This window comes from Streptomyces sp. GL_148 (genome assembly GCF_057834205.1).
Genome location: NZ_CM174396.1, coordinates 57672 through 114888, shown reverse-complemented (window position 1 = coordinate 114888; position 57217 = coordinate 57672). Strand labels below are relative to the sequence as shown.

Annotated in this window: 48 protein-coding genes and 5 pseudogenes (2 of these 53 only partly in view); 25 read left to right on the top strand and 28 right to left on the bottom strand. The window is 70.9% G+C overall.

Translation table 11 applies throughout. The annotated features are described in order from the left end of the window. Together AC3IYI_RS00585 and AC3IYI_RS00580 are read left to right on the top strand one after the other, a co-directional pair. Nucleotides 1-1467 carry the 3' portion of an acyl-CoA dehydrogenase family protein gene (locus AC3IYI_RS00585; protein WP_489408303.1) on the top strand. The gene continues 258 nt to the left of window position 1, outside the view, so 1467 of the gene's 1725 nt are visible here — the last part of the coding sequence; the start codon falls outside the window, past its left edge; it ends in the stop codon at nucleotides 1465-1467. 257 nt (nucleotides 1468-1724) lie between these two features. Next, a complete protein-coding gene (locus AC3IYI_RS00580; protein ID WP_489408302.1) occupies nucleotides 1725-3050 on the top strand; it encodes a peptide MFS transporter in 1326 nt (441 codons plus the stop codon). Nucleotides 3051-3097: 47 nt separating this feature from the next. Here AC3IYI_RS00580 and AC3IYI_RS00575 read toward each other — a convergent pair whose 3' ends face one another. Next, the gene (locus AC3IYI_RS00575) at nucleotides 3098-3439 is read right to left on the bottom strand and encodes a HopJ type III effector protein (protein WP_489408301.1); all 342 of its coding nucleotides are present in this window, start codon (nucleotides 3437-3439) and stop codon (nucleotides 3098-3100) included. A 316-nt stretch (nucleotides 3440-3755) separates the two neighbouring features. Here AC3IYI_RS00575 and AC3IYI_RS00570 point away from each other — a divergent pair, with 316 nt between their 5' ends. Next, on the top strand, nucleotides 3756-4436 hold the full coding sequence (locus AC3IYI_RS00570; RefSeq protein ID WP_489408300.1) for a hypothetical protein: 681 nt from the start codon (nucleotides 3756-3758) through the stop codon (nucleotides 4434-4436). Beyond that, nucleotides 4433-5233, top strand: a complete 801-nt coding sequence (locus AC3IYI_RS00565) for a hypothetical protein (protein ID WP_489408299.1) — start codon at nucleotides 4433-4435, stop codon at nucleotides 5231-5233. Before AC3IYI_RS00570 ends, AC3IYI_RS00565 begins: the two co-directional genes overlap by 4 nt. Nucleotides 5234-5356: 123 nt before the next feature. Here the strand turns inward: AC3IYI_RS00565 and AC3IYI_RS00560 are convergent, their stop codons facing one another. The 4 genes and pseudogenes from AC3IYI_RS00560 to AC3IYI_RS00545 all read right to left on the bottom strand — a co-directional run bounded on the left by AC3IYI_RS00560 (nucleotide 5357) and on the right by AC3IYI_RS00545 (nucleotide 9078). After that, nucleotides 5357-6160, bottom strand: a complete 804-nt coding sequence (locus AC3IYI_RS00560) for a phosphatidate cytidylyltransferase (protein WP_489408298.1) — start codon at nucleotides 6158-6160, stop codon at nucleotides 5357-5359. Then, a pseudogene (locus AC3IYI_RS00555) lies at nucleotides 6157-7803 on the bottom strand (pyridoxal phosphate-dependent aminotransferase); the annotation flags it as partial. The gene AC3IYI_RS00560 and the pseudogene AC3IYI_RS00555, both read right to left, overlap by 4 nt. Before the next feature lie 34 nt (nucleotides 7804-7837). Next, the gene (locus AC3IYI_RS00550) at nucleotides 7838-8671 is read right to left on the bottom strand and encodes an IS3 family transposase (protein ID WP_489408297.1); all 834 of its coding nucleotides are present in this window, start codon (nucleotides 8669-8671) and stop codon (nucleotides 7838-7840) included. A 101-nt stretch (nucleotides 8672-8772) separates the two neighbouring features. Beyond that, nucleotides 8773-9078, bottom strand: a complete 306-nt coding sequence (locus AC3IYI_RS00545) for a transposase (protein ID WP_489408296.1) — start codon at nucleotides 9076-9078, stop codon at nucleotides 8773-8775. Nucleotides 9079-9658: 580 nt separating this feature from the next. Here AC3IYI_RS00545 and AC3IYI_RS00540 point away from each other — a divergent pair. Continuing rightward, entirely contained in the window at nucleotides 9659-9859 is a 201-nt protein-coding gene (locus tag AC3IYI_RS00540; protein ID WP_489408295.1) for a DUF6882 domain-containing protein, read from the top strand. A gap of 291 nt (nucleotides 9860-10150) precedes the next feature. On the opposite strand, the gene AC3IYI_RS00535 is transcribed toward AC3IYI_RS00540, so the two are convergent. Beyond that, a complete protein-coding gene (locus AC3IYI_RS00535) occupies nucleotides 10151-11380 on the bottom strand; it encodes an IS701 family transposase (protein ID WP_489408294.1) in 1230 nt (409 codons plus the stop codon). A 69-nt stretch (nucleotides 11381-11449) separates the two neighbouring features. Between AC3IYI_RS00535 and AC3IYI_RS00530 the strand changes: the two genes are divergently transcribed. Continuing rightward, nucleotides 11450-12571, top strand: coding sequence for a DUF6183 family protein (locus AC3IYI_RS00530; protein ID WP_489408293.1), 1122 nt, complete (start codon nucleotides 11450-11452; stop codon nucleotides 12569-12571). A 297-nt stretch (nucleotides 12572-12868) separates the two neighbouring features. Here the strand turns inward: AC3IYI_RS00530 and AC3IYI_RS00525 are convergent, their stop codons facing one another. The 4 genes from AC3IYI_RS00525 to AC3IYI_RS00510 all read right to left on the bottom strand — a co-directional run bounded on the left by AC3IYI_RS00525 (nucleotide 12869) and on the right by AC3IYI_RS00510 (nucleotide 17446). Further along, nucleotides 12869-14125, bottom strand: coding sequence for a hypothetical protein (locus AC3IYI_RS00525; protein WP_489408292.1), 1257 nt, complete (start codon nucleotides 14123-14125; stop codon nucleotides 12869-12871). 717 nt (nucleotides 14126-14842) lie between these two features. Next, entirely contained in the window at nucleotides 14843-15373 is a 531-nt protein-coding gene (locus AC3IYI_RS00520) for a hypothetical protein (protein WP_489408291.1), read from the bottom strand. 263 nt (nucleotides 15374-15636) lie between these two features. Then, on the bottom strand, nucleotides 15637-16299 hold the full coding sequence (locus AC3IYI_RS00515) for a response regulator (RefSeq protein ID WP_388811666.1): 663 nt from the start codon (nucleotides 16297-16299) through the stop codon (nucleotides 15637-15639). Continuing rightward, nucleotides 16274-17446: a sensor histidine kinase gene (locus AC3IYI_RS00510; protein WP_489408290.1), complete on the bottom strand. Its 1173-nt coding sequence runs from the start codon at nucleotides 17444-17446 to the stop codon at nucleotides 16274-16276. Before AC3IYI_RS00510 ends, AC3IYI_RS00515 begins: the two co-directional genes overlap by 26 nt. Nucleotides 17447-17621: 175 nt before the next feature. Between AC3IYI_RS00510 and AC3IYI_RS00505 the strand changes: the two genes are divergently transcribed. Next, on the top strand, nucleotides 17622-19892 hold the full coding sequence (locus tag AC3IYI_RS00505; RefSeq protein WP_489408289.1) for an MMPL family transporter: 2271 nt from the start codon (nucleotides 17622-17624) through the stop codon (nucleotides 19890-19892). Between the two features lie 74 nt (nucleotides 19893-19966). Here AC3IYI_RS00505 and AC3IYI_RS00500 read toward each other — a convergent pair. Both AC3IYI_RS00500 and AC3IYI_RS00495 read right to left on the bottom strand, forming a co-directional pair. After that, a pseudogene (locus tag AC3IYI_RS00500) lies at nucleotides 19967-20700 on the bottom strand (IS5 family transposase). 382 nt (nucleotides 20701-21082) lie between these two features. After that, the gene (locus AC3IYI_RS00495; RefSeq protein ID WP_489408288.1) at nucleotides 21083-21985 is read right to left on the bottom strand and encodes a hypothetical protein; all 903 of its coding nucleotides are present in this window, start codon (nucleotides 21983-21985) and stop codon (nucleotides 21083-21085) included. Between the two features lie 305 nt (nucleotides 21986-22290). Between AC3IYI_RS00495 and AC3IYI_RS00490 the strand changes: the two genes are divergently transcribed. The 3 genes from AC3IYI_RS00490 (at nucleotide 22291) to AC3IYI_RS00480 (ending at nucleotide 24829) form a co-directional block, all read left to right on the top strand. Continuing rightward, nucleotides 22291-23451, top strand: coding sequence for a sensor histidine kinase (locus AC3IYI_RS00490; RefSeq protein WP_489408287.1), 1161 nt, complete (start codon nucleotides 22291-22293; stop codon nucleotides 23449-23451). After that, entirely contained in the window at nucleotides 23448-24155 is a 708-nt protein-coding gene (locus AC3IYI_RS00485) for a response regulator (protein ID WP_489408286.1), read from the top strand. The genes AC3IYI_RS00490 and AC3IYI_RS00485 overlap by 4 nt, the downstream gene beginning before the upstream one ends. A 173-nt stretch (nucleotides 24156-24328) precedes the next feature. Continuing rightward, a complete protein-coding gene (locus tag AC3IYI_RS00480) occupies nucleotides 24329-24829 on the top strand; it encodes an SRPBCC family protein (RefSeq protein WP_489408285.1) in 501 nt (166 codons plus the stop codon). A 190-nt stretch (nucleotides 24830-25019) separates the two neighbouring features. Here the strand turns inward: AC3IYI_RS00480 and AC3IYI_RS00475 are convergent, their stop codons facing one another. Next, complete coding sequence (locus tag AC3IYI_RS00475; RefSeq protein ID WP_489408284.1) at nucleotides 25020-26009, bottom strand: ArsR/SmtB family transcription factor; 990 nt, start codon at nucleotides 26007-26009, stop codon at nucleotides 25020-25022. Between the two features lie 108 nt (nucleotides 26010-26117). Between AC3IYI_RS00475 and AC3IYI_RS00470 the strand changes: the two genes are divergently transcribed. Both AC3IYI_RS00470 and AC3IYI_RS00465 read left to right on the top strand, forming a co-directional pair. After that, nucleotides 26118-26531 carry a DUF8189 domain-containing protein gene (locus AC3IYI_RS00470; protein ID WP_489408283.1) on the top strand — a complete coding sequence of 138 codons (414 nt, stop codon included), beginning with the start codon at nucleotides 26118-26120 and terminating at the stop codon, nucleotides 26529-26531. A gap of 179 nt (nucleotides 26532-26710) precedes the next feature. Beyond that, nucleotides 26711-27259: a GNAT family N-acetyltransferase gene (locus AC3IYI_RS00465; RefSeq protein ID WP_489408282.1), complete on the top strand. Its 549-nt coding sequence runs from the start codon at nucleotides 26711-26713 to the stop codon at nucleotides 27257-27259. 53 nt (nucleotides 27260-27312) lie between these two features. On the opposite strand, the gene AC3IYI_RS00460 is transcribed toward AC3IYI_RS00465, so the two are convergent. From AC3IYI_RS00460 to AC3IYI_RS00450, 3 genes are all read right to left on the bottom strand, one after another. Further along, on the bottom strand, nucleotides 27313-27522 hold the full coding sequence (locus tag AC3IYI_RS00460) for a hypothetical protein (RefSeq protein ID WP_489408281.1): 210 nt from the start codon (nucleotides 27520-27522) through the stop codon (nucleotides 27313-27315). After that, the gene (locus AC3IYI_RS00455; RefSeq protein WP_489408280.1) at nucleotides 27519-28025 is read right to left on the bottom strand and encodes a hypothetical protein; all 507 of its coding nucleotides are present in this window, start codon (nucleotides 28023-28025) and stop codon (nucleotides 27519-27521) included. Before AC3IYI_RS00455 ends, AC3IYI_RS00460 begins: the two co-directional genes overlap by 4 nt. A gap of 203 nt (nucleotides 28026-28228) precedes the next feature. Beyond that, nucleotides 28229-28753, bottom strand: a complete 525-nt coding sequence (locus AC3IYI_RS00450; RefSeq protein WP_489408279.1) for a DUF5956 family protein — start codon at nucleotides 28751-28753, stop codon at nucleotides 28229-28231. 581 nt (nucleotides 28754-29334) lie between these two features. On the opposite strand from AC3IYI_RS00450, the gene AC3IYI_RS00445 reads away from it, so the two are divergent. Then, nucleotides 29335-29538, top strand: a complete 204-nt coding sequence (locus AC3IYI_RS00445) for a hypothetical protein (RefSeq protein ID WP_489408278.1) — start codon at nucleotides 29335-29337, stop codon at nucleotides 29536-29538. 366 nt (nucleotides 29539-29904) lie between these two features. On the opposite strand, the gene AC3IYI_RS00440 is transcribed toward AC3IYI_RS00445, so the two are convergent. The 4 genes and pseudogenes from AC3IYI_RS00440 to AC3IYI_RS00425 all read right to left on the bottom strand — a co-directional run. Next, entirely contained in the window at nucleotides 29905-30390 is a 486-nt protein-coding gene (locus AC3IYI_RS00440) for a DUF1877 family protein (protein WP_489408277.1), read from the bottom strand. Between the two features lie 188 nt (nucleotides 30391-30578). Further along, nucleotides 30579-30830, bottom strand: a complete 252-nt coding sequence (locus AC3IYI_RS00435; protein ID WP_489408276.1) for a transposase — start codon at nucleotides 30828-30830, stop codon at nucleotides 30579-30581. Between the two features lie 651 nt (nucleotides 30831-31481). Further along, nucleotides 31482-32006, bottom strand: coding sequence for a hypothetical protein (locus AC3IYI_RS00430; protein ID WP_489408275.1), 525 nt, complete (start codon nucleotides 32004-32006; stop codon nucleotides 31482-31484). A 732-nt stretch (nucleotides 32007-32738) separates the two neighbouring features. After that, nucleotides 32739-32984: pseudogene (locus AC3IYI_RS00425) on the bottom strand (helicase associated domain-containing protein); the annotation flags it as partial. Nucleotides 32985-34137: 1153 nt separating this feature from the next. On the opposite strand from AC3IYI_RS00425, the pseudogene AC3IYI_RS00420 reads away from it, so the two are divergent. After that, nucleotides 34138-34316 (top strand): annotated as a pseudogene (locus tag AC3IYI_RS00420) (type I glyceraldehyde-3-phosphate dehydrogenase); the annotation flags it as partial. A gap of 90 nt (nucleotides 34317-34406) precedes the next feature. Here AC3IYI_RS00420 and AC3IYI_RS00415 read toward each other — a convergent pair. Both AC3IYI_RS00415 and AC3IYI_RS00410 read right to left on the bottom strand, forming a co-directional pair. Continuing rightward, nucleotides 34407-35198 (bottom strand): PIG-L deacetylase family protein, encoded by a 792-nt coding sequence (locus AC3IYI_RS00415; protein WP_489408274.1) that lies wholly within the window; start codon nucleotides 35196-35198, stop codon nucleotides 34407-34409. Between the two features lie 210 nt (nucleotides 35199-35408). After that, on the bottom strand, nucleotides 35409-35651 hold the full coding sequence (locus tag AC3IYI_RS00410; RefSeq protein WP_489408273.1) for a hypothetical protein: 243 nt from the start codon (nucleotides 35649-35651) through the stop codon (nucleotides 35409-35411). An 883-nt stretch (nucleotides 35652-36534) separates the two neighbouring features. Between AC3IYI_RS00410 and AC3IYI_RS00405 the strand changes: the two genes are divergently transcribed. Further along, nucleotides 36535-37104, top strand: a complete 570-nt coding sequence (locus AC3IYI_RS00405; protein ID WP_489408272.1) for a hypothetical protein — start codon at nucleotides 36535-36537, stop codon at nucleotides 37102-37104. Nucleotides 37105-37342: 238 nt separating this feature from the next. Here AC3IYI_RS00405 and AC3IYI_RS00400 read toward each other — a convergent pair whose 3' ends face one another. The 3 genes and pseudogenes from AC3IYI_RS00400 to AC3IYI_RS00390 all read right to left on the bottom strand — a co-directional run. Then, the gene (locus AC3IYI_RS00400; RefSeq protein ID WP_489408271.1) at nucleotides 37343-37744 is read right to left on the bottom strand and encodes a cofilin family protein; all 402 of its coding nucleotides are present in this window, start codon (nucleotides 37742-37744) and stop codon (nucleotides 37343-37345) included. A 36-nt stretch (nucleotides 37745-37780) separates the two neighbouring features. Continuing rightward, the gene (locus AC3IYI_RS00395) at nucleotides 37781-37978 is read right to left on the bottom strand and encodes a hypothetical protein (protein ID WP_489411914.1); all 198 of its coding nucleotides are present in this window, start codon (nucleotides 37976-37978) and stop codon (nucleotides 37781-37783) included. 352 nt (nucleotides 37979-38330) lie between these two features. After that, nucleotides 38331-38660 (bottom strand): annotated as a pseudogene (locus AC3IYI_RS00390) (HalD/BesD family halogenase); the annotation flags it as partial. A 279-nt stretch (nucleotides 38661-38939) separates the two neighbouring features. Between AC3IYI_RS00390 and AC3IYI_RS00385 the strand changes: the two are divergent. From AC3IYI_RS00385 to AC3IYI_RS00345, 9 genes are all read left to right on the top strand, one after another. Then, nucleotides 38940-39560: an SMI1/KNR4 family protein gene (locus AC3IYI_RS00385; RefSeq protein WP_489408270.1), complete on the top strand. Its 621-nt coding sequence runs from the start codon at nucleotides 38940-38942 to the stop codon at nucleotides 39558-39560. Nucleotides 39561-40075: 515 nt separating this feature from the next. Next, nucleotides 40076-40930, top strand: coding sequence for a DUF4132 domain-containing protein (locus AC3IYI_RS00380; RefSeq protein WP_489408269.1), 855 nt, complete (start codon nucleotides 40076-40078; stop codon nucleotides 40928-40930). After that, nucleotides 40927-45906: a hypothetical protein gene (locus tag AC3IYI_RS00375; RefSeq protein WP_489408268.1), complete on the top strand. Its 4980-nt coding sequence runs from the start codon at nucleotides 40927-40929 to the stop codon at nucleotides 45904-45906. Before AC3IYI_RS00380 ends, AC3IYI_RS00375 begins: the two co-directional genes overlap by 4 nt. Beyond that, complete coding sequence (locus AC3IYI_RS00370; protein WP_489408267.1) at nucleotides 45903-47093, top strand: ATP-binding protein; 1191 nt, start codon at nucleotides 45903-45905, stop codon at nucleotides 47091-47093. The genes AC3IYI_RS00375 and AC3IYI_RS00370 overlap by 4 nt, the downstream gene beginning before the upstream one ends. A 4-nt stretch (nucleotides 47094-47097) precedes the next feature. Then, nucleotides 47098-50772, top strand: coding sequence for a vWA domain-containing protein (locus AC3IYI_RS00365; RefSeq protein WP_489408266.1), 3675 nt, complete (start codon nucleotides 47098-47100; stop codon nucleotides 50770-50772). Beyond that, complete coding sequence (locus AC3IYI_RS00360; RefSeq protein WP_489408265.1) at nucleotides 50769-52538, top strand: hypothetical protein; 1770 nt, start codon at nucleotides 50769-50771, stop codon at nucleotides 52536-52538. Before AC3IYI_RS00365 ends, AC3IYI_RS00360 begins: the two co-directional genes overlap by 4 nt. Nucleotides 52539-53577: 1039 nt before the next feature. Next, nucleotides 53578-54195: a hypothetical protein gene (locus AC3IYI_RS00355; RefSeq protein ID WP_489408264.1), complete on the top strand. Its 618-nt coding sequence runs from the start codon at nucleotides 53578-53580 to the stop codon at nucleotides 54193-54195. A gap of 277 nt (nucleotides 54196-54472) precedes the next feature. Beyond that, nucleotides 54473-54862: a hypothetical protein gene (locus AC3IYI_RS00350; RefSeq protein WP_489408263.1), complete on the top strand. Its 390-nt coding sequence runs from the start codon at nucleotides 54473-54475 to the stop codon at nucleotides 54860-54862. Beyond that, the gene (locus AC3IYI_RS00345; protein WP_489408262.1) at nucleotides 54859-55173 is read left to right on the top strand and encodes a hypothetical protein; all 315 of its coding nucleotides are present in this window, start codon (nucleotides 54859-54861) and stop codon (nucleotides 55171-55173) included. The genes AC3IYI_RS00350 and AC3IYI_RS00345 overlap by 4 nt, the downstream gene beginning before the upstream one ends. A gap of 172 nt (nucleotides 55174-55345) precedes the next feature. Here AC3IYI_RS00345 and AC3IYI_RS00340 read toward each other — a convergent pair whose 3' ends face one another. Further along, nucleotides 55346-55804 (bottom strand): LIC_13387 family protein, encoded by a 459-nt coding sequence (locus AC3IYI_RS00340; protein ID WP_489408261.1) that lies wholly within the window; start codon nucleotides 55802-55804, stop codon nucleotides 55346-55348. 229 nt (nucleotides 55805-56033) lie between these two features. Here AC3IYI_RS00340 and AC3IYI_RS00335 point away from each other — a divergent pair, with 229 nt between their 5' ends. Beyond that, complete coding sequence (locus AC3IYI_RS00335) at nucleotides 56034-56249, top strand: helix-turn-helix domain-containing protein (protein ID WP_489408260.1); 216 nt, start codon at nucleotides 56034-56036, stop codon at nucleotides 56247-56249. A gap of 325 nt (nucleotides 56250-56574) precedes the next feature. Here AC3IYI_RS00335 and AC3IYI_RS00330 read toward each other — a convergent pair whose 3' ends face one another. Then, a complete protein-coding gene (locus tag AC3IYI_RS00330; RefSeq protein WP_489408259.1) occupies nucleotides 56575-56757 on the bottom strand; it encodes a hypothetical protein in 183 nt (60 codons plus the stop codon). A gap of 25 nt (nucleotides 56758-56782) precedes the next feature. Then, nucleotides 56783-57217 carry the 3' portion of an Nramp family divalent metal transporter gene (locus AC3IYI_RS00325; protein ID WP_489408258.1) on the bottom strand. The gene runs 843 nt beyond the window's last position, so 435 of the gene's 1278 nt are visible here — the last part of the coding sequence; its start codon lies off the right edge, out of view — the gene reads right to left on this strand; the stop codon is at nucleotides 56783-56785.

Genomic DNA, 57217 nt, shown 5'->3' with positions numbered 1-57217 from the left:
ATCGCCGCACTCAACGAGATCCTCGGCTTCTACGGCCTCGACTACTGGTACGCGTGGCAGGTCACCATCCTCGGTCTCGGCCCCGTCTGGCAGAGCGACAACGCCGCCGCCCGCGACCGCGCCGCTCAGCTCCTCGACGCGGGCGAGGTGTTCGCGTTCGGCCTGTCCGAGAAGACCCACGGCGCGGACATCTACAGCACCGACATGCTGCTGGAGCCCGCAGCCGACGGTGGCTTCCGGGCCACCGGCTCGAAGTACTACATCGGCAACGGCAACGCCGCCGGACTCGTCTCCGTCTTCGGCCGCCGCACCGACGTCGAGGGACCCGACGGCTACGTCTTCTTCGCGGCGGACAGCCGCCACCCCGCGTACGACGTGGTGAAGAACGTCGTCGACTCCTCCAAGTACGTCAGCGAGTTCCGCCTCACGGACTACCCGGTCGGCGCCGAGGACGTCCTGCACACCGGCGGCGCCGCCTTCGACGCCGCCCTGAACACCGTCAACGTCGGCAAGTTCAACCTCTGCACCGCCTCCATCGGCATCTGCGAGCACGCGATGTACGAGGCCGTCACCCACGCGCAGGGCCGCATCCTCTACGGCCGCCCCGTCACCGCCTTCCCGCACGTGCGCCGCGAGCTGACCGACGCCTACGTCCGGCTCGTCGGGATGAAGCAGTTCAGCGACCGCGCCGTCGACTACTTCCGCTCCGCCGGCCCCGACGACCGCCGCTACCTCCTCTTCAACCCCATGACCAAGATGAAGGTGACCACGGAGGGCGAGAAGGTCATCGACCTGATGTGGGACGTCATCGCGGCCAAGGGCTTCGAGAAGGACACCTACTTCGCCCAGGCGGCCGTCGAGATCCGCGGCCTGCCCAAGCTGGAGGGCACGGTCCACGTCAACCTGGCGCTCATCCTCAAGTTCATGCGCAACCACCTGCTGGAACCGGCCGACTACGCCCCCGTCCCGACCCGCCTCGACGCGGCCGACGACGCCTTCCTCTTCCGCCAGGGCCCGGCCCGGGGCCTGGGATCCGTACGGTTCCACGACTGGCGCCCAGCCTACGACGCGTACGCCGCCGTGCCCAACGTCGCCCGGTTCCGCGAGCAGGCCGACGCCCTCTGCACGTTCGTGGAGACCGCCGCCCCCGACGAGACGCAGAGCCGCGACCTCGACCTCCTCCTGGCGGTCGGCCAGCTCTTCGCCTTGGTCGTGCACGGCCAGCTCGTCCTGGAGCAGGCCCGCCTGACCGGCCTGGACGAGGACGTGCTCGACGAACTGTTCGGCGTCCTCGTACGGGACTTCTCCGCGCACGCCGTCGAACTGCACGGCAAGGACTCCGCCACCGCGGACCAGCAGGCCTGGGCCATGGGCGCGGTCCGCCGCCCGGCCGTGGACGCGGACCGCTCGGCGCGCGTCTGGGAGCGCGTGCAGGCTCTGGCCGGTGCGTACGAGATGGCGCCCTGACCATGACCTTCGGCCCGGGCCTCACAGCCCGGGCCACACCGTCCTTTCGGCCGGTGCGTACACGGCCCCGCGGGGTGTTGGCTGGAAGAGGAGCAGGACCAGCCGTACGCCCCCACCCCGAAAGGCCGGCCCCACGATGTCGACGTCCACGGAGCACAGGACGGAGGTGATCGCAGAGAACCGCACCCGCAAGGGTCTGCTGCCGCTGTGCCTGAGCGAAGCAGCCGAGCGGTTCTCCTTAGCGGTCCTTCTACGGAATGCGCGCGGTACTGGCGCTCTTCCTGATCGACACCGCCCACGGCCTCGGCATGTCGAAGGGCACGGCCGTCGCCCTCGTCGGCGCCTACCTGTCCGCCTGCTACTTCACCGCCCTGCCGGGCGGCTGGATCGCCGACCGGCTGTTCGGGGCCCGTAAGACCGCCCTGGCCGGCGGCATCGCCATCCTGGCCGGCCACCTCGCACTCGCCTTCGAGGCCGGAGCGGCCGGCGTCTACGCCGGCCTCGTCCTCATCGCGGTCGGCACCGGCCTGCAGAAGCCCAATATGACCGCCCTGGTCGGGAAGCTCTATGCCGAGCGCACCGACCAGGAGCGGGACGCGGCCTACAGCAAGTTCTACGCCAGCGTGAACGTGGGCGGCCTGGCCTCGACTCTCCTCGTCGGCTGGCTCGGACTCCACTTCGGCTGGAACGTCGCCTTCGCCGCGGCGGCCGTGGCCATGGCACTCAGCCTGTGCGTCTTCCAGGCCTCGGGCAGCCTCCGCGAAGCCGCCGACGCACCCGGCCGCCCGCTCACCCGCGCCGAGGCGCGCACGGTGGCCTTCCGGGCCCTGTGGTGCTTGGCCGGAGTCCTCGCGGCCGGCGCCGCGGCCCGGGCGACCGGCACGCTGACCCTGCCCCACGCACTCACCGCGTTCGCGGTCCTGGCCGTGGTCGTACCGGTCGGCTACCTCGTCACCCTGCTGCGCCGCACCGACCTCGACGAGCGGGGACGCGCGGGCATCCGCGCCTACGCGCGGCTGTTCGCCGCGGCCGTCGCCTTCTTCTGCATCTTCGACCTGGCGGCTTCCAACGTGCAGCTGTTCGCCGCGGACCACGTGGACATGATGGGCATCCCGGTCACCTGGCAGGCGGCCCTGAACCCCGTCATGACCATCGCCTTCGCCGGGGTCCTCGCCGCCGTGTGGCGCAAGGTACGCGTCTGTTCCCCGGCGAAGTTCTCCACGGGACTCGTCCTCGGCGGACTGTCCTTCTTCCTGCTCGCGCTCGCCGCGGGCCACGCCACCGGCAACGCCCACATCTCCCTGCTCTGGCTGGTCGGCCTCTACGTCCTGCTGAGCATGGGCGAACTGTTCCTCGCCCCCACCGGGCTGTCCATCAGCCACAAGCTGGCCCCGGCCGGCACCGGATCCCAGCTCGTGGGCCTCTTCTTCCTGGCCGCCGCGGCGGGCGACGCCATAGGCAGCCAGGTCGCCACCCACCTGACCGGCGCCGCCCTCTACCTCGCCCTGGGCGGCCTGGCGCTGGCAGCCGGCCTCGCGATGGCCGCCGCCACGCCGAAGCTTCGCCTCCTGACCGGCGAGTAGACCGGGGAGAAACCTGCTCGGCGAGGCCGAGGAGGCCCGGCGGTTGTTCAGCTCTTGCGGGCCAACGGCTGCCCGGCGAAGCTCACCCCTGCCAGACCATGGGCCATGAGGCTGCGAATGTTGCCGTGATCAGTGTCGTTCGGCGTCGCCAGCACGCTGCGATAGTGCTCACCGAAGGCCAACAGCGCCTCTTCGTCGCTCAGCCCTTCCAGCAGGGCCAGTCCCAGCGTCTTGCAGGAACCCTCGTTCTCACCTGCGGCATTTTCCAGTTCCCCGCTGCGGAACGCCTGCGGCTGATACGTGTAGTGCGCGGCGACGAAGGCCAAGGTGTCGGCGAACTCGTGCTCACCTGACGCAAGGCTTGCCCGCAGCGAGTTCAGATCAGTCATGTTGGTTCCCCTGGGTTGAACGGACGACCCGATTGCCGTCCGTGACCGGACGACATTACCCTCGGGTGCGCTCAGCCGCGGTGCCACGGGCCGTCTCGGCCCGCCGCTGGTCGACGCGCAGCGCACTGCGACTTTTCACCAACGGCTCTTCACACTCGTCAACCGGCATGACAGCGCCCCTCTGATCCGACATCAATATGATCTCGTTCATGGGACTGATCATCTCCTGGCGGTTCACCCGGCTGAACTGGGGTTTCCTGCGAGGCATGTCATCGCAGACGAACCACCGTCCTGCGACCGGACCAGGAGCTTCACTGTGACGACGACGACATGGGAAGGCCGCAAGGTCTACACCCGCCGCGATCTGATGACCGCGAACGGCATGGCCCTCTCCCCGCTGGAGGAGTGGTACCGCAACCGCAGTCGGACCGGCCACCCCGAAGCCGTCGGGACACTCGGTCGTGAACTGGTGTGGGACGCCGCCGAATGGGACACCTGGTACCGCGCCCGGCAGGACACCACCGGACTCGACAGCCGAGCGGACCTGGAAGCCCGTCACGGTCTGGCCCGCAGCACCCTCGAACGCCTGTGGGTCATGCGGGAGGATAACCGGCACCCCGCCCCGGTCAAGACCGTGGACCGCGTCATGTACTGGGACTCCGACACCTGGGACACCTGGTACGACGGCTACAGGAAGAGCACCCAGCGCCGCGAGATCCAGCTCGACCGCAGCGGGAACCCCGACGACCTGCTGACCCTGGCAGAGGCCGCCCGCGTTCTCGGCGTCGAGCCCACCTCCCTCACCCACTTCCCCAAACGCCCGCCCAGGGGCTGGCCGCAGCCGGTCCAGGAGGACCCGCTCCCCAGCGGCCGGCTGCGACGCTGGTACCGCCGCGCGGACATCTGGCATTACGCCGACACCCGGTCCGCCGCCGGCCCCCACCGCACCAAACACCCGAGCAGGAAGCCCAAGTCCGAGGAGGAACCGCACAAGTGACCCGACCCCAGGACGATTTCGGACCGGTCCAGCTCGCCCGCTGGCTGGGGCTCAAGGAGTCCCAGCTGCGTCGCGCGCAGAACCTGGGCCTGGTCCCGCCACCCGACATCGACGGCCGCCGCTGGTCCCAGAGCGTGGCCAGGACCCTGCCGGACCAGCTCGCGCGGATCCTCGCCCAACTCGGCGAGGAGGCCTCGGCCGCGCCCGAGCCCGCGACGAAGCCCGCGCCACCCTCCAGGACCAGGCGGGGCAAGGAAGGCTTCGGCCCGGTCCAGCTGGCCCGCCACCTCGGGCTCAAGGACTGGCAGGTCTCCCGCGCACAGCAGCGCGGCCTGATACCGGCCCCCGACCTCGAACGCGGCCGCTGGTCCGAAGCTTCGGCCGAACCCCTCACCGTCCTCGTCCCGGGAATCATCGCCGAACTCGGCGACCACCCCGGTCTCGGGTCCCAGAAGGCGGCCGAGCACCTGGCCCAGCACACCGGCCTGCCGGTCGAGCGCACCGACATCCAGGACCTGGCCGACCGAGGAGCCCTGCACCCTGTCGGCGAGTTCAAGGGCTGGCCGATGTACGGCATCGACGCACTCGAAGCACTGCCGCACGACCAGGTCGGCGCAGTGCTGGCCGAGCGCCTCACCTGGATCGAGGCCAGCCTGACCACCACCGAGGCAGCCGGCCTCCTCGGCTGGCCCATCGGCAGGTTCGAAGTCACCGCCGAACGCCACAGCCTGACACCCGGAAGGTTCGACCGCTACCGGCGCACGGACGTCGAGAAGCTGGCACACAGCGACAGCTGAACCCGCCTCCACACCGACAACACGGCCCCGCAGGCACCCGCCTGCGGGGCCGTCTCGCAGACGGCTTGAAGTGCTTGCGCTCGGCCGAACGGGTCCTGATCCGAACGTCCGAGGCCGCGGAGGTCAGCGCAGGACAAGCAGGACGGCCAGCGCGAAGAGCAGCGAGTCGATCCGGTCCAGCAAACCGCCCGAACCGGGTAGCCACCGTCCGGCGTCCTTCACCCGTGCGCCTCTCTTGATCATGGACTCAAGAAGGTCGCCGGCCGGGCCTCCGACCGCCGCCGCGATCGCCATCGGCCAACTCAGCGCGGACAGAACGCCCAGCATCCCTATGGCTGCCGCGGCCCCCACCAGGGTCCCACTCCACCGTTTGGCCGGTGACAGAGGCGACAGCCGCGGCCCGCCCACCCTTTGGCCGACGAAGTACGCCACGATGTCGGCGGCCGAGACTGCCGCGAAGAGGGCCAGCGCGCTTGCTCCGAGGGGTACCAGCGCGGCCAGGACACTGAGCCAGGCGAGGCCGAGGAGGCCGGCGGTGAGCCGACGCAGGCCGTGATCGGCGTCGCCGGCCAGGAGCGGCACGGAAGCCACCGCGAGCGCACCGATCGCAAGCGCTCGAGGTTCCTGCCCGGGGGCCCACAAAGAGGTGAGCACCACGCCAGTCACCGCCGAGGCGAGCACCGCCCGATCGACCCGGTTCATCCGCATGAGCCCGCCGAACTCCAGCACCGCGATCGCACTGACCACGACGGCAATGGCCGCGGCGCCCGGACGTCCCAGCCAGAACGCAACCGTGACCAGTGGCACTCCGACCGCCCAGGCGCACCACCGGATCATCAACTCGCGGCGCCGTGACGCTGCCACCGCGACACCGGCCAGAACGAGCGCCCCACCGAGGAAGGGCGCCAGGGAGGCTACCGTGATCACCAGGAAGAACCGGTGGCGCAGACGCTCTCAGGTATCGGGACAGGTGAAGCCGAACCCGGCCGCAACACGTCCATCGCCTGCTGGAAGGCCGACACGATGCGCGCGTTTTCGACCGTGTCCCTGACCGCGATGCGCACCGTGCGTCCTTGGTACTCGCACGACATGGGCGACAGATCTCGCAGATAGACGTCGTGACGGCGACATTCCTTCACCAGCTGCGCGGCACTCGGGCCATCGGACGGCAACGTCACGGTGAGCCAGTTGGCCACGGCTTCCTCCACCGTCACGGTCTCATCCGCCCCGACAAGATCGGCGGCCAGTTGCCGCCGCAGAGCATGGGTGCGAAGCCAGCGGCTTCTGTAGTACTCCGGGTCGCGCAGGGCGGCCACTGCGGCCAGTTGCGCGGGGAGGCTCACCGACCAGGGCGGCGTGCGTCGGCGCAACTCCCTTGCGGTGGCCGGCTCAGCGACCAGGTATGCGGCCCGCATGCCGGACAGCGCGTACATCTTGGAAAGAGAGCTGCAGACCACCACCCTCGGATCCGTAGCGGCCAAGTCGGCGAGCGACTCGTCCATGTCGACATAGCCCAGGTACGCCTCGTCGATCCACCAGCGGGTTCGCTCGGGCGCGGCGGCGATCAGGGAGCGCAGTTCAGCGGCAGGGGCATGGCACCCGGTCGGGTTGTTCGGATTGACCACCACGACGAGGTCGTAACGGCCGTGCTGGACAGCGGCGGACAACTGGCCCCAGTCGATTCGCCAGCCGTCTTCGCGACGCAACCGGAACCGGCTCACCCGGCATCCGATCACCCGCTCCGTGACATGGGCGTACTCCCCGTAGCCCGGGTCCAGCAGGAGCACCCTGCTCTGCGGGGTGAGCCACTGACCGAAAGCCCTGAAGATCAGGTCGGACGAGCCGGCTCCGGGTACGAGTGCCTCCACCGGTAGGGCCCGCACCCGGGCGATCTCCGCCAGCAGGCCCTCGGCGCCGGTCGGCGGCGAGGTCCGGGCGGCCCACTCGAGATCATCATCCGCGAGCGCCGCTCGCACGCCGGGCGCCGGTGAGAACCACGCGTCCAACACATCCGCCGCAACCACCTGATGGCGGCGGTCCAGGTCATGGAAGTCCGTACCGATGGCGGTGAACGAGACGCCTCCGTGCTCGCAACCGTCCGCTCGCGGCGCGAACGGTGCGTCCAGTCGCCAGTCCACCTGGCCCCGCAGACGGTTCAACGTCGCGCGATGGCGGTCCATCGCAACCCTCGTCAGCTCGGTCACGCTGCCGGTCAGCACCTCGAACGTCAACGCTCCACTGGAAACGGTGTGCCCGACAGGCTGCAGCCCGGCGGCCAGATACATGGCGAGCAGCTCGGTGCGCCCCATCGCCACCACCCGGCGGCCACCCCGGGAAGCGATCCAGCGCAGCGCCGCGTACATCAGCAGCGGCGCCGCCGCGGAGGCCCGCCAGCGGGGCTCGACGGTGAGAATGCGTACTTCGAACAGATCCTCCTCGTCCAGCAGCGGCAGCTCTCCGCGGGACAGGTACTTGTCCAGCGCGTACCGCTTCAACCAGGGCGGGGTCAGGCTGACGAACCCGATGCGGACCTCGCCTCGTGCCGCGACCAGGTACACGTTGTCGCCGTCCTGAAGTTGACCCCTGAACTTGGACAGCGTGTGCTTACGCTGCGGGGGTGAGGTCTTGCTGCAGCAGGGTCCGGGTTTCGAGTGGGGTGAGGTATCCGAACTCGGGGTGTTTGCGGAGCCTGGCGCGGTTGTACTCGATCTCGATGAAGCGGAAGACGTCGGCGCGGGCGGCCTCGTGGTTCTCCCAGACGGTGGTGCCGATCTCCGCTTTCATCAAGCCGAAAAAGCTCTCAGCTGCGGCGTTATCGTAACATGAGCCGGTTCGTCCCATGCTCTGCCTCAGGCCCAACTCCTGTACCGCCTGGCGGAATTCGCCCGAGGTGTACTCCGACCCGCGGTCGCTGTGCATGATGCAGCCGGGCTGGAGGTCGCCGCGGCCGGCGGCCATGCGCAGTGCGTCGGTGACCAGTCCGGCCCGGTGGTGACTGGCCATCGCGTATCCGATGATCTCGCGTGTCCCCAGGTCGAGCACGGTCGCCAGGTACCACCAGCCCTGGAGCGTCGGCAGGAACGTGATGTCCCCGACCAGCTTCACGCCCGGCTGAGGAGCGGTGAAGTCGCGTCCGACCAGGTCAGGAGCGGGTTTGGCCTTGCGGTCGGGCTTGGTCAGGCCGCGCCGCTTGCGGCGCGTGACGCCATGGATGTCACGCTCGGCCATGATCCGCACCACCTTCTTCCTGTTGACCGTCCGGCCTCGTCTGCGCAGTTCGGCGTGGATGCGTGGGGCGCCGTAGGCTCTTCGGGAGCCAGGGCCGCCGTGGATCGCCCGGATCTCGTTGGCCAGCTCGTCCTCGGAGGCCTGCCGCGCCCGGGCCGCCGGGCGCGCGGCCTTCCAGGCGTAGTACGTCGAGCGTGGCACCTCCAGCACGCGGCATAGCAGCGACAGCCCGGGTATCGGCTGGTCATCGGGGGTGTCGGGGTGGGAATCGGCTCTCTGCGCGTCGATGAAGCCGCACACTGTGGCGGTGTCTACTTCAACGTGTCCGTCGCGAAGAGAGCCGTGGCTTTTTTCAGGATGGTCACCGTCTGCTCCAGCTCGCGGTTGCGCCGACGGAGCCGTCCCAGTTCCTCCCGCTCGGCGCTGGTCAGCGCCCCGGAACTGCCCTGACCTCGGTCAACGGCCTCCTGCTTTACCCAACCCCGCAGGCCTTCGGGACTGACCCCGAGGTCGCGGGCGACCTCGGTCACCGTCTTGTCCGACGAGCGGGCCAACGCGATGGCATCCCGTTTGAACTCGGCCGTATAGCGCTTGCTGCTGTTGCTCTTCTTACTCACTACCTGGAACTGCTTCCTCCGGAACGAATCGTCCCAGTATGAGGCTGTCCAAGTTCAGGGGAGAACTTCAGTGCTGCCAGGTCGTCGAACCGTTGAGGATCGACGACTCCGTTCAGGAGCGTGTCACCCTCGGTTGGGTCCACCTCGATGCGGCACCAGCCGGTCTCGACCTCATACGACCCCCACGACGCCGATCTGGAACTCCAGCCTGCCCCAATGAACCGCTCGGCCACCGACGAAGCACTCGGGGAACCTGTGAGGCCACCACACACGTTGTTGTTGATCTCATGCCAGATGCGATCGAGCGGCTGTCCCTCATTGGATCGGTCCACAGCTGGATTATGAAGCAGACCAAAGCACAGCCCTCGATCGCACGCGCCATCGACATCAAAATTCAACGATGTTGATCACTCAACCCCGAGCCCGGGGGAGGCCGGCGATGCGGCTGAGGGGGTCGTCGGCTGGTCAGCTGCCACTGGCAGACTTCGCGGCGTGGGATTGTTCAAGCGGGCCGTCAAGTCGGAGAGCCTGCTCGGGGAGTGGATCCGGCTGACCTGAGCACGCTGCTGCAGGCGAAGGTGTGATCGACCAGCTGGCTCGGGCGTACGGGTCCTGGGGGCTGGGCTCGGCGGGCCGCTGGGGTCTGGATCAGAGGACGGGCCTCATCACCTGGACCTTCCCCGAGAAATCCGCGACAGCGCCCGCGCAGATCCTGGCCAGCTTCAACCCTTCGTCAGGCTCGTGGCTGTGGGCCTGGGCGAACGAGAGCATCCCTCCCTGAGATGAGTCGCGACGCCCGAAGCGTTCGGGACTGGGCAGAAGCACATGGCCATCATGCTCTGGCCCAACCGAGGCCGATGCCGACGAGCAGGCCGCGGCAACCCTCGCGGCTCTGGCCGTCCGGATCACCAGGGCAACCGGCTTCTTCGCAGGGCAGACACCGAAGGAGACGCCCTAGTAGTGCTTCGTTAGGTTCTGGATCTGCTTTTTGTCAGGGGGCGGCCGCAGGTGGTGCAGGTGCCGGTCCAGCACCTCAGCAGGTCTTGGAGCACGTCCAGGATCTGGTAGAGGGTCAGGCCGGCGTGTGTGCTTTTGGGTCGAGCCGCCGGAGGGTGAGGAAGGCCTGGGCGGCGGTGACGAGGGTGACGTGGTGGTGCCAGCCGCGCCAGGTGCGGCCTTCGAAGTGGTCCAGGCCCAGTCCGTGCTTGAGTTCGCGGTAGTCGTGCTCGATCCGCCAGCGCATCTTCGCCCACCGCACCAGGTCGGCGATCGGGGTGGTGGCGGGCAGGTTGGTCATCCAGTAGCGGGTCGGCTCGTCCGCTCCTGCGGGCTGTTCGACCAGCAGGGTTCGCAGCGGCAGGACCCCGTTCCACTGGTTGCGTCCACCGGCCTGTTCCTGGGCGGTCCGGCAGGCCTCTTTGCCCGACGGACGCACTTCCAGGACAGCGAAACGCGAGGTCATCGCACCCTTGCTGCCCTGGCGCCAGGTGACTTCCCGGAAACAGGTGCCGGCATCGATGAAGCCTGGCAGGGACTGTGCCGCCTCGCGGTAGCGGGGCAGTGTGGGCGGCCCCAGCCCGCCGTAAGCCGGCTGGAGGGGCTCGGCGGCGGCAGGCCGTGCGACTTCTTTGGGATCGACCGCCATCACGTAGGACCAGCCGCGTTCCTCCAGCGCGAGCCGGAAGGAGACGCTGCGGCCGTAGCCGGCATCGGCCACGATCACCGGCACCCGCGGCAACCAGGTGGCGAGGCGGTCGAGCAGACCCAGAGCAAGACGGATCTTGGAGACATGCCCGATCTCGTCGGGCACCCCGGCCCTCTGCCGCCGCCCCTCGTCCCCGGCCCAGTCCTCGGGCAGGAACAACTCCCACTCCAACGGGCAGGACGCGAGGTCTGTCGCTGCGTGGACGCTGACCGCGACCTGGCAGTTGGCCGTCTTGCCCAACGCGCCGCAGTACTGCCGGGCCACTCCCGCCGACGCCGTCCCGCACTTGGGGAACGACACGTCGTCGACCACCCACACCTCGGGCCCGACGGCTTCCGTCAGCCGTTCGGCGATCCTCCGCCGCACTGGCAGCGGATCCCACGGCGACTGATTCACGAACTGCTGCAGGGCCTGCATGTTCCCGTCCGGCAACCGCTCGGCCATCGGCTGGATCGACTTACGCCGCCCGTCCAGCATCAAACCCCGCAGATAACACCCGCCCCACCTGCGCTGATCCCGCCGCGGAAGCGAAGCGAACACATCGGCAACGAACTCCGCCAACTCGCCACGGAGCCGTTCCACCTCCCCAAGCCTCATAACCGGAGGATGCCCACCACCAGGCGATAGATCACCCGACGTAACGAAGCACTACTAGGCTGGCACACCGTGAACGACGAGGCGAACAACCTAGCGGTCGACAGCGAGCCTGAGCACATCTCACGCGATAGGGCCCTCCAGCACGCCATAGCCGGCGACATCACCTATCTGCGCAGGCTGGGGTCCCACCTCACCACTCGATACGGGGCCGCCGCCCGGGGCGCCAGGATCCACGGAAGCGACCTTTCCTACCTCAGGCGGCTCCTCGCCGCGACCCCAGGCCGCGCCAGCGTCGAGTTGCTGCTCCAGCTCCTGGGCGAACAGGAAGCCAGTGCAGGACCCATGGGACTCGAACTGCCGCTCATGGCGACGATGCTCGCCCAGCATCAACCTGCCGCAGTCCTCGTACAGACGGTCTTCGCCGACATCCCTGAGGGAGACCGGCTCCGCGAGCTGCGGACCTGCCTGTTCCACGAGTTGCTGCTCCGCGGGGTGGACCCAGACGAGTTCCCGGCCCTGCGCCCCGGCTGGCTGCCTCCCCTGGACTGGCTCCCCGACCGCCGCCGCGCCCTGGAGACTGATCCCGACTTCACGCGTCACTCCGCGAACGGCTCGGCCGGCGGCGTGAAGACGGCCCTGCCCACGCACGGCCGCCTGGATCCGCCAACCCCCCGCCCGACTGTGACGTCCCCCCTGCGGAACTCCGTGACGGTGGACGAGCACAACCTCATCGTCACGGCCCCCGAAGGGAACTGGGGCTACGCCGAGGCCTGGGTCTTCCGGCCGGACCATCCCATGACCCCCGCCCAGGTGCCCGCCCTACTCCCCACCCTGGCGATGGACTGCGTCGCGGACCTCGGCCCCGCCGGCCGCTACGAGATAGCCGCCCGCCCCGTGGGCGACATCTGGTCCCTGCTCTTCGCCACCGCCTCCATCGGGGGCTTCTACGGCAGCGGCAAGTACGGGGCGTACGGTCGGCTGCAGGCATGGCGCTCACTCGCGGGCCTGTGCGGCCTCCCGTTCCACGCGAGCGCGGGGGAGGTGGAACGCCTCGCTGAGCAGAGCACATGGTTCCACTTCCAGACCGATGCCGCGTTCTTCCACAACGAGAGCGGCGACGACTACGGCATAGCCGCCCTCTCCCCGGACGGCCTCCGCCTCGCAGTCCTGGCGGCCACGGACACCGACTAGAGGCCGGCTGCTCCTGGCCGGCTGCCTGCGCCAGGGCCTGGCCGTCGCCCGCGACTTCGAGCTGGACCTGGGCTGTCTCGCGGACTACGGCTACTTCACCGACATCGCCCACTACATGGCAGGCCTCCCGCTCCCCGCCGCCTCGACCACCCAGTGGATCGACGGCGAAGAGCCCGTACGAGCCGCCTGGCGGACCTTGGTCCGTGCCCGGTAGGCGTAGCAGGCCGTTCCGTTCCTTGGTCGGGGCTGTTCCCGCACGACGCGGCCGCGGCCCCGAACTCTGCTGCCGCAGGCTTGCTACTCCGGCCGCGCGCGGCGCCCCTCTTCGAGTTCGCGCAGGTCGTGCGTGCGGCCGGATGTCTTCAGGAGGTCAGTGAGCTCCGTCAACTTGCTCTCCCTCAACCTGCATCCCGCACCGAGCAGGACGGTGCGGGCATCGGAGTCGCGGTCCTCGCCGCGCAGGGCCGCGGCCAGATCGGCGACTCCCTGGGGAGTCCGGGCCAGGGCCGCCTCCTCCAGGAAGGCCGCGGCGTGGCCGCGCAGGGCGGCCGACACCACGAGGACGTCGGGGACCGTACCTCGCGCGGCGCCGGCGAGGAGCGTGTTGGCGAGTACCACGTGATCGTCGGCCACGAGCAGGTGGACGAGCGCGGCAAAGCCCACGGCATCGAGCCGCTCGTTGACCAGGCTGTGCAGCAGGGCCTGAACAGCGGCGGCCGGCCAGTCGTCGTTTGGGTCCTCGTCCTGTGATTCCGTGTCGCCCGAGGCTGCTACGAGCAGGTGAGCCAGGTCTGCCATCGGCATGGTGGAAAGCGACTCCTCGAGCACCTGGGTCAGGGTTACGGCGCCGGTGCGCCGGAACAGCTCGACGAAGAAGATCAGGGTGTCCGTAGGTACGGACAGCTCGGAAACCAGACCTACAGCCGTCGCGGTGCGCTCGGATTCCTCAGAAATCCCGGCGAGCACTTGGGCGGCGCGCAGCGGGTCGTCGGCCAGCGTGGGCGTGCTGGTGGGGTCGCTGAAGTCGGGAAGCCGCTGCTCTAGGGCGGCCAGCCGTTCTTCGAGGGCGAGGATCCCGGCCACCGCCTCGGCGACTGCCCGCTCCAGATCCCCTACACGCGCTTCGAGAGCAGCCAGTCGTGCGGCATCGTGGTTCGATTCCTCCCCTTCTTCCTGGAGGGTCTGCGTCGCTCTCGTGCGCAGCCTGGCCAGTTCCTCACGTGCTGAGTCGAGCAGGGTCTCCAGCTCGACTGCTCGGTCGACCTCCTGATCTCGTCTCGTGCGGGCCGCGCTGAGTGCGAAGCCTTCGCGGTCCGCCTCGAGTTCGGCTCGTCCGTGCGCTTTGCGCAGGACAGTGATCTCCTCCGCCGTCGGCGGCGTGTGAGCTGATATTTGGACGGCGGAGATCAACTTGTTGAGGACAGACCTGTCGACGCGTTGGTTCTTGTTGACCGCTTTCGACAGGGAGCTCGGGTGCAGGTGTATCTGTCCCGCCAGCCGCTTGCGCTTGACTCCCTGGAGGAACTGGAACAGACAGCTCTTGAACGCGTACATGGCGGGAGCCCCAACAAATTCTGCAGGGTCTGGCGGCATTGCGATCCGGCCTGGGCCCCGGGGCTCATCCGGCCCGTCGGGTCCACCTGGCTCATCCGGCCGGTCGGGTCCACTTGGGCCGCCCGGGCCTCCCGGGTCGCCGGGCCCGTCCGGCAGCGGTGACAGGTCGAGGTCCTCCGGAGAGTCATCGGGGTCCGGCCCCAGCCATCCGGTGAAGGATACGGGGGCCATGGGGCCCACTGGGTCCGATGCGTATGTCGGTGGCGGCGGCGGCCATGGTTCCCCTGGGGGAAGGGCCGATCCGTCGTTCCTGTCCGGCGGCTTCGGGCGCTTTGGCGGCTTCGGGCCGTTTGACGGGCTGCCCATTGATGGAGACACGCGACCCTCCGACACGGCGTTGTTGCCTCTTCGCCATCGACAACGCCAGATATTTGTTGACTCATTGAGCAACAATCCTCGCCTTGATGCCATGGAAATGCCGAGACAGGAATGCGGCACATCCACCCCGGAACAACCGGAGGCATCAAATGACCAGCACCCGCTCGACCCGCCGCGCCCCTGCGGCATCCGGCCACCGGCTTCAACGCCGCCTCGGCCGGACCGCACTCTTCGGACTGATCCGAGGCGCTGCGTACGGCTGTGGCGCAGGTCTGGCCGCGCTGCTCACCTGGTGGATCCAGACACGTGCGTGACTGGCTCGCCCACGACGAGGAGCTGTCACAGCCGATGCCTCAGGGGTAAGGCCCCCGCGGCCCACGAAATCGGGCCGGCTGCTCGCGATTCAGCGACGGCGGCCGAACGGCCACCAGCCTCGGCGCACACTCCGGGGCTGGGCGGTCGGTCGCGGGGGTGCTGCGGGCTTGGGTGCGGTTGTAGGTGTCCGGGACTGGCGCAGGGTGCGCTCGGCGAGGGACAGCGGCGGCGGGCAGGCCGGTGGGCCGCCTTGACCGGTGGCGGCTTTCGCCCGCCGACCAGGGGCTCGTGGAGGGGAGCCCGGTCCTCGGAGGCGGGGCCGTGGCAGAACACGCCCCAGCCCACCGCCGTCTTCTCGCCGGGGCGGCGAACCTTGAACCGGGCGACGACGTTGGCGTCGAAGCCGTGCTTGTGCAGGAAGCGGGCGATGACGACCGCGCTGTTGATCAACGGCGGCAGCAAGGGCCGCACGGTGGCGATGTCGACCCCGACGTAGCCGCCGGGGATGGCGGCGCCCGTGTCTATGACGGGGGTGGTGGCACCGATCTGGTTCATGACGTCGGACGGAACTAGGGCGCGTATCGAGTCGTGATCATCGGGTGGTCCTGGTGAGGTCTTTGATCCAGATCATCGAGGCGTGCAAGTGGAGACTGGCGAGGTAGCTGTCGGGAGTCTTGTCGTATCGGGTGTCTCACCTCCCAGTTCCGGCCTCCTGGTACGTCACGCTCTGGGGCGGTTGAGGCACGTGGAGCCGACGTGAGCCGACCGGTGCACTGATGTCCGGGCGGGGACCCATGGGACATGGCCCGGCACCCGGCTCAGGTTCCGGGGAGGATACGGCGCGTTTCGTAGGCCCACATCGCGATCTCGACCCGGTTGCGGGCGCCGAGTTTGGCCATCAGGCTGGCCAGATGCGTCTTCACCGTGCTGAGGCTGATGTGCAGTGCATCGGCGATCTCGGTGTTGGTCAGCCCGCGAGCGACGGCGAGGAGCACCTGCTCCTCGCGGGCGGTGACGGGGGAGACCGGCTGGGCCACGGGCCGGCCGGCGGGCAGGTCCGCGAATGCCTGTAGCAGACGGACGGTGACGCTGGGCGCGATGAGCGCCTCACCGTCGGACGCCGACCGTACGGCCTGCGCCAGAAGGTCCGGTCCCGTGTCCTTGAGGAGGAATCCGCGGGCGCCGGCACGCAGTGAGCCGTAGACGTACTCGTCGAGGTCGAACGTGGTGATGACGACCACGACCAGCGGGTCGGCGACGCCCGGGCCGGCGACCAGCCGCGTGGCCTCGAGCCCGTCGAGTACGGGCATGCGGATGTCGAACAGGCAGACGTCGGGGCGTAGTTCGCGGGCCAGACGCACCGCTTCCCGCCCGTCGGCGGCCTCGCCGACCACCTCGATGCCGGGCTGGGCGTTCAGCATGATCCGCAACCCGGTGCGGATGATCGTCTGGTCGTCAGCGACGAGGACGCGAATGGACACCGCTCTGGCTCCTCGCTCTCGGCAGTTCGGCTTCGACATGCCAGCCCCGGTCGGTACCCGGGCCGGCTTGTAGTGTGCCGCCGAGCAGGGTCGCGCGCTCGCGCAGTCCGGTAAGTCCGTATCCGTCGCGACCCCGGCCGGTGCGCCGGCCGTTGTCGCGCACGCTCACCCGTACCGTGTGCCGTTCCGCGGCGACCCGAACGACGAGCTCGGTCGCGTCGACCGCATGGCGCAGCGCGTTGGTCACCGACTCCTGCACGATCCGGTAGACGGCCGCGTCCACGGCCGGGGGCAGCGCGTCCAGTTCGCCGTCGAGCCCCAGGTCGACCCTGAGGCGACCACCCGGTGTGCGCACCAGGCGCTCCAGATCCGCGACTCCGGCAGGGGGCGCCAGCTCGGCGCCGACCCCGCGGTCGCGCAGCGCGGCGACCATGGCGCGCATTTCCTCCAGCGTGCGCGCCCCTTCCTCCTCGACCCCCTCCAGCGCCTCGACGGCGGCGGACGGGTCGGTGCCCGCGAGCACCCGGCCCACCTGGGCGATGATCACCATGGCCGACACGTGGTGGGCCACCGTGTCGTGCAGTTCCCGGGCGAGCTGCTCGCGCTCGCGGGAGCGCACCTGCTCCAACTGCCGCTCGCGAGCGGTCACCCGGAACCGCACGGCAGCCCCGACCACGCCGGGCAGCAGCAGGAAGACGAAGCCCACGACCTTTTCGAAGACCGGGGTCCCGTCCGTGACGACACAGAGCGCGCCGGCCGCGAGGATCACCGCGCCGCCCAGCACGATCTCGCGTCCCGATCCCCACCGGGTCAGCGCGTACACCAGCACGAGCACGACCGCGCCGGTGTCCAGGCCGACGGGCTCGCGCGGTGCGGCGACGAGCGAGGCCACCGGAAGCAGGATCACCGAGCCGAACGCCAGCGTCACCATCGCCAGCGGGCGGGTCCGGCGCCACAGGGGCAGCAGGCACAGCCATACGGTGAACACCACCGCCACCGGCCGCCACACGACGTTCTCGCGCAGGGTGGCCTCCAGCGCCACACCGGCAAGGCCCGCGGTGAGCAGCGCCCAGTCCCGCCGCACCCGGGCGGGCGCGTCGGGCGGCCGGGGTTCGGTCCACAGGGTTCGCAGGTCGTCTCGGAGCACGGTTCTCAGCCTAGGCACCGCGGCGTGCCGCGCATCGGCCGAAAGGACGGGTCGTCACTCCGCCCCGGGGCCGACGGATCCGCGGCCCCCGGGCCGATGCCGCGGAGCGCCGTGGCGAGGAGCCTCGGCATCGGCGGCCGTACAAGGACGGCCGACGAGGTGGTTGGAGGACCCGATGCTCTCGAAAGCCCTGTTGCGCCTGGGCGCAAGCGCCGCCCGCCATCCCTGGCGGGTGATCGCGGCATGGCTGATCGCCGCCACGCTCGCCGTCCTCGCCGCCGTAGCCTTCGGCGGGCGGACCGCGGACTCGATGACCGCTCCGGGACTGGACTCCCAACGGGCCGCGGAACTGATCGAGCGGGCAGGCACCGGCCAGGAGGGGATGACCGCCCAAGTGGTCGTCACTCCCCTCGACGACGGTGCGACGTTCTTCGACGACGACGGCGCGCGCACCGCTCTCACGCGGCTGCAGACCGAGGTGAAGCGGCTGCCGCACGTGCTCGGCACGAGCGACCCGGCGGGGGCGCTCGACACGGGCGGGGACACCGCCGTGCGCGGCGGCCTCGTTTCGGCCGACGGGCGGATCGCGGTCGTCCGGGTGCAGTACCTCGACCAGAGCCGGCTGTCGGCCGAAGACCTCGACGCCCTCGTCGATCTCGGCGACCGGCTGCGCGCCGAGCTGCCCCTGCGCATCGAGATGGGCGGGAACCTCTTCTACGCCTTCTCCGAGCCCGACGGCGGCGCGAGTGAGCTGATCGGCCTCCTCGCCGCGGCCGCGATCCTGTTCCTGGCGTTCGGGTCGCTCGTCGCCGCCGCGCTGCCGATCGGCATGGCGGTCTTCGGGCTGACCGTCGGGGTCGCCACGATGACGGTACTGGCGGGGGTGACAGAGGTCCCCACCTTCGCACCGGTCCTTGGCAGCATGGTCGGGCTCGGAGTGGGCATCGACTACGCGCTGTTCGTGCTCGCCAGGCACCGGGAGTACCTCGCGTGCGGGCTCGATCCGCAGACGGCGGCCGGACGAGCGGTGGCAACGGCGGGGCGGCCGGTGGTCTTCGCCGGCGGCACCGTCGTCGTGTCGATCCTCGGCCTGGCGGTCGCGAACGTGCCGTTCATGACGGTGGGCGGGCTCGCCGTCTCGATCGTCGTCCTGACGATGGTGCTCGCGTCGGTGACGCTGCTGCCGGCCTTCCTCGGCGCGGCGGGCCCGCGCCTGGCCCGGGCCGGCCGGATCGGCCGGGCTCTGCAGACCAGGAAGCTGGGCCGACTCGCACGGCGGCGGGACCCGGCGGCAGGCGCCACCCACGCCGCCGGGTGGCGTCGCTGGATCGGGCACGTCAGCCGGCACCCGGTGCCGTACGCGGTCGGCGCGGCGGGGCTGCTGCTGACCGCGACGCTGCCCGTGCTCGGCCTGCGCGTGGGCCTGCCCGACGACGGCTCACTGCCCCACAGCCGTACCGAGCGCCGGGCCTACGACCTCGTCGCCGAGGGGTTCGGCCCGGGAACCAACGGTCCCCTCGTCATCGCCGCGGACCCCACCGGTGATCCGGGAGTGCTGGACCGACTCGTCGAGGCGGTCGCGGCGGATCCGGGCATCGCATCCGTCGCGCCGACGCACATCGATCGGGCCACCGGCATCGCGACCCTCGTGGTGTTCCCGACCACCAGCCCTCAGGACAAGGCCACGGCCGACACCATCGCCCGGCTGCGCACCGACGTGCTGCCCACGGCGATCGGGCACGGCCCGGCAAGGGCCCACGTCGGCGGCGCCGCCGCGAGCCTGTCCGATGTGGGCCAACGCACCAGCCAACGCCTGCCGGTGGTCGTCGCCGCCGTGCTGGCGATGTCGTTCCTGCTGCTGATGCTGGTCTTCCGCTCGATACTCGTACCGCTCAAGGCGGTACTGCTGAATCTCCTGAGCATCGGCGCGGCCTACGGCATCATGGTCGCGGTCTTCCAGTGGGGCTGGGGAGGCGCACTCATCGGGCTGGAAGCGACGGTTCCGATCGTGTCGTTCATCCCGATGTTCCTCTTCGCCATCCTGTTCGGCCTGTCGATGGACTATGAGGTGTTCCTCCTCTCCCGCGTACGCGAGGAGTACCTGCGCACCGGCGACAACGGCACGGCGATCGTTGAGGGTGTCTCGCGCACCGCCCGGATCATCACCTCGGCCGCCCTCATCATGGTGGCGGTCTTCCTGTCCTTCGCCGTCGCCGAGGACCCCTCCACCAAAATGTTCGGGCTCGGCCTGGCCACCGCGATCTTCATCGACGCCACGGTCGTACGCATGGTGCTGGTACCGGCGACCATGACACTCCTCGGCCGGACCAACTGGTGGCTGCCGAAGTGGCTGGACCGGATGCTTCCCCGCGGCCCGGTCGGCACCGACGACACCGACGCCGACGCGGAATCCACGGGTGAGGCCCCCGCGTCCACGGCTGGTTGACCGTTGACTCAACTCCTGCCCGCCCTTGGCGTCCGGCACCTCAGCGCGTCACCTAGGGGCATTTCGAGTCGCGATCATCGGGTGGTCCTGGTGAGGTCCTTGCTCCAGATCATCGAGGCGCGCAGGTGGAGACCGGCGAGGTAGCTGTCGGGAGTCATGTCGTATCGGGTGGCGATGCCTCGCCATGCTTTGAGCTTGTTGATCAGGCGTCGGCGTCGTGGCTGACGGGTCGGCCGCCTCTGGAGCCCTTCTTCTTCCGGTTGGCGGCCTGGTCCTTCTTCTCCGGGATGACCGCCTTGATACGGCGTTTGCGCAGGTGGGCACGGTTTCCGCGGGACGAGTACGCCTTGTCCCCGGCGACCGCGTCCGGCCGGATGCGGGGTCGGCCGTACGGGCCCGCGTACCCGTACCTTCTTCAGGACGGGGATGAACTGCGGGCTGTCCGCTGCCTGGCCTGTGGTCAGGATGAACGCCAGCGGGCGGCACTTGCGGTCGGCGGCGAGGTGGACCTTGCTGGTCTGCCCGCCTCTGGAACGTCCGACTCACCCCGCTTCGCGGCTTCCGTGATCAGGCCCTCCAGCAGGGCCTCCAAGGCGCAGGCGTCACGCCACTGCCGGAAGCGGTTGTGGACGGTCGACCAGGCGCCGAACTCCGTCGGCATCTCCCGCCACTGCCCGCCCGTCTTGAACCGCCAGATCACGCCCTCGAACTGCTGCCGCAGTCGCTCGGGGTACGGGCCGTACTCGCCGATCGGCAGGTACGGCTCGATGAACTCCCCATCCAGATCGGTCAGTTGCAATCGCGTCACGTAAGACCGTCTATCGGACCGGACCGTGCCACGAAGGCACATCCCGCAAATTGATCACGACTCGACACGTGCCCTAGGTGCAGCTCGTCGCCGTCGACAACGGCCAACTCTGTGACCAGTCCGCACTCCATGGGGCGCTCCAACCGCCGACGCTGTCGTAGGAACAGCCTGTCGCGCGGTCACGCATCGCCAACAACGGGCGGTGCCTGCGTCGCCGCTCTGTGCCCGCGGCTGTGGAGCGCCGTGGACCACATCGGGCTGAACGACCGCGCGGACAACGCCACCGCCATCGGCCCCTACCGCAGGCTCGGCTTCACCGACATCACGGACTTCACCGAGGCCACCCACACGGCACTGGCGTAGGCGCCCGCCGACCGGCGGATCAGGCATGCCGGGGACGTCGCGTACGCCGCGTGGTGAGGGCGAGGGCGAGGGCGCTGACGGTGAGGGTCAGTAGCGTCACCGCGGTGAGGGCGATCAGCGTCTGCCGGTCCGGGTGCGCCACGGACTGGCCGCGTCGTGCCTGCCAGGTGAGTACGGCGAACAACCCCGTGTACCAGCACGCGAACGCGCCGACGATCAGGGTCCTGACGCCGTCGTCGAGCCGCCGGCGGAAGAGGGTCCCGTACAGGTGCATCACGGCGATGAGCAGCAGGAGGACGTGGATGGCGTGCATGCTGACGAGGTGGGGTACGCGGAGGTCTCCGCCGGTCAGGCTCCAGCCGGTGATCGGCATCCCTCGACCGTCGGGATCGCCGATCCCGTGAGCGCCGCTCAGCACCACCAGGTTCCCGGCCGCGTCCGGGACCGTACGGGGCTCACTGGAGAGGGTGCTGAGCCAGGCTGCCACGGCCATGCCGGCGGCAGCGAGCGTGAGCCCCGCGCCCAGGGCGACGGTGAGTGCCCGGTCGGTGCCGGACTGGAACAGCACCAGCGTTGCGATGACCAGGGTGGCCACGAGGAGCGGCATGACGCCGATCGAGAAGGCCGCGGCGACATTCCGGGCGACGGCGTCGGTGTTCTCGTTGAAGTGGCTGTAGGTGCCGTGGGCGGCGGCGTAGACGACGGCGCAGACGTCGATCAACCCGGCCACCGCGATGACGCTTCCGGTCCACCAGCCCAGCCTCCTCCCCTTGTTGAGCCTGCTCAGGAGCCAGGCGAGCGTTACTCCATAGATGCCGAAGGCCACGCCGAACTTCATCGGTTTGAACCAGAGGGATTCACCCAGGAGTTGACGGTCGTCGAGCAGCGCGGCGACGGCGCAGAGCAGCGAAATGGCACACATCAGCCCGGAGTTCAGTATGAGTGGGCGATGCCATGGTGGCAGTGGCAGTGGCAGTGGCAGTGAGCGGTTCACGGGTCCTCCAGGAGCGGGTGCGGTTCGTGCTCGCCACGCTAGGAAGGGAGCCGCCTCGGCCGCGTCCCCTGCCGGGGGCACCCGACGGACCCCGGGAGGGGTGGCTGTCCGGGGGCCGCGTACCCCACAGGGACGATGCGCACCCCGCGGTCCCCGGCTAACGTGCGGGCAACAGGGCAAAGGGGGACAGCTGGTTTCCGGATCCCGCCCCCGGCTGGAAGGACCTGGCAGCGATGCGCCGACCCGCGAACCACCTGCGCACGTGGTGGCCGCCCCGTACGTGGCGGATGCCGACGGGCCGGCCGCTGCTCGCCCACCCCGTCGCCGCGGACGGCGTACTCGCCGCGGCCTTCTTCGCCGTCATGCTCGTCGAACAATTGGGGCCGGCCGCAGGGGCGGACACGGGCACGACGCGCGCCGTCATGTTCGCCGCGGCGGTCGCCGGACCGCTGGCCTGCCGCAGGACCGCGCCGCTGGCCTCGTACCTGGTGGGTACCGCGGCCCTGTCCGTCGAAGCGCTGTGGGGCCTGGAGAACCCGCTCTCCCCGTACGCGAACCTGATCGGCCTGTACTCCCTCGGCCTGCACGCGAGCCGCACCCGGGCCTGGACCGGTCCGTTCGCCGCGTTCCTCGGCATGATCGCCTACTTCACCGGACAGCAGGAACGCGACGTCTGGTCCGTGGTGCCGGCCGGGGTGCTCTTCCTGTGGCTCCTCGTCTGGGCCATCGGCTTCGGCACCGCGCGGCGCCTGGAGGAACGCGATGCGACCCAGCTCCGGCTTCGCGAGGAGGTGATCGTGGGGGAGCGCGCCCGGATGGCGCGTGAGCTGCACGACCTCGTCGGCCACACCGTCAATGTGATGCTGATTCAGGCCGGCGCCACGCGGCGACTGCTCGACCGCGACCCGGAGCGCGCCCGCGAGGTGCTCGGGCAACTGGAAGACTCCGGCCGCGAGGCACTGGAGGAACTCGACCGGGTCCTGGGCCTGTTGCGCCGCACCGCGCCGGCCGGATTCCAGCCGAAGCTCGGCGACCTGAGCCGTCTCACGGATCGGATGGCGCAGGCCGGGATCAGCGTGGCGGCACAGGTGGAGCCGGGCCGGGACGAACTCCCCAGCAGCATCGACATGTCGGCGTACCGGATCGTGCAGGAGGCGCTCACCAACACGGTCAAGCACGCCCGCGCCGGATCCGCCGACGTGACCGTCCGCCGGGTGGGGGACCGCCTCGACATCGAGGTCAGCGACGACGGCCAGGGCGCAGGCAACGGCTACGAGCCCGGACGAGGTCTGCTCGGCATCGCCGAACGCGTGTCGATCCTGGGCGGCAGGCTCGAACACGGGCAGGGCGAGCAGGGCGGGTTCCGCCTGCACGTCTCGCTCCCGGTTCGATGACCCGGCACGCCGACGGAGCGGCCGACGACGAGCGCCGGATCAAGATCGTGGTGGCCGACGACGACGCCCTGCTCCAGGCCGGCCTCGAATTGATCCTCGGGACCGAGGACGGCCTGGAGGTGGCCGGCCGGGCAGCGGACGGCATCCAGGCCGTCCGCCTGTGCCACGAACTCGTCCCCGACGTCATCCTGATGGACGTACGGATGCCCGGCATCGACGGGGTCGAGGCAACCCGGCGGATCGTGGCCGCCGGTCTGCCGACCCGGGTGCTGGTCCTGACGACGTTCCACCACGATGAATACGTATGGAGTGCGATCCGGGTCGGCGCGAGCGGTTTCCTCCTCAAACGCGCCTCCCCGGAACGCCTCATCGACGCCGTACGGACCGTCGCGGCCGGCCAGGCCGTGCTGGATCCGGCCGTCACCCGCGACATCCTGACCCGGCTCGCGGCCCAGCCCGCTCCCACGCGCTCAGGGGGCCTGCGGGCGCCGGCCGACGCCCGCCTGGAGCGACTCACCGCCCGTGAACGCGAAGTGCTGCGGCAGGTCGCCCAAGGCCTGTCCAACACGGAAATCGCCGAGCTGCTTTCCCTCGCAGAATCCACCGTCAAGACCCATGTGAAGCGGATCCTGGCCAAGCTCGACGCCCGCGACCGAGCCCAAGCGGTGGCGATCTCGTACCAGAGCGGCCTGATGCCGACCTGAGGGCCGGCGACTGGAGGTCACCGCGGAGCGGGTCGCCTACTGGGCCGCCCGCGGCACCGCCGACGACCCCTGGCGAACCGGCCTTCCCCGAAGACGGACCGACCGTGAAGTTACCGACAGGTACTCTCGGGTGGAGCCGGAGCGGTAGCATCTGGCCCTGTGAAGGGGGAACCATGCCTCGTACGCTGACGGTGTCCGACAGCATCGTCGTCCGTGCCCGTCCCGCAGAGGTCTACCGGCGGGTGTCCGATCCCGCACGGATGGGGGAGTGGAGCCCGGAGAACTTGGGTGCCACCGTGCACGGCGGCACCCGCGAGCCGAGCGTCGGGATGGTCTTCGACGGACGCAACAAACGCGGCGCCTTCCGCTGGACCACCCGGTGCACCGTGACGGCGCTCGAGCAGGACAGGCTGTTCCGGTTCCGGGTGCATGCCATCGGTGTCACCCGGCCGCGGCTGCGGGGTCCCATCGCCACCTGGGAGTACCGCTTCGAGGCCGTACCGGAAGGGACCCTGGTGACCGAGACGTGGACCGACGACCGCCGGTCGTGGCCGGACTTCGTGGCGGACGCCTTTGACCGGGTCGCGACGCGCGGAAGCGTCTTCGCCGACTTCCAGCGCAGGAACATCGCAACGACCCTGCGCAACCTCAAGAAGGCTCTGGAAACCGGCTGAACCGCCGGGCATCGCACTCTTCCCGGTCGATCGGATCAGGTCAGGCCCGCTTCGATGGCCCGCCGGACGGCGGCCGCCCGGTCCGGGATCCTGGCTTCGGCGCACTCATGTGCCCGTGTCGCTCGCACACGGTACGGGATGCGCAGTTCCCTGCCGACCCCAGAGCCGATCGGCATGCCCTCGGGGGGAGTCACCGGGGCTCTGGCCGTCGCCCCGGGAGGAGGAGCTCCGTCGCGAGGGCGGTCCGCTGGTGCAGCATCCACCGGCCCGAGCGGTGCGAGGTGACCAGGTTGCAGCGGCGCAGGACGGCAAGGTGCTGGCTGACGGCCGCGCTGCTCACCCCCAGGTACGCGGCGAGCTGTGTGGTGGACACCGGAAGATCGAGGTGCACCAGCAGAGCCGCCCTGCTGCGGCCCATCAGCTCGGTCAGCGGCTGCGGCTGTTCGTCACCCCGGGCGGACCACAATTGGCCGATGCCGCGCGGCGAGTAGGTAAGTGTCGGTTGCTGCGGTGCGTTGTGCAGCACTAGGAGTCTGGGCCAGGCGAAGACGCAGGGCACCAGGAGCAGTCCGGCGCCGGCCGCGGAGTGCACCGCGTGGTGGCGGGGCTTGTCGATGTTCAGCTTCCCGGAGGCGTAGGTGACCTCGGGGTGGAGGTCCGCGAAGACTCGGTCCAGCCCGCCGGTGGTGAGCTGCTGTGCGCGGTGTGCGACATCGGCGTCGCTCAGGGAGCGCAGCCGCGGCCATACGGGTTCGATCGCCGCGCTCCAGTACGCGGCCATGGTTGCGGCGAGTCGCGAAAGCTCGCGCTCCGGATGTTCGTAGAGGGGGCGCAGCGAAACCGGCAGGCCCTGGCCGGCTCTCATCTCGTCGAGGGAGCGCACCACCTCTTCGGCGGGGGTGCTTGCCATCGCGTCGAGTTCGTCGGCGAAGTGCCCGGTCATCGCCTCGGGCGGGGGCGCGAGGAAGTCCGCTATGAAGCGGGGCCCCTGGGCGAGTGCTGTCAGCACGCTGAGATCGATATGGGCGACCGCGGGCAGTGCCCGGGTCCGCCAGGGCCGGTGCACCATGTGCTGACCACTCCCCGTCAGCACGGGAACGCTGTGTACGAGCTCTTCCAGAGGAGACAGGGCGAACCGTATGCGGGTCAGGTCGTCGGGCCCTAACAGGAGCTGGATCACGACTGCGAGCGTAGCTTCGCGTTGGATTAAGCAGGGGCGAAATCGTGGTACGGGGCGCTGGGTCCGGCCAAGCTCGTATTCACCAACTCGTCCCTACCAGGGGGAAACATGTCGAAGTTACGCAGCCGCGTCATGCAAGGACTGCTGACCACCGCCCTGGCGGTGGGCACGCTCGTCGCCACGCCGGCAGCGGCGTCCGCGTCAACCTGCGGGATCAACGCGGGGGGCCACCAGGGCTACTACATCTGCGAGTACGAGCCGACGCTGGTCCAGTGGCCTGACGGCCACTACCAGTGGTTCGTCGTCGGAACCGACAACCACGTCTACGACTCCCACCAGTTGAGCCCTGGCAGCTCGAGCTGGGGCCCCTGGCACGACTTGGGCGGAGTGGCGAAGAGCGGGGTGGACGTCACCTACCTGTCGTCGTCCAGGATCGACCTCAAGGTCTGGGGTACCTACAACGGCTACTGGTGCAAGCGCTGGACCGGGTCGGGTGGCTGGACCAACTGGTGGGACTGCTGAGAGGGCCTGTAGCGGGTGCGGCGATCGGACCCGGGGAGGTGCTGGTTCGCCTGTTCGAAGACATGGCGGACCGCAACCCGGGTCCGGGAGGCGCGTGGAAGGTGAAGTGCAAGCGCTCGCCCCCTGCCACGTCGGGCCTGATGCTCCCGCCGCGGGGGAGAGTCGGTAGGTTGCCTGTCATGGCTGAGCTTGGACCCGTTGTCTGGCCGCCCGCCCCCTTGCGGACCGAGCGGCTCATGCTCCGCGAGCCCGAGGCCCGGGACCGTGCGGCGTACATTGACCTGTTCGCCTCGTCAGAGGTGCGGACGTACCTCGGAGGCCCCCGACCACGTGCTGAGCTTGAGAGTGCAGTGCCTGAAGTGCCAGGGCGGCGCCCTGGCGTGTTCGTGGTCGATCACGACGGGGCGATGATCGGCATCGTCACGCTTGACCTGCGGGACGCGGAGCGTCCGGGGCACGTCCGTCCTGATGCCGGGGAGGCCGAGCTCAGCTACATGCTCCTGCCGGAGGCGTGGGGACGTGGGTACGCTCTTGAGGCATGCTCGGCGGCGCTCGGCTGGTTCGCCGACGCCTTTCCCGGTGAGCCGGTGGTGCTCTGCACCCAGGTGGCCAACGACCGCTCGGTACGTGTCGCGGAGAAACTGGGGTTCACCGAGATGGAGCGGTTCGAGGAGTTCGGCGCCGACCAGTGGTTCGGCGCGTGGTCCTCGGTCCCGCGGTCTGGTTGAGCGCGTACTCGACCAACGATCGGGGTTCCACCTCCGGTTCCTTGAGCGCGGCTTCACAGGAGCGCATGCTGCGGCGGCTCACAGCATGGTCTGTCGGAGCCGGACGTGAGGATGAGGCCCGTAGCGGTGAGGCATCCGTCGATGCTGTCGCTGAGGTACTGGATCTGGCGGAGGCCGTGTCGGAGCCGGCGGATGAGGTGGTCGGGGTCGGTGAAGGCCGTGTTGGCCTGGCTGGTCCGGCGGACGCCCGGGGCCGGGCTCACGGACACCAGGAGCTGCCGCTTTGGCTCGCCCGGGCCTCCACCATGTAGCCCTGCCCCCCGTCGAATGCCCAGGACACGGCGAGATGGGAGGTGGCGCCGTCGATCTGCTTAGTGAAGCAGAGGCCGATCCGTTCGCCGGCCGGGTCATGGCGCCAGGCGGGCTCGTCCGGCTCGGGCGGTGCCGGCAGCCAGCCGTTGCGGGCGGCGGCCGCCCGGTAGTAGGCGACGACGTCCGCTCGGTGGGCGGGCTCGGTGTACCCCCGGCCGAAGTACGCGAAGCGGTCGTCGTCGTCGCAGCCGGAGTAAGACCCGTCGTCGGCCTGTGCTCCTTGCGGGGTGCCGAGCGTCCGGACCTGGTCAGCCATCGGGTCCTGCAGTGCCGCATCCGCGGCGGTGCAGCCGTAGATCCCGCCGTTGAGGGCCCACCCTCCACCCATGACGGTGAGTACGCCGAAGACCAGTCCGCCCGCAACCAGGGACGCTCCCACCCGAAGATCGTTCACGGGCGGGAGCGTACTGGTCGGCAGCGGCGGGGAGAACCTGGGCACCCGCACCATGCGAGTTCACCGCCTTCGGGCACCGGCAACTGTTCAAAGCCGGTGTGCTGCACACCGGCCGCTGGGCCAAGCGCAACTCACGCACCGGCTGCCAGTACTACCAGGTGCCCTCGAAGCCCTAGCACAGCCAGCCCAAGCCTCTAGATGCCTCAGGCAGACGACTGATCGTCCATTACGGCAAGGCCCCTGAGCTCCTCCGCACACAGCTCTGCGAATTCAGCGGACAGGCCCACGGGCACCCCTCGGGCCTCCGCGCCGGCGCACAGGTGGTCGAGTACGCCCTCCACATCCTCAAATTCGCCCACCGGGCGGAGCAGCCACACTCGGCCCGCCGGCCGAGGTGGGATGCCGACGCGGGCCAGGTCCGCGTTGGCATCCCTTTCCTGTGTCTCCCGCTCGGCCTGGGAGACCGGGTGGCAGGCCACGTCCAGCAACCGGCAAGTCGCGTCCAGGGTGGTATCGATCTGCCACCGGGTCGACCGATCGGGCACCCAGGTACGCGCACCCGGAGGCCACACATAGGGCAAGAGCGCCCACATCGGGGCATCTGGTGCCAGCGACCAGCCCCACTGTCCCAGCTCCCGCGCCTCCGGCAACCGGTCCGGCTCTAGCTCGCTCACCCCGGACCGACGCTCCGCCAGCCGATGCGGAAGACCACTCTCATCCCATGACATACCTACGCACAGTACTCGCCAGGGCCTCGGGTCGGTTTCTCCGTGACCCCGTAGGTCAGGACCCCGGCCGAGCGGAGGCCGGTCAGGCGGGGCCAACCCGGGCTGTCAGGGACGGTGAGGTCGGCGGCCACCAGGCGGTTCCCTACCGGCGCGCGTGCACGCTCAACGACGAGGTCTTGCTCAGCCGCAGCAACAGCCACCCGGACATCATTAGCCCTGTCACGCGGTGGTCTGCCGCTGGAGCCGCGTCGGCCCTCCCGGGCGGCTGCGCCGTTCCCTTCAGGACTCCGCCGCGGCCGCCCGCGCGGCAGGTGCGGCCCGGGCCCGGCAGGATGCGTCGACGTGCTCGGGGTGGTCGCGTGCACGCTGGGCGCGGTCTTGGAGGAGCGGGCCGAAGCCGGCGACGGCGTAGCGTTCCGCGGCGGCCGCCCCCAGAACGGGGAGGGGGTCCGGCGACGGCGGCCATGAGCTGCTGGGGCGGCCTGCGCACCGTCGGGCGCACCGTCCCGCTACGCCCGGACGCGGGCCGGCAGGTTGCCGAGCATCTGGCTGCGGCCGGTCCCGACCATCCGTGAACGGGGGTGCGGTTCACCTCCGCGTGGGGCAGTCGCGACGTCCTCGACGCGACCTTGGTCAGCCCGGACCCCGTCGCGGAGGTCGGCGCCGACACCGCTATCGATCGCGGGGTGTTCCGCCACCCGCTGCGCTACGTCCGGCTGCGTCGGGAAGTCACTCCTGATGATGTGCCCCGGCTCGGGGAGGGGACGGCCGCGGCGGCCGGCTGAACGGCATGTGCCGTGTCTGTGGCCTGGGGCCCACGCGGGGCGGGTGAGGTGGGAGTTCGGCGGGGAGCGTGAGGCGATGGGCGGATCGTTCCTCCGGTGAATCCGCTCCACCGGGGGAGTGAGATGCCCTCCGCGGCAGCTGCGCGACGTAGGCCAGGGCCAGGGAGTGGTGGAGACGCACGTGGAATCCCTTTCAGGGAGAGGCACGAGAGCACTGGAAGCCCCCACGGGCGCTGAAGGCCGCGGAAACCGATGTCAGGGCCACGGCTGTACGGCACCCGGTACGACAAACTCGCGGTCCGCTACGAGACGACTGTGCTCGTCGCAGCCATCAACGAATGGCTGTGACCAGCACGTGGCCACGTCTCAAGCCCACACCGCTTTAACCACGGCATGACCTGCCGAAGCCGCCTGCCCATAGAACTCTTGGAGGCCCCGATGATGTTCGAGGTACTCCTGCCTGGCCCAGCTAAGGTCACTGAACCTGTCACCGACAACGTTCCACAGCTCGTCGAAAGAGAGAGTCGAAAGGAATCGCGCGGCCTGTGACACCCCGGTCGGCTCCAGAAGCATCAGCGGGGGATCAGAGGGGTCGGCGTCAGGGCTGTGGGGCACAGGGCGGCCGCCGTAGATCGGCAGATTCCAGGACTCGTCAGCGTCTGCATAGAGGGCATCGGCTGCGGCGTAGAGGTCGTGGACAGCGCCCCAGCTCTTGTTGATCGAGTGGGTGATGCCCGCTGCGTACTCGGCCTCGTTGTTTTCCCAAGCCTCAGACATGAACGCAGCGAGCCAGGTGTGGTCGTCCCGGATCTCGGACTCAGCCACGGCACGAAAGTGCAGGTAGATGCTCACTACGACGAATCCCTCATCTCAAATGACCCACCTGTCAGGCCGAACGGACAGAACCTACCCGAAGACACTGACAGTTAGGTGTCGGCGATATCGACTTGCGCCACCCGCGCAGGTCTTTCGATACACGGCCTAACGAGCTCGTGCATGGTTGGCGGTGACGCGTCGAAAGGCGCGGGCCGACCAGGTGGTCACTGTCGCTGACGGCCGCCGCGGGTGGCGGTCTGCTGGTGTGAGAGCAGGCTGGCGACGGCTTGGATCGTGTCGCTCAGGTGCTCGCGTCGGCCGTGGTGGCGGGCGAGGGCTCGCCAGTTCTTGAGGTGTGCGATGCCGTGCTGGACCCGGATTCTGCGTGATGAGTGCGCCTTGCGCTGGCGCCCGTAGATCTCCTCGTACCAGTCCGGCGGGTCCTTCCCCCGACAGGGATGCGTGAGCCACGTCATGGGTGGTGGTTCAAGATCTATTGCCGGATGAGGCCTTCGCCGTCACCAGTAGGTAGAGACGACGGTTCATCGTCAAGGAATGTCCATGCACGTCGTCTTCTTCGGAGCCTGTATCGGCGGAGGCCGAGACCAGCCGACTTGCGGGGTGCCGGGAGCAGCCTTCCAGCGGGCCGCCCCCGGCCAGCCCCCAGGGCGCATCCCTCGGCACCGAAGGGGAACACCGGGAGGAGTGGATCGAGGTCAGCGTGGCTGTCGGGGCCACCCACAGTTCGCCCTCGCACTCCACGACTGCGTTGATGAAGACCATCGCTGCCGTGGGCGCCGAGCAAGAGCCTGTCGTCAAGGTCTCGATCGCGAACCTCACGCCGTCGTCGACCTGCACATGGCAGACGAGACCGGCGCATGCACGACATCTTCAGGGCCACAGCCGCAGCGAAGTGGGCGGTGTCGCCGCTGCCGAATGCTCTCGTTTCCGATGGAATACCGGGGCGGTGGCGGTGGCCGCCGCCGTCGGCGGTGCGGCCTTGAACAGCAGACCCCTATGGGGCGTGGTCTGGGCCCGCAGCGGGCGGCCGCGTTCCTGGCCAGACGCTGCAGCTCGTGGACGGTGGAGATGACCGGCAAAGTCTCGCCGGTTCTCTGACCATGTGTTCAGGCGCCGGTGTGTGCTCCGTCCCCGGTGCCGAGGAGGGGGACGGCGAGCCGGCGTTCGACGGCGTTGGGCAGCGACCACAGTTCGCTGCGCCTCTTGCGGTCCTGCGCGCCTTGGCGGTCGGCTCGGCGGATCCCGGGTACAGCGAGGGCCAGGGCGGTCAGGGAAGCGGCCAGCCCGGCGCCGAGGAGTGCACCGGCGAGAACGGCCCCGTCCGCCAGGGCGAACGGAAGCGCCAACCCGAGGCAGAGCGTGCCGAGGCCGCCGAGGATGCCCAGCATCCACCACACAGGGGTGAGCGGGTGCTCGTCGCGCACGTGGTCGACCAGCTGCCGGTCTGTGGGACGCTGCCGACGGTGCTCCCCAGCTGCGGCGAACAACTCGGCACGCCCGCGCAGCGCCCAGACGGCACGTACCCCCACCCATGCGACGGGCAGCAGGAACAGCGTCACCAGTACCAGGACCGCCTGGACCGCCCGCGGCACCGGTACCCGGCCGGAAGCGTCGGCCACCACGGATGCCACGGCGGCGCCTGCGAGTACGGCACCCGCCGTGTTCGTGGCTATGAGCCATCGCCGGGCCCGGCCGACCCGAGCGCTGAGAGGGAACTCGACCGCGTCCAACGTCTTCTCCGTTCGATGACCGCAGGTACTCTACGCAGCCCCTCGGGGAATTGGAGCAGCTCATCCAGGCTGACGATCCGGGCCGCGATCAGCACTGGGCAAGCTTAAGGGGAGCCTGGGCAAGCCCTGCCGACAAGGCTTGCCCAGACGTTCCGACTAGGGGCACTCCCGCCCAGGCCCAGGCGCAGGACGTCGGCGTAGGCCCGTGCCCGCACCCTGGGCTCGCCGGGGTCCCGGCGTACCGGGCCGGCCGGACTGCGAAGGCTCAGGAGCCTGCGGGTGATGACACCTGGGGCGGCGTCCCGGGCGACAGACAGACATGCAGTCACGCGGTCGTTCTTCCTCAACGACTCAGCCACGCACACCTTCGTGCGGCGCCCCGAGCCGGGTCAGTTGGTGATTGTGACGCAGGGCAGGCCGACACTGCTGCCGTTGATGAAGCCTTCCGCGCAGAGCCGGGTACCCGCGGGGAACTGGCGCTGCGGGTAGGCCTGGTCCCGGTAGGTACGGAACGCGGCGACGTCTTCGACCTTGGTGTTGGCGCTCCAGCCATTGGCCGTCCGCTCCGCTGCATCTGACTCGAGTGATCAACGAACCGGCCTCCGACAGGTTCTGTGGCCGGGCGGACTGGCCCTACGATCGCTCGACGCCCAGCTCAACGAGCGCTGCCCGCTGCTCCTGGGTGAGCTTGTCCCTCCGGGGCTTGGTGTTGGAGATCCACACGCCGAGCTTCACGGTCACCGGCTCCGTCTCGCCGCCGACGGTGATGGGCTCGCTGTGGCCACGCGGCACCGGCCGGTCCGCGCCTTCCCGCTCTACCCACTGCGCGAGGGCCGTCAAGCCCCGCTGGAACGCCTGCTCCGCCTTGCTGGGGCTTCTTGCTCACGGCTGTACGGGTCGGCTACTGGGCCGCCCGCGGCACCGCCAACGACCTCGACACCGCACAGGCAGCCGCTCGCCTTGGCCTCGATGAAGACGCCGCACGCAAGCTCATGGCCCGGTTCGGGCGTTGGAGCACCTATCGCTGAACACAGTCAGCCCTGAGAGGTGGCGGCCCGCCCAGTCCGACCCGGGCGGGCTTCACCGACCAGCGCGCCAGCCGGCGTACGCGCACACGACGGCCACGCTGTCGCAGAGCGCGGGAACGGGAGCCCCTCGCAACGCGGAGCTCTACAGGACGCACGCTGAGACGACGGTGGTGTCCGGACAATCCTCGGCGAGCCCGAGGAGCGCTTGTACCTTTGCGTCGTTTGTAGTCAGGTCCCACCACCTGGCCGTGCGACAGCCGCACCTCCTTAGCTGGCGAGGAGCGCTATGCGAACCGTCCGGTATTCCCTGCTTCCCCGGTGCGTCTGACCCGCCCGGGCGCTGGTGTCAGCGGCCGTCGCGGCGCCACTGGTATCGCCACACCGCGTCGAGGTCGTACTCGTGCGGGTGCCGGGCGGTGCTGGGGGAAGAGCGGGCCGGGGCAGGCGGCCTTACGCGGATTCGGGAACGGAGGGGCGTGAGCGAGGTCGGCGTCCACACCGAGCGCATGCAAGGCGGCTTTGCGGCCGCCCTTGGGGGAGGGCAGGGTGGATGACGAGCTCCCTCTCACCGGCCACCTGTCCAGCCTGCGTCCGGCCCACTACCGGGGCACGTTGCCGTCCGGGAGGCAGCGCAGGGGCCGGCCTGTGAAAGGGAGTGTGGGTAAATCTTGGCGCATACCCGCCAGTAAGCGGGCGGACCGGTTGCGGATTTGATAGTTCTGGCCTGAGTCGGTGGACCGGTTGTGCCGTCGGGATAGGGGTGAGGGCCGTGCGCGAGGCTGGCCGTCCGCGGGTTGTTGTCTGCCCGCACTGCAAGGCCACGGACCAGGACGGCGAGGCGAGGACGCTGTCGGCTGCTGGCGGTGTGCTGTCGGTGACATGGCACGCCGGCGGATGTCCGCACTTGGCTGCCGACCGGATCCTCGCCGCGGTGCCCGGCCGGTGACCGGCCTGTCGAAGCGGCCGTGCGGGTCACTCCGGTCCGGCTGGAATCCTGTTCGGTCCGCGCCTACATCGACGCGGGCGCGAAGAAGATCCTCGTTCGTGCGCCGGCCGACGTCACCCTCGCGTACGGGATCAACACCGACGCCTACGACCCGGATCTGCACACGAGATCGTCTCGAACGCCTCCTGCACCACCAACGCGATCGCGCCGTTGGCCGCCGTCCTCGACGAACACGCGCCACGGCCGACCAGGGACGACAGCAGGGCCGATCCCCAGGGCCGGGCGCGGATTCCGGCGGCCGGGCGCGGGCTGCGCGCGGCGTGGAGCCTATTGGTCCCAGGGCGGCTTTCCCTCGAATGTCAGGTGGTGTACGTCGAAGAGGATGGCCGCCTCGACACCGAGCGCGGGGCCGCCCATCCGTGCCGCCCAGGTCAGGAACGGGCGGGGTTCGAAGCTCTGCGCGCCCAGCCCTGTGGTGTATTCGGCGTGGGCGGACAGTGAGGCGATGCCGCGTTCCAGGGGTTCTCCGGTGACGTCCACGGCGTGGGTGGGGCGTTCTGGGCCGGCCATGCACACCAGGCGGACGCCGCCCCAGGGCTCGAGGCCTTCGTCGGCCAGTTCCGGGAAGATCCAGCGGTTACCCGCGTCCCTCGCGGCGTCGAGGACCGCGAGGCCGACCGCGCGGTGATCGGCCTGGTTGGTGACACCGGCGATCATCCTCACGGTGAACGCGCCGGTCACCACCACCTCGGGCCGGTGCCGGCGCATCGCGCGCACGATGTCGCGGCGCAGGTCGGGGCCGTACTCCACCACGCCGTCGCGGTGGTCGAGGAACTCCACCGTGTCCACGCCGACCTCGAGGGCTCCGGCCCGCTCCTCGGCCTCGCGCAGCGGTCCGGCCTCGGTGGGGTGCAGAGCGTCGATGCCTGCTTCACCGCGCGTGGCGAGCAGGTATGTCACCCGCTTGCCCTGCGCGGTCCAGCGTGCGACGGCCGAGGCCGCACCGTACTCGATGTCGTCCGGATGCGCCGCCACGGCCAGACATCGCTCCCAGTCCTCCGGAAGCGGCGGCAGCTGGCTCTGCGGGCCGAACGCGCCCGTTTCATCTCGCTTCGTCATCCACCGATAGTGACGGTCCGTCTTCACCGATCCTTGGAGGCGCGCATCTTCGCCGATCCCCCCCGCGCGCAGGGTCGACGGTGCGCAGCCGCGAAGGGAGTTCCGGTCGACCGGAATGCCCTCGCACCGATCTGGCGTGTCCGGGCCGGGGCTGCGTCTCTCGGTTTCGGCACCGCGGGGCTGTGTGTTGATGCTGGTCAGATGCTGTTTTCAGAGCTGTGCCCGCGGTCTGCCGTGGCGGGCGAGTTTTACCGCGGAGACGAGCAGGATCACGGCGAGCACGGGGATGAGCACCAGGTCGGAGAACACCCCGAGCAGCAGGCCGCCCAGCACCGCGCCGGCGATCGAGCCCGCAGCCATGACCAGGGTGAAACGGACGTTGGCGCCGAGCACCGCGAAGCTGCCGTCACGGCTGTAGCGGGTGAAGGCGATCAGCATGGTCGGCAGCGACACGAGCAGGGACAGGCTTCCCGCCGTCGTGAGGGATGGCGCGGGGGCGTGCCGTTCCGGAGCACCGGTTGGGGGTCACGGTATGGAGTGGGGAACGTTGGTCGCCACACTGGGCGGCGGTCTGATCGCGATAGCGGGCACGGTGCTGGCCGACCGCTTGCGCACCCGCCAGGAACACCGCCGCGGCCTTCAAGCGCGCCGCCCGGGTCCGTGTGGGACGGCCGCGAGCGCTGTGCGCAGTGCGGGGAGCGCCAGGCGGTCACGGCGTCCGGGTAGCACTGACACGGCCCCGGCCGCGATCGACGGGAGCAGCTACTCCCGTACTTGTCGGGCGGGCCCGCCCGACAAGTGCATGCGGATCGGCCGTCGACCGTCTGTGCCAAGCCGAAGGCGGCGAAGGGCGGCCGTGTCGGCCTGGTGCGGTTGCTGGCCGGTGGTGGCCGCCGGCCCGTCGAATTGGCCGCACTTGCTAGGCGGGCTCGTGTCGGCCCTGCCCGTCGTCACGCTGGTCGCTCCCCCCGAGCGCCACGGTGGGCCTCTCAGCCTCGCCTGTGCTCATCCGTCGGTTTGATCTGCGGCCCGAACCACAGAGAGCCCACAACGTGGCGGTCCGTTCCCCTGCGTCAGGGGCGGAGGACTCGTGGGGTACGTCAGAACGCATTACGTATGTGTGTACGGGGGAATCGCGAACGCGGCTGTTGCAAACCTTGAACCGGTTTGGCGCAGAGGCTGCTGATGGCAAATGAGACGGGCGGAAGGCCGAATGGACACGACCGTGGGGAGGGGAGGAGGTCCGAACAGCGGGTCGGGGGTCGGGGTGGGGAACCGTTCGGCGTGATCGTGCGTGAGTTCTTGATGGGCAGTCGGCTGGGTGGAGGGGAATCTGATGAAGACGCGGGCGATGGTGAGCGTGGCAGCGGTATCGGCATGCGTGGCGCTGATGACGTGCGGGTGCGGTCCGGACGAAGCGAAGGGGAGCGGCGGCGCGAAGCCTTCGCAGTCGCCCGCGTCCACACCTGGGAACGTTCCGTCGGGCACGCCGTCCGCATCCGCCGGAACCGGGCAGCCTTCGGCCACTGTGACCGCCGGCCTGCCCGCGCCCAGGACGAAGGAGCGTGCGATCCAGCGGTACGAGCAGTATCTCCACGGCCTTGGTCGTGAGGACATCGGCACAGTCTGCGAGGTGGCCGGGCCAGGCGCGAAGAAGGCAGAGGATCAGGGGTTCGGTCCGTGCACGAAGACGTACGCGATCGTGTTCCAGATGATTTCACCCGAGCAGAAGAAGGCCCTGCGAACCGCGACGGTCGATCCGCAGCGCGTTCAGGTGCGCACCCTGGACACGATCGAGATGCCGCTCGAAGCGGTCCGGTCCTCCGCCACCTTCTCCGAGGAAGACCTCGGCAGCTACGTTCTGGAATACCTCAAGGACGACTACTACATCACCGACGGGAAGTGACTGTCCGGCCGCGGAGACCCGCCGGAGATTCCGAGGCGCAAGCCGAGGTCGAAAGGTCGGCGCCAGGTCCGGCTGGTGGTAACGCCAGCAGGTTCACGGCGTGCTGGAACATGTGGGGAATGCGGGCCGCGGCCGGGGTGATGTGCGGAACCAGCCGGGGCTGGTTTCCGCACCCACAGCAGGGCGTCGTCAGGAGCCGATAGCTGCGCCACATTCGGCACCACGTGCGTTCGTACGCTCAACCGGCCAGGGCGACGAGTCTTCGGTATTCGAGCTGGTCGGCCCGCCGGGCGGTGAGGTGGACGTGGACGTCGGCGAGGTACTCCTTCAGGGCGTTGTACCCGGCTGTGTAGGTCCCCTCCTGCTCACTGGCGTCCGGCGGCATCCAGAAGATCAGCAACTGCGCGTTCCTCCGCGTGCCCTCTGGGGTGGCGAAGGACAGCTCATGGACGACCAGCCGAGGCTCGCCCGCGGGCAGGGCCTGCACCAACTCCTCATGGGTCAGGTTTCCCTCCAACTCCGCGACCAGGACCCCGGCGACGTCGCCGTAGCGGAGAACCACGGTGTTGACCTCCCGCTTCTCCCGCAGATGCAGCAGTGCTGCAAGTGAGCTCTCCGAAAGGGCCATCGGGCTACTCACGGGCGTCTCACCTCGGTGCTGGTCACTGCCTGGGAATCAGGAAGGATTCGACGAGTGGGCGGCCGGGAAGGCGCCGGCCAGCTGGGGCGCACCGCCGGGCGGCAGGCCGAGGGGGTGGGCGGCGGGGTTCCAGTGGTTGAAGTCTCCGACGACACTGACGGGTCCGCAGGGAGTGTCCTCGAGCAGGACGAACGTGACCTGGGTACGGCCCTTGAGCTGCTTGCGTTCGAGCACGGAATGACTCCAGCCACAAAGAGGGGGAACCGGCCCGTGCATCCTCGCGCCCGTGTGCGCGTGGTGCGGCGGTACGGCGCCGTGGGCTGGGAGGAGACCACCCGGGTGGCCGCGAGGCGCACGCCGCCGGGCACAGAGGCCGCGCGAGCGGCCCCACCGCTGTCCCATGCCCGGCGCGCCTGGCCGTTGCGGGACGCCTACCGGCCGCCTGGACTCGGCGCTCCGCCGGGCTGCGCCCGCTCCTGACCGGCCCGGTGGGTCTCAGTCGTAGAGGAGGGAGGCGGAGGGGGTCGTGGGTGTCCTCGGGGCGGTGCAGGACATTCAGGACGTGCTGCTCGACGAGGTCGTGAACGGCGACGACTGTCTCGCCCAGGAGCGAGGAGAGCAGTCGCATCAGATCCGGGTCCGCGTGGAGACGCGTGATCACTGGAGAAGAGCGGGCTATGTGGTGTCCGCCGAGCGTGGTCATGTGGCGGGGGCTGTCGGCGATGGCGGGCATGCGGAAGTCCCGTCGCACTGAGTCGGCTTCCAGTCTCAGGGCTTCCGTTCCGAGCTCGGCGAGCCCTGCGGGATTGATGAGTCCGCGTAGGGCGACGTAGCCGCTGGCGGCAAACTGCTGGCGCAGCAACGTCCAGCGGCGCGAGGGCAAAGGCAACGAGAACACGGCCGATGCATCCCGCATGCCCGCAGCGCACAAGCCCACCTCGCCCACCTGGACCCCGTCTGCTCGCACACGAAAGGCGAGGCCGGCACAGTGCGCGAGACGGGGAGGGTCAGGGTGACGACGCACATCCACCGGTTGATCCCGTGCTCGCGCAGACGGCCGAGACGATCTCGCTCCCGGGCCTGCTCGCTGCCGGGGTGGCGTACGAGCAGAAGTTCGACGGTTCTCCCGACGCTTGAAGATGTCTCATTCGGCCGGCCCCGTAGAGTGGTGGCAGCCGAAAGAAGAGATCCTCCGATGGACTCCGGAATATCCCGCATACGCTCCAAGCTGGCGAAGGTCCCGTACCAGGCGCAGCGCAGCTACTCAATGGGCGCCGAGCGTCACCAGTTTCGCCTTGGCCCGCGCGTCAGCTCCGCGCAGGCGGACGCCTTTGAGAGCGAACACCACATCGAACTGCCGTCGGCCTACCGCAGGTTCCTCGTCGAACTCGGGGGCAGCGGTGCCGGCCCCTTCTACGGGTTGCTTCCGCTGGAGGAGTGCAGGCTGTTCACCATGGACCGACAGCCACCGGACGGGACCCCGCGGGGATTCCATCACGTGAACCACCCGGAAGCGCAGCAAGGGGATCTGTTCCTCCACATTGTCGAGATGGGCTGCACCGACCTGTGCCTCATAGGTGTGACCGGGCCCCTCACCGGCCGCCTGCTCACCGGCAATGCCGATGGCTTCTGGCCCGCGAACGTCTCCTCGGCCCAGGACTTCCTGAGCTGGTACGAACGGTGGCTCAACCACATGCGGGACGGCAAGGACAACGACGCGCTGGGCCTCACCTCTCCAGCGACCGTCGCAAGCGCCCCCTGGGGCCCCCGGGCCACGGTCCGCAGGACTCCGTGGCGGCACGCCGCAAAGTGCTGAGGGAGCGAGACCCGGAACCGAGGTCGCCGCACCCGGCCGGAGGGGCGCGCCGAGCCGGCGGTCACTGCGCACCATCAGCCGACCGCGCCGACACGGAGGTCGGGCCGGAGCAGCGAGGGCTGCGAGTTGGTTGCGGCGTTGTTTCTGGTTCGCGATCCACACCCCGGTCCGGTGCTCGCTGCCTTCGGGTAGGTGCTCGATGTGGGCGCACCCCAAACCTCCGGCCTCCCGCTCCTGGTACTGGGGTGATCAGGCCGGCCAGGGGCCCGCGAGCCCGGCAGGATCCGTCAGACACGCCCTGGACGTTTGGCCCGTGCCGGGGTGGCGTGAAGCCGGGGTCCGGGGCGTTGCTCCGGGCCCCGCAGGCGTGATCCGCCCTCCCTTTGGTGCTGCCGGAAGCATTGTCCGAGGCTGCCCCTAGAGTCACACCAACGTGATCGCGGCGGCGCTGCGACCGGGGGTGTGCCATGCAGTGCCATGCCCCGGACCAGGCCGTCTGACCGAGGAGACAGCACATGGGGTGGGTTCCGGCCGGCGACTACGAAGTCGCCCTCGACGACGGGAAAGTGGTCTGCCGCAATGCGGCGGGTCGCCGGCTGAAGACGGTCCCGGGGAAACTCGCGGACGACCCGGCCGTGGTCGGACTGCGCCAGCTGGTGGAGTGGCTGGATCGGCACGAACGCCAATGCGTTGCCGACGTGGAGCGCTGGATGGTGCGCTCGCTGCCCGTCCCCGTCTCGGTCATCGTCCAGGTGTGGCAGGACACGGCCTGGCGCTCCGCGTTGTACGACCTCGTCGTCACGGGCGAGGACGGCGAAGTCGCCGGATTCCTGCGTGACGCCGACCCCGTCCGGGGCCTCGGCCTGGTCGACCTCGACGGCGACACGGTGCGCATCAGCCCCGAGCTGGTCCGCATCCCGCACCCGGTGCTGCTGGCGGACCTGGAAGAACTCCGCGAGTTCGCGGTCGAACTCACCGTGGACCAGCGGGTGCAGCAGCTCTTCCGCGAGGTCTGGCACCGCCCGGCGGACCTGGACCCGGAGACCGCCTCGGTCGACGACTACGCGGGCGGCGCCTTCAAGGAACTGCGGTTCCTGCACGGGCGCACCACCCAGCTCGGCTACCGGGCACGCGGCGGCCAGGCGGTATGCCCGGTCGTCGAGGACGGCGCGACGGTCGAGGCGCGCATCTGGATCGGCGACTACGACAGCTACGAGCGGACCGAGACCGGCTCGCTGACCTGGAACGACGCCGCGGGCCGGGCACTGACCGCCGGACAGGTCGGCCCGGTCGCCTGGTCGGAAGGCATGCGCATGGCGGCGGCCCTGTACGCGGGACGCGACATCGAAGACGAGGAGCAGGCGGCATGAACACCGACGACATCACCCGGGCCGCGGCCCTGCTGGACGCCGGGGCGATCCTGCGCACCGGCACCGTCGCCCGTGACGACGCCGACACCCTCACCGCCCGCACCTACACCCACCCGGCCCTGGACGACCGGCGCGTGGTGCGCCTGGTGGCGGGCACCCTGGGCGAGGCCGAGGACCTGGCACTGGACTTCCTCGGACTCGCCCGCGAGCCCGACGCCCCCGAGGTGGGGCAGGTGCGCCGCGAGACGCTGGGCTTCCCCGCCTGGGCCCTGGTCAACGATCCGGCCAACGGCCACCACGCGCTGGCCCTGGTCAAGGACATGGAACGGCTGGCCCGCCAGGCCAAGTCCCGGGCCGGCGCCGCCAAGGACGGCTTCGAGGCACTCGCCACCCGGCTCGGCCGCGCCGTACCGCACTTCCTGCCGACGTTCTACGAGCAGGCCGCGCGCGTCTTCCTCCAGCACGACAACAGCACTTACGCCGCGACGCTCTTCGGCAAGGCGCGCGCCGCCGAGCGCGTCCACGGCCTGCCGGTCGACGAGGAGCGGCAGCGGGCCGTCTTCCTGGAGTTCGCCTTCGCCGGGGCCCTGACCGTCAAGGCGCTCAAGGACCACGCGCAGGACCTGTCGCGTCGCCTCGACCCGGCCGAGGCCTGGGCGCAGTTCCGGCAACTCGCCGTCGAACGCTGCGGTGCGGGCATGGCGCCGTACGCCGCCCTGCCGCAGGACGCCCGCGCACTCGTCAAGGCCGCGGGCCTGGACCGGGAGACCGCCGAGAGTTCCTTCGTCGGCGACCTGATCACCTCACCGAGCATCGTCCGGGCCCCCGCGTCGTTCTGGACCGCCTACCGCCCGACCCTGGTGGCGCTCGCCGCCGCACGACCGGAGATCCGCACCCGCCTGTTGGAGATCATGCCGACCGGCCTCGGCGACGACCGGAAGGCCGACGAGGCCTGGCTGTCGCTGCTCGCGGAGACGGGCGCGGACGCCCTGCTCACCGACGCGGAGAGCACGGACGGCGTCGACCCCGCGGACTGGCTCAGCCGCTGGGCCCTGCACCGCAAGCACGGCTCGTCCAGCTCGGAGCGCTGCGCGCGCACCCTCGCCCTCGTCGAGCGCATGGCCCCCCGGCTGCGCTCCGACGGCCGCCCCGCCGACCTCTTCCAGGGACGCTGGCACGCGGGCGCCGACCTGGACCTGCTTGACGCCTGCGTCGCCTGGGGGATACCCGTCACCGAACCGGCGGCGGGCGCCAACGTCCACCTGCCGCTGGAGCGCTGGATCGGCGACGACACCCCGGGCCGCCGCGACCTGACGGCCGTCGCCGGCCGTCCCCGCTTGCGCGGACTGCTGTACGACGCGCTGAACGGCATGAACGGCCATCGCTCGAAGGACTCCGTGCTCGCCGCGATCGCCGCCCACCCGGTGCTCGGCGCCGTGCTCCACGACTGGCTGCGCGATCGCGCCGCGGAACTCACCGGGGCGGCGGGATTGCCCGGTTCGCGAGCGGCGCTCCGGCGCCTGTCGTCCTTCCGTGCGGTCGCCGGCCAGGTCAACCCGGAGGCCATCGCCCGGATCGCCGCCCACGACCTGGCGCCGGTCCTCGGCGCCACCCTGCGCGCCGGCGTTCTGGACGAACTGGGCTGGCCCGCCCTGGAGGAGACCTACCGGCGGCTCGACACCGACCGGACCGACCAGCACCACTGGATGGTGGTCGCCGAGGCCTGGCCCGCCCTGGTCCTCGCCAACCGCCACACGGCCGTCGTGGTCGGCCCCGAAGGGGTGCTGCTCGAACACGAGCTGCGCCTGCCCGCCGACCTGGACCGCTGGCGGCGCCCCCGCTTCCGGTACACCGACGGCGAACTGCTGGTCATCTGGGCGGAAGACGGCAAGCAGCGCGCGTACTGGTCGGCCCGCCCCGGCGAACCCTTCACCCTCGGCGGCGAGCAACTGCCGCAGTGGTGGAACGGGCAGGAAGTCGGGTCCCCGTCGCTGCCGCTGCCCGGCGGCGGCCGCGCCACCGGCGGCCGCACCCTGCACGCGGGCGACACCACCCTGCCGTCCACCCGCCCCGTGCTGGGCGACGGCACCGGACACTGGCGCCAGGGCAAGCAGGGCCGCGACCACTGCTGGGTCGAGTACGACCCGGCGGGCGGCACCCACGGGCGTGCTTCGCTGCCCGCCTTCCTGCAGTCGGGAATCCGCGACGGCGCCCGCCTCGTGACCGAGGAATGCGAGGTCCTGCCGCTGGTCCCGGGCCTGGAGACCACGCCGTTCGGCACCGACGGCACCGTCCTGGGCCGGTGGGTGCGCTCCGAGGGACAGGACCCCGACCGACGCGTCACCTCCGGGACCCCCGACGGGCGGACCGTCACGCTGGCCGTCGCGCCTGGCCGCCGGGACCACCCGGTACCGCTGGGCGCCCTGCGGCTGCCGGGCGGAGCCGCGCCGCTCGCCGCCGTCGTCGGCGGCACCGTCGAGCTCTATCCGGCGGGCGCCGTCACCACCGACGCGCTGGGATCGGTCCCCCTGGGAGAGCAGGGCGGCGAGTACGCCGCCGGCACCCGGTACGTCCCGCCGCCCGCGTTCTGGCACGCCCTGCGCCCGCGCGACGAGCGGGGCTCGGCCGCCCTGCGCGCGGTCACCGACGCGCAGATCGCGACCCTCCTCGACGCCGTCGCCACGGCACTGGCCGGGCGGAGGGCCGCGGTCGCCGCCGACACGTCGTACAACGGCCCCTCCGCGGACGAGCTCATCGAGGCCGCCGTCGCCACGGCGCTCCCCGCGCTGACCGACGCCCGACTGCTCACCGGCGTGAGCGTGCTCGTGCGGACGGCCGCCCGCCATCGCGCCGACACCGCCGCGTACGTCGCACCCCCGCGGGACAAGCCGCACGGGAAGCGGCACGGCGACGGGATGTACGCCGACCACCGGCCCGTCCACGGGGACGACACGACCCTGACCGCCGCCGTGGACGGGATCGCCGCGCCGGGCAGATACGGCTACTGGGGGCGCGAAGCGAGGTGGAGCGGCCTCCAGCAGATCCTCTCCGTCAACCAGGTCCTGTCCGGCAAGCCCGCCGACGGCAAGCCGCTGCCCGGCCCCACCCCGTTGCCGGCCCTCGGCGACGGCTGGACGAGCGAGACCCACACCGTCCCCGGCATCGAACTGGCCTGGCTGCCGTTCCTGGACGCCCTGGGCCCCCTCGCCTACCGTGCCGCGGCCCCCACCACCACCGATGAACACCGGGAGGCTCTGCTGCTCCTGCTGGAAGCGGTCGCCACCGGCCCGCTCGCCAACCCCGCGGGCGCCCTGCGACAGGTCCTGCTGTGCGAGGAGGACAGCGAGGACCAGGTCGGCAAGAAGCAGCGGCTCGGCCAGGTGCTGCGCCGCGGCGACCGCACGGTGGTGATCCTCGGCCGGGAGCACACCCAGCGCAACGACCGCGTCCACTGGCTCGCCCTCGACCACGACCCGGAAGGGGCGTTCGGCCAGATCGCCGACTTCACCCACCACGAGGACCAGCGGTACACCCCCGCCCTCCCGCACGAGCGCCTGCTCCCGCTGATCCGCCTCGTCCGCGAGCGCGGCGCCGCGCCGTGGCGGCCCGAGGCGCCCGTCGCACTCGACGCCGCCACCGGCATCGGGCCTGCACAGGCGGCCCTCCTCGTCGCGGCGGGGACCGGTGAACTGGACGCGGCAGGGCTGGCCCTGGTGGGCCTCAAGGCCCGGCAGGCCGAACGGGCCGACGCCAGGCTGAGCGCTCTCGGCGGCACCAACCGGCTGGCACTGCTGGACGCGCTGCTGCCCGCCGACCCCGCCGACCTGTGGGAGACCGGCCCCGACACCGCGGCGGCCGCCAAGACCTGGGCGGAGCGCCTGGGATCGCTGGTCCGGCTGCCGGAGGAGCTGGGAGACGTCCTGGCCGGTGTCTCCATGGCGTCGGCGGAAGCCGTCCTCAACCCCGGCCACACCGCGTGGCTCAGCCGCACCACCCCGATGCGGCTCGACAAGGACGGCAACCTCGTCGCGGAGGACCCGGCCGCAGTCCCGGGGCGCGGCCACCTCACGAGCGCGGTGGCCGCGCTCAGCGGGCTCGCCTACGGACTGCCGTACGGCCATCCGCTGCGCGCCCACCTGCCGGCCGGACTCGCCGCGCTGCGCAGGCGCCTGGCCGACCCCGGCCTCATCCTCGACCTGGACGTGGAGTGGACGGAGAAGGGCACATCGACCGCCGTCCCGCTGCGCACCGCGTACGGACTGCCCGCGACGGGAGGGGCGGGAGCCGACGGCCTCACCCGGCTCGGGGACGCCCTCGTGCTGCGCCCCTGGTACGGCGACACCGAGATGACGTTGGTGCGTACGGCCGGGATCACCGGCGCGGACGATCCCGTCCTCGGGCTGCTCGAAGGGCTGGTCGGCCCGGGCCGCGGCCACTCCCTGGCCGCCGTACGGGCCCTGCTCGGCGACGACCTCGAACAGGCCGTCCTGGCCGGGTCGGCTCCCGGCGGCTTCACCGGCTACGCCCAGGACCCCGCCCGCTCGGTGCCGGAGCTGGTCGCCGAGGTGGCCGCGACCCACGGGCTGGGCGACGACGCGGCCGCGCTCTACCTGCAACTGCTCGCACTGCCCGACCCGACCGACCGCGACCGCGCGCGGTGGACCGGCTGGACGCCGGGCCGGTCGAAGAAGGCCAGGACCGAACTGGCCGCCACCGGCCTGGTCCTGGAGGCCAAGCGGTCCCGCGCGGGCCGGACCCTGTTCCTGCCCTGCGGCTGGCACGACTTCAAGGCCCCCGCCCTGCCGGTGGAGACCTGGAAGGAACCCCTCTACCCCCTCCGCGACCACACCCGGGCCGTGCCGCACCTGCCGGTGCCCGCCCTGTTCGCCCGCGCATGGGGCCGTGTCAAGGACGGCGACGCCCCCGCGTTCGAAGAACTCACCACCCGTGCCACCCGGAAGGGCCGCCGCCGATGACCACCGACACCACCGTTTCCGCACCCGCACCCGCACCCGCGCCCGCCCGGCAGGTCAGCCCACCCGAGGACCGCCACGCCACCGAACTGGCCTTCCTCGCCGCCTACGACAACGGCCCCCGCCCGCCCGCCTGGCTGCTGAGCCCGCGCGCCGTCGTCACCTTCGTGATGGGCAGCGCAGGCGAGGCCCTGCGGCTGCCCGAGGGCGCCGCGGCGCCCGACGGCGTCCCGCGCAAGCTGGTGGTCGAGCAGAAGTTCGTCGGCGACCGCGCCCTGGTGGAACGCTGCGTCGTCACCCTGGCCGGAGAACGCGGGCTGCTGCTCGTCGGCGAACCCGGCACCGCCAAATCGATGCTCTCCGAGCTGCTGTCCGCCGCCGTGTGCGGCACCAGCGGCCTGGTGGTGCAGGGCACCGCCGGCACCACCGAGGACCAGCTCAAGTACGGCTGGAACTACGCGCTGCTCCTGGCCCAGGGCCCCACCCGGCAGGCCCTGGTGCCCTCCCCGGTCCTCACCGCCATGACCCGTGGCGCGGTGGCCCGCATCGAGGAGATCACCCGCTGCCTGCCCGAGGTCCAGGACGCCCTGGTCTCACTCCTGTCCGAACGGCGCATCGCCGTCCCGGAACTGGCCGGCAGCGCCGACGCCCTCGCCCACGCCGCCCCCGGCTTCACCCTCATCGCGACCGCCAACCTCCGCGACAGAGGCGTCTCCGAGATGTCCGCGGCCCTCAAGCGCCGCTTCAACTTCGAGACCGTCGGCCCCATCGGCGACCTGGACGCCGAGACCGCCCTGGTACGCCGCCAGGCCCACGCGGCCGTCACCCGGGCCGGTGCCCCCTTCCAGGTGGACGATGCGATCCTCGAAGCCCTCGTGACCGCCTTCCGCGACCTGCGGGACGGGCGGTCGGCCGAAGGCTGGGAGGTCGAGCGCCCCTCCACGGTGATGAGCACCGCGGAGGCGGTGTCCGTGGCCGGTTCGCTGGCCCTGGCCGCCGCGTACTTCCCCGGCGACCGGGACGTGCTGTCCCTGCTCCCCGGCCACCTGCTGGGCGTGGTCCGCAAGGACGACCCGGCCGACGCCGCCCGGCTGCTGGGTTACTGGGACGGCGCGGTGCGCCGCCGCGCCGAGCAGGGTTCGGCGACCTGGCGCACCCTGTGGGACCTGCGCCCGGCCCTGGAGAGCTGACGCCATGACCGTTCCGTCCCCGGCCGCCGCCACCACTGCGGAAGCCTCCACCGCCCCGTCAGGGTCCACCGCCCCGTCCGACGCCACCGATCCGTCCGACTCCACCGCCCCCGCCATGACTCCGGACGAGGCGGTGGCGGCCCTGACCGACCCCACCGCCCCGTACCTCATCGGCGTGCGCCACCACGCGCCGTCGCTCGCCGCCGTCATGCCGAAGCTTCTGGACACGGCGAAGCCCGAGGTGCTACTCGTCGAGCTCCCCGCGGATCTTCAGGAGTGGCTGCCCTGGCTCGCCCACGCCGACACCCGGGCCCCCGTCGCCCTGGCGGCCGTCCCCGCCACCTCCGGCAGGGACGGCGCCGGGGACGGGCGCGGGCCCGCCTTCTACCCCTTCGCCGACTTCTCGCCCGAACTCGTCGCCCTGCGCTGGGCCGCCCGCCACGACATCCCCGTGATCGCCTGCGACCTTCCGCTGTCCGACCCGGCCCGGCACGAGCCCCGGCGCCCGGCCGGGGCGGGCCACGAAGGACCCGGGCTGCGCGAGGCGCTCACCGCCCGCCTCACCGGCCGTCCCGGCGAGGACCTGTGGGACCGCCTCGTGGAAACAACCGCCCCCGGCTCCTCGCCCGAAGCGCTGCGCCGTGCCGCCCTGCTCACGGGCTGGGCACTGCGACACGACGCCGAACGGGCCGGGGCGGTGGCCGAATCGGACCTGGCCCGCGAGCGCTGGATGCGCGCCCGGATCGAGGAGGCCACGGCCGCCGGCCGCCGGGCCGCCGTGGTGGTGGGCGCCTTCCACACCCCGGCGCTGCTGAGCCCCGGGCCCGGCACGGTGCCGGCCGAGGATGCGCTCCCCAGCGGTCCGGCCTGGACCGTTTCCCTCATCCCGTACACCTATCCGCTGCTGGACGAGCGGTCCGGCTATCCGGCCGGTATCCGCGACCCCGAATGGCAGCACCTCGTCCTGGAGGCGGCGGGCCGTCCGGCCGCCGTATACGAGGCACTGCTCACCACAGCGGTACGGATCTGCGGCGAACTGCGCGCGCAGGACCACCCCTCGGGGCCCGCGGACGCCCGCGAGATCGTCCGGCTGGCGGGCGACCTCGCCCGGCTGCGCGGCCTGCCCGCGCCCGGCCGAGGTGAACTCATCGAGGCCGTACAGACCGTACTGACCCAGGGCGAACCCCTCGGCCGCGGGCGCGCAGTCGCCCGATCGCTGGAACGGGTCCTGGTCGGCACCCGCTCCGGCCGGCCCGCGCCCGCCGCCCCGCGCAGCGGTCTGGCACCGGCCGTGGAGGACGAGGTCGCGGCCCTGGGCCTGCCCGGTCCCGCCGACACGGGACCCGCCGCCCGCGACCTGCGGCTCGACCCCTTGCGCTCGGACCTCGACCGCCGCCGCGAACTCCTGCTGCGCCGGCTGACGGTCTGCGGCATCCCCTACGCCACGTCGACGCCCGTCACGGGCGCCGGCGCCGGCGAGGCCGTGACCACCCGGTGGGAGGTGCGCTGGACCCCGGCAACCGCCGCCATGCTCACCGCCGCCGGAATCCGCGGCGTCACCCCGGCCCAGGCGGCCGAAGGCCTGCTGCGCGAACGGCGCCGCGCCGAACAGGACGACGGAGGGCCCACCGCCGCCCAGAGCATCGACGGCCTCGCGGAGGCCGCCGCCTGCGGACTGCCCGCGCTGGCCGACGAACGGCTCACGGAACTGGGCGAGGCCGTCCCGGCCACCGGCACCCTGCCCCAACTGCTGGCCGCCCTCGGCCTGCTGGACCGCATCCGGGCCGGCCACGTCGCCGGACTCGGCCCGGACCCGGACCGCGCCGCGCGGTCGGCGGCGGCAGGCGAACTGCTCACCTCGGCCGCCGTCCGCCAGGTCGACGGCCTCACCGGCTCCGACGACCCCGACGACGCCCGCGCACTGCTCGAACTCGCCCACCGCGCGGACGTCTTCGGCGGGATCCGCCTCACCGACGCCCTCACCCGGCTGGCCGCCGACGGCTCGCCGCTGATGTCCGCCGCGGCCGGAGCCGTCCGCGTCCTGCTCGGCCACGAGGACGCCCACGCCTTCGGCACCCGTACCGCGTCCTGGGTGGACGCGGCCACCGACGCCGTCACCCGGACCGCGCTGACCGCCCGCCTCACCGGCCTGCTCACCGCGGCCGCCCCGCTCCTGGAGACCATGGCCCCCGTCCTCGACCCGGTCCTGGACCGGGTCACCGACCTCGCGGACACCGCCTTCCTGGACCGTCTGCCCGCGCTGCGCGGCGGCTTCGACACCCTCAGCCCCGCCTCCCGCGACCGGCTGCTCACGGCGGTGGAAGACCGGCTCGGCGACGCGGTCGGCCTGGTCACCGACACGGACGGCATCGACCCGGCCGCGCTGGCGCTGTGGACCCGCGCCGACCTGGCCGCCCGCGAGACCCTGGCCCGGCTGGGCCTCCTGCCCCCCGCCCTCCCGGCGGGTCCCGACTGCGGACCGTCCGCGACGCCGCCGGCAGCATTCCCGGCGGCGCCCGCCGCATCCGGGCGTGCGGCCGGGAAGGCCGCACCCGCGCGGGACCGCGCCCTGGCCCCCGCCGACCGCTGGCGACTGGTGCTCGGCCGCCGCACCGACCAACTGCCCCCATCCGCAGCACCGTTGGCCACCGCGCTGGACGAGCTGTACGGCAACGGCCGCGGCGAGGGCTCCCGCGGCGATCTCGGCACGGGCAACCGTGGCGGTCGCGGCGGCCGCCAGGCGCCCTACCCCGGCGTCCGCGAATGGTCCGAGGAACTGTCCGCCCTGTTCGGCCCCGGCATCCGCGAGGAAGTCCTCGCCGCGGCCGCCGCGGCCGGCCGCCGCGACGTCCTGGGCGAACTCGACCCCGCCGGCGTCCGCCCCTCCGTCGACCTGCTGCGCACGGTCCTCCAGCATGCGGGCGGCCTCCCTGAGGCCCGGCTCGGCGCACTCCGCCCCCTGGTCCGCCGGCTCGTCGACGAACTCACCCGGCAGTTGGCCACCCGGCTGCGCCCCGCCCTGACCGGCATGACGCTGCCCCGCCCGAGCCGACGCCCCGGCGGACAGCTCGACCTGGCCCGCACCCTGCGCGCCAACCTCGCCACCGCGCGCCGGACCCCCGACGGCAGCGTCCAGGTGATCCCCGAGCACCCGGTGTTCCGCTCCCGCGCCCGGCGCGCGGCCGACTGGCGGCTGATCCTGGTCACCGACGTCTCCGGCTCCATGGAGGCCTCCACCATCTGGTCGGCCCTCACCGCCGCCGTCCTGGCCGGGGTGCCCACCGTCTCCACCCACTTCCTCGCCTTCTCCACCGAGGTCATCGACCTCACCGACCACGTGCACGACCCGCTGTCCCTGCTGTTGGAGGTACGGGTCGGCGGCGGCACCCACATCGCCGCCGGGCTGCGCCACGCCCGCACCCTGGTGACCGTGCCGTCCCGCACTCTGGTCGTCGTGATCAGCGACTTCGAGGAGGGTTATCCGATCGGAGGGCTCCTCTCCGAGGTGCGCACCCTCGTCGGAGCCGGGTGCCATGTACTCGGCTGCGCGAGTCTGGACGACGCCGGCCGCCCCCGGTACTCGACCGGCGTCGCAGGGCAGCTCGTTGCCGCAGGGATGCCGGTAGCCGCCCTCAGCCCGCTCGAACTCGCCCGCTGGGTAGGGGAGAAGATCGCATGAGCCAGCACAGCCGTCACCTGCCCGCCGTCGCGCCCGCCGTTACCGCCGAGATCGTCGGCGCACTCTCGCCCAGGCTGCGCAAGCGGCTCGATGCCGCCATCACCAAGATCGCCGACCGGCCCGTCACCCGCGACGGCGACACCGTACGGATCGCGGTCGACGACGAGACCGGCCTGGAACTCCACGCACCCGCCGGGGTGGTGGCCACGGCGGACGCGATCCGCTGCGGCTGCCTGCTCGCCCCGGGCTGCCTGCACCGGGCGGCGATCGCGTCCGCCGCGCCGGTGGCCGACCCCGTGGCTGGCCCGTCCTCCGACGCGCACGCCGGGCAATTGTCCTCCGGCGAGGACGCCGGATCCCCGGAGCCGCCGGAGGCCCAGGAGAGCGCGGCCACCCCCGAGCAGCGTGCCGCGGCCGGCCACCTGTGGGCCGCGGGCGCCGCCGTGCTCGACACGGGCATCGAAGGCGCTGGAGCCGTCCTGCAGTCCGAACTGCTGCGGGCGGCCCACACCGCCAAGCTCGGCGGCATGCCCCGCCCGGCCGTCGCCGCCGTCTCCGTCGTCACCGCGCTGCGCTCCGCCCGCTCCGCCGACCCCGCCCACCGCCTCGCCGACCTCACGGCAGCCGTCCGCGAACTGCTCGGCACCGCCCACCGGCTGCCCGACGCCACCGGCCCCGAACTGGCCGCCCTGCGCGGCACCGCCCGACAGACCTACGTACCGGACGGATCCCTGCGCCTGTACGGCCTGTTCACCGAACCCCTGATCACCGCCGGCGGCTACGCGGGCGCCATCACCTGGACCGCCGCCGCCGACGGCCGCCTCTACACCGTCTCGGACATCGCCCCGGGCGGCCCCGGCCGTGCCACGGCGGCAGCCGGGCGCACCGTACGCCTGGGCGACACCGCGCTCACCCACCGCCAGTTGTCCCACGCCGGGCTCGCCCTGTCGGGGGCCACCGTCTCGCCCACCGGTCGCCTCGGCGCGGGCGCCGGGAGCAAGGCGGTCCAGGCGGCGGGCGCGGCCTGGACGGACGAACCCATCGCCGCCCTGTGGGCCCCGCCGGCCGCCGGACAGGCCGCGCGCGCCCTGCACTCCGAGGCTCCCGGCGCCGACCTGCTCTTCCTCGACGTGACGATCCTGGGCCCCGCCCGCGAGACCGGCGGCGACTGCCTCCTCGCCGCGTGCGACGACCTGACGCTCCGCCTCACCGCGGCCCACGACCATCCCGCGCTGGCGTACCGCGACAACCTCCGGATGCTGGCGGCCCTGCCCGGCACGCGCCTGCGCGTCGTCGGCCGCCTCGTCCCGGACTCCCGGCCCAGCCTCCAGCTCCTTGCGGCCGCCCATCCGGCGGATCCCGCCCGGCGCGTCGACCTGGGCCTGGACCGGCTGCAACGTGCCGACCTCCCCTCCGCCCCGCCGCCGCCCGTCGCCCAGGTCCCCACCGGCCGTGGGGCGGACCCGGCCCCCCTCCACCTCCTGCGCCGCCGCCTCGAACAGGCCGTCGCCGCCGGACGCCCCTTCCTGGCCGTCCCCGGATCGCTGTCGGCCGACGCCGGGCAGCTGCGCCGCTCGGCCCTCCCCACCGCCGCCGATCTCCTGGCCGAACTGCAACGCACAGCCACCCGGCGCGCCCGCGACCCCTTCGGCCGCCTGCTCCCCGCCGACCCGACCGACTTCGCCCGCGCCTGGCTGGGCGCGGCCCTGTACGCAGAGGCGGCCGAGACCTCACTGTGCGCGGCGGCGTGGCAGCCGGACCCGTGAGGGACGGGACGTCGGCGTTGGCATCCGGCGCCGGGCGTCCTGGTGACTGTCGGAGCCGGAGGAAGGGTCCTCGCGCGTTTGTGATGCGGCCGGCCGAGGTCTGGCAGACCTCCAGCCGTGTATCTCCGATGAGTGGGGTGTTGGATGGGTGGAGCCGTTGCCCCGGGCGGTCGTGTGCGGGTGTCTGTCTGCGCTCGGGACTGCAGGATGAACCGGAGCAGCCACCCTGACGGCACCAACAGCCTCCTGCACACCTGATCCCTCCCGGGGGCAACGCGAGATCAAGTGATCGGTGCCCAGCAGACGGTCCTGGCGCCGCGAAGATGCGTCGGAGCGCGCTCGCTGTTGCTGCGTGCTTCATGGTTTCGCCGTGCGCGCCCGCGGCTGCTGGGACCATTCGGTGGGTAAGTGCGCGCGTTGAACCGTGGTGAGAGATCGCCCGTGCCGGCACCACAGGAGCAGACGATGGAACCGACGACACGATCCCGCCTTTCGGTAGACCTGCTTCCGTTGAAGGTTGTCTTCTGCAGGTTTTGCCGGGCTACTGCGGCCACTGGTGGAGCGCGGACTCTCAGCGCGGAGGGGGAGTTCCTGTCGGTGACCTGGCATACCCCTGACTGCCCGCACCACGTAGCCGATCTCATCCTCGCCAAGGACAACTGACGGCACGGTTTCCGGCGAACCGCCGCGCCGGGGAACGCCCCCTGAGGGCGGCCGCGCCGGCTTCGGCAGGGAGTGCTGCTCGGCCGCGACGGTGTTGGCCGGGTGAGGTTGCGACTGCGGCCATGGCGAGGCCGGTGATGAGCAGGGCCGGGCCGATGCCGAGTACGGGGACGCCGGGGCGCTTTGAAAGGCCGCGGTCGTCCTGGCTGCTGTCGTAGCGAGTCTTGCGGTGTCTGTTGTTCCGGCTGAAGCCGCGCAGTGCAAGGGATGGTCGCCCGCGCCCGGCCGGTGCCCGCGCGAGTTATGGACCACCCAGGTGCAGGGCGGCCGTGGCGCCATTGCGGGGGCATGGGGGAGGCCCTGAGACTGCACCCTCATGGACCTCATGAACCTGACACCAGTCCAGGCGACGTTGATCGCCACGGTGGTGACCACGGTGGTGACGACATCGACCGTTGCCGGGACTCATCTTCTGACCCGCACCCGCGAGCGCCGTCACCTGATCTGGAACCGTCGCATGGATGCCTACGGGGCGGCCGTCCAGTCCTGCCTTGCCCACGCGCGGATGCGCCAGGAGATAGCCGCGCGGGTGGACCGCGGGGCGGCGGGCGACGGCACTGTCCCTGACATGACGGCATTAGGCCTGGTCGGCGCCCAGGTAGAGATGTTCGGATCGCCGCACATCGCGCGTCTCTGGAGCGACTTCTTCGCGTCCGTCCACTCATGGAATAACGCGCTGGACATTGTCGAAGGCCGATATCAGGTGATATTCACGGGTCCCGCCATCGCAATCGGTGGGACCTCGGAGTACTTGCCGCCAGATTCGGTACCGCCGACTTCCGAAGAGCAGCAAGAGGCCAACCGGCAAAAGCTCTTCGAGAAGCAGGAGGCCAACTGGCAAAAGTTTTGCGCGGCAGCCCAGCGCGCGACCGCCGCGGATGCACGGCTCATCAAGGCGATCAAGCGAGAGGCCAGGTTCCAGCGGCCCAGATAGCAGGAAGCAAGCTGCAGGAGGTGTGGCAGCTGCGGAGGTGTCTGAGCAAGAGGACAGGCTGGAGACGGGGCTGCCCGAGCCCGCCGGCCGGAGGCCGGACGCGCGGCTGCGAAGGCGCGTCCATGTGTGAAGGCAGCGGCCCGCAAGGTCGAGAAGCTCCTGAGCCCAGGGGAAGGCCCGGGTGGTCTTCGCGGGGTAGGCGGGTAGGTACAGTCGGGAAGATGCTTTCAACATGGTTTGAGATGGTTATGCCTCATCAGATGCGGCTCATGTCAGCATGGTGACGAACGCTTTGCTGGTCGGAGGTCTCGCCGGCTGCAACCCGGGGGAGAGCGCCGGAGGGGACGGTAAGCCGTTCTCGTCCAGCCAGGGACAGGGCGGCGGGCAGGGTGCGCTGGGGGTGCGCGCGCCGCCGGGCTTGTCGCCGGCGACCACGGCCCGCAGCCAGCTCGCGAACGACCTCGCCCACCCCCAGCTGCTCGCGGTGTCAGCGGCAACGAACCGGGCCAAGGGCGACCAGGGCCCCGACGAATGGCAGCCCCCTGTCAAGGTCTACTGGTGCACATACGCGACCGCATGGACCAACGTGAAGAACACCTACCAGTTCACCGTCACCCGAGCGGAGAACACGAAGCTGACCGAGATGCTGGAGACGTGCCCCTCATGACCCGCCATCCAGACAACGGCCCCGCCCCCGCCGGCTCCTACGGACCTGTTCCCCTTACCTCGCATGTGAAGGCGGGGCCCGGCGGGGCGATGACCGACGAGGTCGGCGTCATCACAGGCGACGTCTCCCTGACGACCGAAGCCGACCCCGACGGCACCGTCCGGGTCCGTATCCAGTACACCGGCGCGGACGAGCGGTACACCCTGACCGGCAGTCCGGCCCCGCTCCCGCCAGAAGGCCTCGCTGTGTTCCACGCACGCGTCGTCGAAGCCGTCCAGGCAGGCGGCGCCGCCGAAGTCCCCAAGCCCTAGCGGGCCAGCGCGTCCCGGAACCCGGTCCGCACAGCGCTTGCCGCCGGCATCCGGCCCGGCAATCGGATCCACCCGCACCACACGGCCGCGCTCCGCCGTCACGGCCAGACCAACGACCATCCGAACCGAAAGCCACATGATCAACAGCTTCTATTAGGACCTCTTGCAGCCCTCAGGGCGCTGCCCGGCGCAGGGACAGGGCGAAGGCGCAGCTGGTGACGGTGAGGACGATGATCGGTGGCGGGGGCAGGAAGAGGGCGGATATCGCCAGGCCGACGAGTGAAGTGGCGAGGAGTGTCCATCCGAAGGCGGTGCGCCGTTCGATCAAGGCCGGGGAGTGGTGGGCGGCGAACAGGGCGAGGAGTGCGCAGGACATGACGAACAGGGCCATGACGGAACTCATGCCATGGACGACTTCGAGGGTGGTGCGTTCCAGCCCCAGCAGCGTCATGCTCGTTGCCCGCATGGCTGCCGACGAGGCTTCTTGCTGCGGGGTCGGATTGGCCCAGGCCGCTGCAGCGGCAAGGGCTAGGTGTCCCGTACCCAGGAGCAAGAAGCCTCCGGCCCCCACCTTGAAGGGTCGCAGCGGATCGAGCTTGTGTCTGAGGGCTGAGGGGGTGGTCGCGCTCATGATGCCTCCTGGAGGATGGTTCAGATCATCCTCTACATATGTAGAGGGCGTGGCTGAGTCGTACTCTACATCTGTAGAGGTAGCCGGGTGTGGGGAGGTTCGGATCGGCCACCCCGCGGCGCTCAGTTCACGCAACACCCGCCTGGGGAGCCGTCCGCTCCTTCTACTGACATTGAAGCTGCGTTGTCGTAGGGGCTGACGATCGGTGATCGTCGCGGTATGCGGGTGCATGAGGTATCCGCAGGGTCTGACCACGGAGAGGCAAGCCTTCCACGAGCGGATCCGGATGGAGGCAGCGGTGATGTTCGCTGCCGGGCGGGCCAGTACGGACATCGCGAAGGAGGTACGGGTCAGCGTCCGGTCGCTCCAGTGGTGGCGGCAGGCCTGGAAGGCGGCCGGCCTGATCGGGGTTCAGTCCCGCGGCCCGGCGCCAAGCCCAAGCTGAGCGACGCACAGGTTCCGTCCCGTCGTGCCGTCGAGCGCGACGAGGCAGAGGTGGCTGGCTGGGTGGAGGAGGTGCGGCCGCGGGTGGGGAAAGCGCGGCGCCGAAGCTCCGGCAGGGCGACGTCCTGGGTGGATGCGTCGCGCCAGCCGCCCAGGCAGCATGATCCCCGTCGCGCATGACCGTCATGTATAGGGCACCGCAGCACCCCTCCGCCCCGCACTCGGACCAGGCGAGACGAGCCTCGTGGGGCGTCGCGGGCGCGTGTCGGTGGGCTCGCTGTCGAGGACCTGTCGCACATCCACTGCTGCACCGCGGTGAGTTGGTTTTACCCGTGCCGGACGGAGGCGGGCCGACCGGCCGAGGTCCTCGCCTGGCGTACGACCTCGTCCGCCGTGCTCGGCAGCTTCGCCGCCGTCCGGGCGCAGCCGGAGGAAGTGGAAGCAGCGGGCCACACCGGGCACCAGGAGGCGTCGATCTCCTCCGTGTGCTCGCGTCGCTGCCGGGTCATCGCCCCCTCCGGGACTGGGGGCCGGCTATCGGAGCAGCTCCCACAGTTGCTGGACGCACAGCACCACGAACAACAGGGCGGCGGCCCCCAGCATTGCGTTGCTCAGGAGGCCGTTGCGCCAGTGGGACGGTGTGCGTGAGGAGTTGAGGAGCCACAGCAGCGTCAGGGCCAGGAAGGGCATGAAGAGCGCGCCGATCACTCCGTACACGATGATGAGCCCGAAGGGCTGGTCCAGGAAGAGCAGGCTGATGGGCGGGAAGGTGAGCCAGAGCAGATAGGCCCGGAAGGGCAGGGACTTCGCCGGGCTCGTACCAGTCCGGGCGAGGGACGGCCGGAACTTCGTGGCGAAGTCGGTGAACATCAGACTCACTCCGTGCCATACGCCGATCAGCGAGGTGAAGGATGTTGCGAAGAACCCGACCAGGAACAGTTTGGCGGTCGCCTGTCCGTAGTGTTCCTC

Coding starts and splice junctions, on each gene's coding strand:
- AC3IYI_RS00580 (WP_489408302.1), top strand. CDS start 1,725: ATGCGCGCGGTACTGGCGCTCTTCCTGATCGACACCGCCCACGGCCTC.
- AC3IYI_RS00575 (WP_489408301.1), bottom strand. CDS start 3,439: ATGACTGATCTGAACTCGCTGCGGGCAAGCCTTGCGTCAGGTGAGCAC.
- AC3IYI_RS00535 (WP_489408294.1), bottom strand. CDS start 11,380: ATGAGGCTTGGGGAGGTGGAACGGCTCCGTGGCGAGTTGGCGGAGTTC.
- AC3IYI_RS00525 (WP_489408292.1), bottom strand. CDS start 14,125: ATGTACGCGTTCAAGAGCTGTCTGTTCCAGTTCCTCCAGGGAGTCAAG.
- AC3IYI_RS00520 (WP_489408291.1), bottom strand. CDS start 15,373: ATGAACCAGATCGGTGCCACCACCCCCGTCATAGACACGGGCGCCGCC.
- AC3IYI_RS00505 (WP_489408289.1), top strand. CDS start 17,622: ATGCTCTCGAAAGCCCTGTTGCGCCTGGGCGCAAGCGCCGCCCGCCAT.
- AC3IYI_RS00495 (WP_489408288.1), bottom strand. CDS start 21,985: ATGTGTGCCATTTCGCTGCTCTGCGCCGTCGCCGCGCTGCTCGACGAC.
- AC3IYI_RS00490 (WP_489408287.1), top strand. CDS start 22,291: ATGCGCCGACCCGCGAACCACCTGCGCACGTGGTGGCCGCCCCGTACG.
- AC3IYI_RS00485 (WP_489408286.1), top strand. CDS start 23,448: ATGACCCGGCACGCCGACGGAGCGGCCGACGACGAGCGCCGGATCAAG.
- AC3IYI_RS00480 (WP_489408285.1), top strand. CDS start 24,329: ATGCCTCGTACGCTGACGGTGTCCGACAGCATCGTCGTCCGTGCCCGT.
- AC3IYI_RS00470 (WP_489408283.1), top strand. CDS start 26,118: ATGTCGAAGTTACGCAGCCGCGTCATGCAAGGACTGCTGACCACCGCC.
- AC3IYI_RS00465 (WP_489408282.1), top strand. CDS start 26,711: ATGGCTGAGCTTGGACCCGTTGTCTGGCCGCCCGCCCCCTTGCGGACC.
- AC3IYI_RS00450 (WP_489408279.1), bottom strand. CDS start 28,753: ATGTCATGGGATGAGAGTGGTCTTCCGCATCGGCTGGCGGAGCGTCGG.
- AC3IYI_RS00435 (WP_489408276.1), bottom strand. CDS start 30,830: ATGACGTGGCTCACGCATCCCTGTCGGGGGAAGGACCCGCCGGACTGG.
- AC3IYI_RS00415 (WP_489408274.1), bottom strand. CDS start 35,198: ATGACGAAGCGAGATGAAACGGGCGCGTTCGGCCCGCAGAGCCAGCTG.
- AC3IYI_RS00405 (WP_489408272.1), top strand. CDS start 36,535: ATGAAGACGCGGGCGATGGTGAGCGTGGCAGCGGTATCGGCATGCGTG.
- AC3IYI_RS00385 (WP_489408270.1), top strand. CDS start 38,940: ATGGACTCCGGAATATCCCGCATACGCTCCAAGCTGGCGAAGGTCCCG.
- AC3IYI_RS00380 (WP_489408269.1), top strand. CDS start 40,076: ATGGGGTGGGTTCCGGCCGGCGACTACGAAGTCGCCCTCGACGACGGG.
- AC3IYI_RS00375 (WP_489408268.1), top strand. CDS start 40,927: ATGAACACCGACGACATCACCCGGGCCGCGGCCCTGCTGGACGCCGGG.
- AC3IYI_RS00370 (WP_489408267.1), top strand. CDS start 45,903: ATGACCACCGACACCACCGTTTCCGCACCCGCACCCGCACCCGCGCCC.
- AC3IYI_RS00365 (WP_489408266.1), top strand. CDS start 47,098: ATGACCGTTCCGTCCCCGGCCGCCGCCACCACTGCGGAAGCCTCCACC.
- AC3IYI_RS00360 (WP_489408265.1), top strand. CDS start 50,769: ATGAGCCAGCACAGCCGTCACCTGCCCGCCGTCGCGCCCGCCGTTACC.
- AC3IYI_RS00355 (WP_489408264.1), top strand. CDS start 53,578: ATGGACCTCATGAACCTGACACCAGTCCAGGCGACGTTGATCGCCACG.
- AC3IYI_RS00350 (WP_489408263.1), top strand. CDS start 54,473: ATGGTGACGAACGCTTTGCTGGTCGGAGGTCTCGCCGGCTGCAACCCG.
- AC3IYI_RS00345 (WP_489408262.1), top strand. CDS start 54,859: ATGACCCGCCATCCAGACAACGGCCCCGCCCCCGCCGGCTCCTACGGA.
- AC3IYI_RS00340 (WP_489408261.1), bottom strand. CDS start 55,804: ATGAGCGCGACCACCCCCTCAGCCCTCAGACACAAGCTCGATCCGCTG.
- AC3IYI_RS00335 (WP_489408260.1), top strand. CDS start 56,034: ATGAGGTATCCGCAGGGTCTGACCACGGAGAGGCAAGCCTTCCACGAG.
- AC3IYI_RS00330 (WP_489408259.1), bottom strand. CDS start 56,757: ATGACCCGGCAGCGACGCGAGCACACGGAGGAGATCGACGCCTCCTGG.